The 57,671-nt window shown below is 67.0% G+C and carries 44 protein-coding genes, 1 pseudogene and 2 riboswitches (2 of these 47 running past the window's edge); of the genes and pseudogenes, 19 read left to right on the plus strand and 26 right to left on the minus strand.

What is annotated here, in order from left to right:
• Positions 1–1,130, minus strand: partial view of an acyl-CoA dehydrogenase family protein gene (locus ACFTWF_RS29205; RefSeq protein ID WP_378464611.1) — the 5' portion only. Its footprint begins 22 nt before the window's first position; the window shows 1,130 of its 1,152 coding nt (coding positions 1–1,130); its start codon is at positions 1,128–1,130; the stop codon falls past the left edge of the window.
• A gap of 180 nt (positions 1,131–1,310) precedes the next feature.
• Here ACFTWF_RS29205 and ACFTWF_RS29210 point away from each other — a divergent pair, with 180 nt between their 5' ends.
• From ACFTWF_RS29210 to ACFTWF_RS29220, 3 genes are read left to right on the plus strand one after another with little or no spacing between them, the layout of a single operon-like run.
• Positions 1,311–2,159, plus strand: a complete 849-nt coding sequence (locus tag ACFTWF_RS29210; RefSeq protein WP_378464612.1) for an HpcH/HpaI aldolase/citrate lyase family protein — start codon at positions 1,311–1,313, stop codon at positions 2,157–2,159.
• Positions 2,156–3,163 carry a MaoC family dehydratase gene (locus ACFTWF_RS29215; protein WP_378464613.1) on the plus strand — a complete coding sequence of 336 codons (1,008 nt, stop codon included), beginning with the start codon at positions 2,156–2,158 and terminating at the stop codon, positions 3,161–3,163. The genes ACFTWF_RS29210 and ACFTWF_RS29215 overlap by 4 nt, the downstream gene beginning before the upstream one ends.
• Before the next feature lie 25 nt (positions 3,164–3,188).
• Positions 3,189–4,400: a CoA transferase gene (locus ACFTWF_RS29220; protein ID WP_378464614.1), complete on the plus strand. Its 1,212-nt coding sequence runs from the start codon at positions 3,189–3,191 to the stop codon at positions 4,398–4,400.
• Between the two features lie 30 nt (positions 4,401–4,430).
• On the opposite strand, the gene ACFTWF_RS29225 is transcribed toward ACFTWF_RS29220, so the two are convergent.
• From ACFTWF_RS29225 to ACFTWF_RS29250, 6 genes and pseudogenes are all read right to left on the minus strand, one after another.
• On the minus strand, positions 4,431–4,712 hold the full coding sequence (locus ACFTWF_RS29225; protein ID WP_378464615.1) for a hypothetical protein: 282 nt from the start codon (positions 4,710–4,712) through the stop codon (positions 4,431–4,433).
• Between the two features lie 165 nt (positions 4,713–4,877).
• Positions 4,878–6,635 carry a PucR family transcriptional regulator gene (locus ACFTWF_RS29230; RefSeq protein WP_378464616.1) on the minus strand — a complete coding sequence of 586 codons (1,758 nt, stop codon included), beginning with the start codon at positions 6,633–6,635 and terminating at the stop codon, positions 4,878–4,880.
• A gap of 8 nt (positions 6,636–6,643) precedes the next feature.
• A complete protein-coding gene (locus ACFTWF_RS29235; RefSeq protein WP_378464617.1) occupies positions 6,644–8,149 on the minus strand; it encodes an amidase in 1,506 nt (501 codons plus the stop codon).
• A 158-nt stretch (positions 8,150–8,307) separates the two neighbouring features.
• Positions 8,308–9,417, minus strand: a complete 1,110-nt coding sequence (locus ACFTWF_RS29240) for a ring-opening amidohydrolase (RefSeq protein WP_378464618.1) — start codon at positions 9,415–9,417, stop codon at positions 8,308–8,310.
• Between the two features lie 306 nt (positions 9,418–9,723).
• Positions 9,724–10,743 (minus strand): glutamate ABC transporter substrate-binding protein, encoded by a 1,020-nt coding sequence (locus ACFTWF_RS29245; protein WP_378464619.1) that lies wholly within the window; start codon positions 10,741–10,743, stop codon positions 9,724–9,726.
• Positions 10,743–12,241: pseudogene (locus tag ACFTWF_RS29250) on the minus strand (hypothetical protein). Before ACFTWF_RS29250 ends, ACFTWF_RS29245 begins: the two are co-directional and overlap by 1 nt.
• 66 nt (positions 12,242–12,307) lie before the next feature.
• Here ACFTWF_RS29250 and ACFTWF_RS29255 point away from each other — a divergent pair.
• The 5 genes from ACFTWF_RS29255 to ACFTWF_RS29275 all read left to right on the plus strand — a co-directional run bounded on the left by ACFTWF_RS29255 (position 12,308) and on the right by ACFTWF_RS29275 (position 18,674).
• Complete coding sequence (locus ACFTWF_RS29255; RefSeq protein WP_378464620.1) at positions 12,308–15,583, plus strand: protein kinase; 3,276 nt, start codon at positions 12,308–12,310, stop codon at positions 15,581–15,583.
• 83 nt (positions 15,584–15,666) lie between these two features.
• Positions 15,667–15,966, plus strand: a complete 300-nt coding sequence (locus ACFTWF_RS29260; protein ID WP_378464621.1) for a hypothetical protein — start codon at positions 15,667–15,669, stop codon at positions 15,964–15,966.
• Positions 15,967–16,071: 105 nt separating this feature from the next.
• The gene (locus ACFTWF_RS29265; RefSeq protein WP_378464622.1) at positions 16,072–16,707 is read left to right on the plus strand and encodes a VOC family protein; all 636 of its coding nucleotides are present in this window, start codon (positions 16,072–16,074) and stop codon (positions 16,705–16,707) included.
• 234 nt (positions 16,708–16,941) lie between these two features.
• Positions 16,942–18,129, plus strand: coding sequence for an epoxide hydrolase family protein (locus tag ACFTWF_RS29270; RefSeq protein ID WP_378464623.1), 1,188 nt, complete (start codon positions 16,942–16,944; stop codon positions 18,127–18,129).
• Positions 18,130–18,215: 86 nt separating this feature from the next.
• On the plus strand, positions 18,216–18,674 hold the full coding sequence (locus ACFTWF_RS29275; RefSeq protein ID WP_378464675.1) for a hypothetical protein: 459 nt from the start codon (positions 18,216–18,218) through the stop codon (positions 18,672–18,674).
• 78 nt (positions 18,675–18,752) lie between these two features.
• On the opposite strand, the gene ACFTWF_RS29280 is transcribed toward ACFTWF_RS29275, so the two are convergent.
• From ACFTWF_RS29280 to ACFTWF_RS29310, 7 genes are all read right to left on the minus strand, one after another.
• Positions 18,753–19,505, minus strand: a complete 753-nt coding sequence (locus ACFTWF_RS29280; protein WP_378464624.1) for an SDR family NAD(P)-dependent oxidoreductase — start codon at positions 19,503–19,505, stop codon at positions 18,753–18,755.
• The gene (locus tag ACFTWF_RS29285) at positions 19,502–19,810 is read right to left on the minus strand and encodes a YciI family protein (protein ID WP_378464625.1); all 309 of its coding nucleotides are present in this window, start codon (positions 19,808–19,810) and stop codon (positions 19,502–19,504) included. The genes ACFTWF_RS29280 and ACFTWF_RS29285 overlap by 4 nt, the downstream gene beginning before the upstream one ends.
• Position 19,811: 1 nt before the next feature.
• The gene (locus ACFTWF_RS29290; RefSeq protein ID WP_378464626.1) at positions 19,812–21,545 is read right to left on the minus strand and encodes an FAD-dependent oxidoreductase; all 1,734 of its coding nucleotides are present in this window, start codon (positions 21,543–21,545) and stop codon (positions 19,812–19,814) included.
• A 167-nt stretch (positions 21,546–21,712) separates the two neighbouring features.
• The gene (locus ACFTWF_RS29295) at positions 21,713–22,474 is read right to left on the minus strand and encodes an IclR family transcriptional regulator (RefSeq protein WP_378464627.1); all 762 of its coding nucleotides are present in this window, start codon (positions 22,472–22,474) and stop codon (positions 21,713–21,715) included.
• Positions 22,475–22,492: 18 nt separating this feature from the next.
• The gene (locus ACFTWF_RS29300) at positions 22,493–23,845 is read right to left on the minus strand and encodes an MFS transporter (RefSeq protein ID WP_378464628.1); all 1,353 of its coding nucleotides are present in this window, start codon (positions 23,843–23,845) and stop codon (positions 22,493–22,495) included.
• Positions 23,846–24,019: 174 nt separating this feature from the next.
• Positions 24,020–25,297 carry a hypothetical protein gene (locus ACFTWF_RS29305; protein WP_378464629.1) on the minus strand — a complete coding sequence of 426 codons (1,278 nt, stop codon included), beginning with the start codon at positions 25,295–25,297 and terminating at the stop codon, positions 24,020–24,022.
• Between the two features lie 105 nt (positions 25,298–25,402).
• Positions 25,403–26,053 (minus strand): TetR/AcrR family transcriptional regulator, encoded by a 651-nt coding sequence (locus tag ACFTWF_RS29310; RefSeq protein WP_378464630.1) that lies wholly within the window; start codon positions 26,051–26,053, stop codon positions 25,403–25,405.
• A gap of 76 nt (positions 26,054–26,129) precedes the next feature.
• On the opposite strand from ACFTWF_RS29310, the gene ACFTWF_RS29315 reads away from it, so the two are divergent.
• Both ACFTWF_RS29315 and ACFTWF_RS29320 read left to right on the plus strand, forming a co-directional pair.
• Positions 26,130–27,023, plus strand: coding sequence for an SDR family oxidoreductase (locus ACFTWF_RS29315; protein ID WP_378464631.1), 894 nt, complete (start codon positions 26,130–26,132; stop codon positions 27,021–27,023).
• A 29-nt stretch (positions 27,024–27,052) separates the two neighbouring features.
• Complete coding sequence (locus tag ACFTWF_RS29320; protein WP_378464632.1) at positions 27,053–28,558, plus strand: flavin-containing monooxygenase; 1,506 nt, start codon at positions 27,053–27,055, stop codon at positions 28,556–28,558.
• A gap of 21 nt (positions 28,559–28,579) precedes the next feature.
• Here the strand turns inward: ACFTWF_RS29320 and ACFTWF_RS29325 are convergent, their stop codons facing one another.
• Complete coding sequence (locus ACFTWF_RS29325) at positions 28,580–29,608, minus strand: YihY/virulence factor BrkB family protein (RefSeq protein ID WP_378464633.1); 1,029 nt, start codon at positions 29,606–29,608, stop codon at positions 28,580–28,582.
• Between the two features lie 160 nt (positions 29,609–29,768).
• On the opposite strand from ACFTWF_RS29325, the gene ACFTWF_RS29330 reads away from it, so the two are divergent.
• Positions 29,769–31,115, plus strand: coding sequence for an MFS transporter (locus tag ACFTWF_RS29330; RefSeq protein ID WP_378464634.1), 1,347 nt, complete (start codon positions 29,769–29,771; stop codon positions 31,113–31,115).
• 23 nt (positions 31,116–31,138) lie between these two features.
• On the opposite strand, the gene ACFTWF_RS29335 is transcribed toward ACFTWF_RS29330, so the two are convergent.
• The 4 genes from ACFTWF_RS29335 to ACFTWF_RS29350 form a co-directional block, all read right to left on the minus strand.
• Positions 31,139–32,650: an aminobutyraldehyde dehydrogenase gene (locus tag ACFTWF_RS29335; protein ID WP_378464635.1), complete on the minus strand. Its 1,512-nt coding sequence runs from the start codon at positions 32,648–32,650 to the stop codon at positions 31,139–31,141.
• 86 nt (positions 32,651–32,736) lie between these two features.
• On the minus strand, positions 32,737–34,221 hold the full coding sequence (locus ACFTWF_RS29340) for an alanine/glycine:cation symporter family protein (protein WP_378464636.1): 1,485 nt from the start codon (positions 34,219–34,221) through the stop codon (positions 32,737–32,739).
• Positions 34,222–34,224: 3 nt separating this feature from the next.
• Positions 34,225–35,118 (minus strand): dihydrodipicolinate synthase family protein, encoded by an 894-nt coding sequence (locus ACFTWF_RS29345; RefSeq protein WP_378464637.1) that lies wholly within the window; start codon positions 35,116–35,118, stop codon positions 34,225–34,227.
• 46 nt (positions 35,119–35,164) lie between these two features.
• A complete protein-coding gene (locus ACFTWF_RS29350) occupies positions 35,165–36,559 on the minus strand; it encodes a flavin monoamine oxidase family protein (RefSeq protein ID WP_378464638.1) in 1,395 nt (464 codons plus the stop codon).
• 918 nt (positions 36,560–37,477) lie between these two features.
• On the opposite strand from ACFTWF_RS29350, the gene yddG reads away from it, so the two are divergent.
• Positions 37,478–38,569 carry an aromatic amino acid DMT transporter YddG gene (gene yddG / locus ACFTWF_RS29355; RefSeq protein WP_378464639.1) on the plus strand — a complete coding sequence of 364 codons (1,092 nt, stop codon included), beginning with the start codon at positions 37,478–37,480 and terminating at the stop codon, positions 38,567–38,569.
• 66 nt (positions 38,570–38,635) lie between these two features.
• On the opposite strand, the gene lpdA is transcribed toward yddG, so the two are convergent.
• Both lpdA and lipA read right to left on the minus strand, forming a co-directional pair.
• A complete protein-coding gene (gene lpdA, locus ACFTWF_RS29360; RefSeq protein ID WP_378464640.1) occupies positions 38,636–40,006 on the minus strand; it encodes a dihydrolipoyl dehydrogenase in 1,371 nt (456 codons plus the stop codon).
• Positions 40,007–40,044: 38 nt separating this feature from the next.
• Positions 40,045–40,995 carry a lipoyl synthase gene (lipA, locus tag ACFTWF_RS29365; RefSeq protein WP_378464641.1) on the minus strand — a complete coding sequence of 317 codons (951 nt, stop codon included), beginning with the start codon at positions 40,993–40,995 and terminating at the stop codon, positions 40,045–40,047.
• Positions 40,996–41,285: 290 nt separating this feature from the next.
• Positions 41,286–41,378: riboswitch (glycine riboswitch) on the plus strand.
• 163 nt (positions 41,379–41,541) lie between these two features.
• On the opposite strand from lipA, the gene gcvP reads away from it, so the two are divergent.
• From gcvP to cycA, 6 genes are all read left to right on the plus strand, one after another.
• On the plus strand, positions 41,542–44,454 hold the full coding sequence (gene gcvP, locus ACFTWF_RS29370; protein ID WP_378464642.1) for an aminomethyl-transferring glycine dehydrogenase: 2,913 nt from the start codon (positions 41,542–41,544) through the stop codon (positions 44,452–44,454).
• On the plus strand, positions 44,451–45,569 hold the full coding sequence (gene gcvT / locus ACFTWF_RS29375) for a glycine cleavage system aminomethyltransferase GcvT (protein WP_378464643.1): 1,119 nt from the start codon (positions 44,451–44,453) through the stop codon (positions 45,567–45,569). The genes gcvP and gcvT overlap by 4 nt, the downstream gene beginning before the upstream one ends.
• Positions 45,570–45,607: 38 nt before the next feature.
• Positions 45,608–46,012, plus strand: a complete 405-nt coding sequence (gene gcvH / locus ACFTWF_RS29380) for a glycine cleavage system protein GcvH (protein ID WP_378464644.1) — start codon at positions 45,608–45,610, stop codon at positions 46,010–46,012.
• Positions 46,009–47,277 (plus strand): serine hydroxymethyltransferase, encoded by a 1,269-nt coding sequence (gene glyA, locus ACFTWF_RS29385; protein ID WP_378464645.1) that lies wholly within the window; start codon positions 46,009–46,011, stop codon positions 47,275–47,277. The genes gcvH and glyA overlap by 4 nt, the downstream gene beginning before the upstream one ends.
• 97 nt (positions 47,278–47,374) lie before the next feature.
• Positions 47,375–48,757, plus strand: coding sequence for an L-serine ammonia-lyase (locus ACFTWF_RS29390; RefSeq protein ID WP_378464646.1), 1,383 nt, complete (start codon positions 47,375–47,377; stop codon positions 48,755–48,757).
• A gap of 70 nt (positions 48,758–48,827) precedes the next feature.
• A riboswitch (glycine riboswitch) is annotated at positions 48,828–48,932 on the plus strand.
• A gap of 155 nt (positions 48,933–49,087) precedes the next feature.
• On the plus strand, positions 49,088–50,578 hold the full coding sequence (cycA, locus tag ACFTWF_RS29395; protein ID WP_378464647.1) for a D-serine/D-alanine/glycine transporter: 1,491 nt from the start codon (positions 49,088–49,090) through the stop codon (positions 50,576–50,578).
• Positions 50,579–50,619: 41 nt separating this feature from the next.
• Here cycA and ACFTWF_RS29400 read toward each other — a convergent pair whose 3' ends face one another.
• The 3 genes from ACFTWF_RS29400 to ACFTWF_RS29410 form a co-directional block, all read right to left on the minus strand.
• Positions 50,620–52,128, minus strand: coding sequence for a carboxyl transferase domain-containing protein (locus ACFTWF_RS29400; RefSeq protein WP_378464648.1), 1,509 nt, complete (start codon positions 52,126–52,128; stop codon positions 50,620–50,622).
• The gene (locus tag ACFTWF_RS29405) at positions 52,128–53,324 is read right to left on the minus strand and encodes a CaiB/BaiF CoA transferase family protein (RefSeq protein WP_378464649.1); all 1,197 of its coding nucleotides are present in this window, start codon (positions 53,322–53,324) and stop codon (positions 52,128–52,130) included. Before ACFTWF_RS29405 ends, ACFTWF_RS29400 begins: the two co-directional genes overlap by 1 nt.
• Positions 53,325–53,468: 144 nt before the next feature.
• On the minus strand, positions 53,469–54,833 hold the full coding sequence (locus ACFTWF_RS29410; protein ID WP_378464650.1) for an SLC13 family permease: 1,365 nt from the start codon (positions 54,831–54,833) through the stop codon (positions 53,469–53,471).
• 194 nt (positions 54,834–55,027) lie between these two features.
• On the opposite strand from ACFTWF_RS29410, the gene ACFTWF_RS29415 reads away from it, so the two are divergent.
• Entirely contained in the window at positions 55,028–55,723 is a 696-nt protein-coding gene (locus tag ACFTWF_RS29415; RefSeq protein ID WP_378464651.1) for a FadR/GntR family transcriptional regulator, read from the plus strand.
• A gap of 6 nt (positions 55,724–55,729) precedes the next feature.
• On the opposite strand, the gene ACFTWF_RS29420 is transcribed toward ACFTWF_RS29415, so the two are convergent.
• Both ACFTWF_RS29420 and ACFTWF_RS29425 read right to left on the minus strand, forming a co-directional pair.
• Positions 55,730–56,911, minus strand: a complete 1,182-nt coding sequence (locus ACFTWF_RS29420) for a CaiB/BaiF CoA transferase family protein (RefSeq protein ID WP_378464652.1) — start codon at positions 56,909–56,911, stop codon at positions 55,730–55,732.
• Positions 56,908–57,671 carry the final stretch of an acyl-CoA dehydrogenase family protein gene (locus ACFTWF_RS29425; RefSeq protein ID WP_378464653.1) on the minus strand. 952 nt of this gene lie beyond the right edge of the window, so the window shows 764 of its 1,716 coding nt (coding positions 953–1,716); its start codon lies off the right edge, out of view; its stop codon occupies positions 56,908–56,910. The genes ACFTWF_RS29420 and ACFTWF_RS29425 overlap by 4 nt, the downstream gene beginning before the upstream one ends.

The raw sequence follows: 57,671 nt of genomic DNA on the forward strand, positions 1-57,671 counted from the left end.
AGCTGCGAAACGATGACGTTCCGCTGGATCTCGTTGGTGCCCTCACCGACGATCATCAGCGGCGCATCCCGGAAATACCGCTCCACGTCGTACTCGGTCGAATAACCGTAACCACCGTGAATCCGAACAGCATCGAGGGCGATGTCCATCGCCACCTCCGACGCATACAGCTTCGCCATCCCCGCCTCCATGTCACACCGGTCGCCGCTGTCGTACTGCTCGGCCGCATGCCAGGTCAGCTGCCGGGCCGCCGTCAGCTTCGTCGCCATGTCCGCCAGATAGTTGCCGATCGACTGATGCTTCCAGATCGGCTGACCGAAACTCTCCCGCTGCTGCGCGTAGGCGAGCGAATCCTCGAGCGCCGCCGTCGCCACACCCAACGCCCGGCACGCCACCTGGATGCGGCCGGTCTCCAGGCCCTTCATCATCTGACCGAAACCCTTACCCGGCGTGCCGCCGAGGATCGCCGTCGCCGGGATCCGGTACCCGTCGAACGACAGCTCACACGTCTCGACACCCTTGTAGCCGAGCTTGGGCAGATCCCGCGACACCGTCAGACCGGGACCGTGCTCGACCAGCACGATGGAGATGCCCTTGTGCTTGGGGGTCGCCTGCGGGTCGGTCTTGCACAGCAACGCGATCAACCCGGACCGGCGCGCGTTGGAGATCCACGTCTTCGCCCCGGAGATCACCAGATCGTCGCCGTCCGTCTTCGCGGTGGTCGACATGGCCTGCAGATCCGAACCGCCGCCGGGCTCGGTCAACGCCATCGTGGCCCGGATCTCACCGGTCGCCATCCTCGGCAGGTACTGCCGCTTCTGCTCCTCCGTGCCGTACAGCGACAGCAACTTCGCCACGACCGTGTGCCCACCCATCGCCCCGGCCAGGCTCATCCACCCACGGGCCAGCTCCTGCGTCACCCGCGCGTAGCAGGGCATCGACACCGGCGATCCGCCGTACTCCTCCGGGACCGCCAGACCGTAGATCCCGATCTGCTTCATCTGCTCGATCCACTTCTCCGGGTACTCGTTGGCGTGCTCGACCGCCTGCACCGTCGGCTTCACGTCACGATCGATGAACGCGCGCACCGTCTCGACCAGGTACGCCTCTTCGTCGTTCAGCTTGCCCATGAATCCACCTCACACTTTCCGCAACATTTGTACGGCCATAATCCGACAATGTCTGCTTAAAGTCAATGATCCGTCTTGACATGACCCGTGACCGCTGCCAACATCAGCAGCGCAGCCGCATCCGGCTGGCCGTACATATCCAGCCCGACCCGGGCTCCCGGACCCTAGGAATGAAGCATCGTGCAGAACCTCACCCGCAGGCGCGCCGTTCTGGTGGCCCCCGGATCCGACGAGCGCAAGGCCCTCAAGGCGCTCCGGTCGACCGCCGACGAGGTGGTCCTCGACCTCGAGGACGCGGTCGCGCCCGCGAAGAAGGCCGATGCCCGCGACCTCGTGCGCCGCCTCGTGCTCGAGTCCGACAGCTCCCGCGCCGTCTCGGTTCGCATCAACGCGCTGACCACGCCGTGGGCCGAGGACGACCTCGCGCTGTGCGTCTCGCTCGGCGGCGCGCTCACGTCCGTCGTGCTCCCCAAAACCGAGACGGCACACGATCTCGCTCATGCCGACCAGGTTCTCGCCGGCACCGACATCGGGGTGCAGGCTCTCGTCGAGACCCCGATCGGGGTGCAGAACATCGGCGACATCACCCGGGCCGTCACCCGGCTCGAGTCCGTCATCATCGGCTACGCGGATCTCGGCGCGGCGCTCGGCCGGTCCCGCACCGCCCTGCCCGAGCACTGGCTCGCGATCCAGGACGCCGTCCTCGTCGCCGCCCGCGCCGCGGGCATCCAGGCAGTCGACGGTCCGTTCCTCGGCATCGCCGACGACGACGCCTTCCGGCACTCGGCCGCATGGACCAGCGCGCTCGGCTTCGACGGGAAATGGGTCATCCACCCCGCCCAGGTCGAATCCGCCGCCGCGGCGTTCACTCCCACCGACACGGCCGTCGAGGACGCACGGCGCGTGATCGACGCGCTCGCCGCGGCCGACGCCGCCGGCAACGGAGCCGCTCAACTCGACGGACAAATGCTCGACGAGGCCGTCGCAGTGGCGGCCCGACGAATCCTGGCTCAGGTAGGTGGCAAGTGACGATCACACAGACATATGTCGGCGGACCGTACTTCGACGAACTCGAGGTCGGCGACGTCTTCGACACCGCACCCGCCGTCACCCTGACCAGCGGTCTCGCCGCGACCCATCAGGCCATCCTCGGTGACCGCCTACGCCTTCCCCTCGACGCGCACCTGTCCCGGGCCGTGACCGGACCCGGGGACGCCGTCGCGAACCCCGGTCTCGTCTGCGACGTCGCCATCGGGCAGTCCACGCTGGCCACCCACCACGTGAAGGCCAACCTCTTCTACCGCGGTCTCCGCTTCCACCACTTCCCCCACCTCGGCGACACGCTGTACACGCGCACCGAAGTGGTGGGCCTGCGGGAGAATTCGGCGAAACCCGGGCGCAAACCCACCGGCCTGGCGGCACTCCGGATGACGTCCACCGACCAGGACGGCCGCACCGTCCTCGACTTCTACCGCTGCGCCATGCTGCCGTTGAGCGAGAACCCCGACGACGACCGCGTCCGCAAGTCCGACGACCTGTCCGCGATCGGTCCGCAGACGGAGCAGTCCTTCGCCGCTCCCGAAGGCTGGGACCTCGCCCGCTACCGCGACAAGGTTCCCGGACAACACTTCTCCGCCGACCTCGCCGGGACCGTCCTGCGGAGCAGCGGCGACGTGGTCTCGAGCGCACCCGAACTGGCGCGACTCACCCTCAACATCGCGGCCACCCACCACGACGAACGCGTCGGCGCGGACGGACGACTCGTCTACGGCGGGCACACCATCGGCATCGCGCTCGGACAGGCCACGCGCGCCCTGCCCAACCTCGTGACCGTTCTGGGCTGGAAGTCGTGCGACCACACCGGGCCCGTCCACGAAGGCGACACTCTCACCAGCGAACTCGAGGTCGAGAACGCCGAGGCGTTGCCGGGCGGCGGCGGAGTACTGCACCTGCGGTCACTCGTGTTCGCGCACAACGCCTCCGCATCCGACGTTCCCGTCCTCGACTGGCGCTTCACCGCCCTCATGGCCTGACCGCCACAACCAAGGAGCATCTCTCGTGACCGCCCACACCCCCCTCGCCGGACTCCGCATCGTCGAGGTCTCCAGTTTCGTCGCGTCCCCCCTGTGCGGGCTGACGCTCTCCCAGCTGGGGGCCGAGGTGATCCGGATCGATCCCATCGGCGGTGCCGCCGACTACAACCGCTGGCCGGTCACGGACGACGGCGAGAGCATCTACTGGACCGGCCTCAACCGCGGCAAGCGGTCCGTGGCCGTCGACATGCGCAGCCCCGAGGGGCAGCAACTGGTCCAGCAACTGGTCGCGGCTCCCGGTGCGGGTGGCGGAATCCTCGTCACCAACGCCGGCGGTCGGAACTGGCTCGCCCACGACACGTTGAGTGCGCTCCGCTCCGACGTCATCACCCTCGAAATCCTGGGCGGCCGAGACGGTTCCCCCGGCGTCGACTACACCGTCAACGCGGCGCTCGGCTTCCCGTCCATCACCGGTCCCACCGATCATGCCGGGGTCGTCAACCACGCCCTCCCCGCCTGGGACGTGGCGTGCGGGCTGTACGCCGCGCTCGCAGTCGCCGCCGCCGCGCGCCACCGCGACGCCACCGGCGAGGGCACCCGCATCTCCCTGCCACTCGAGGACGTCGCGCTCGCCACCGCCGGCACGCTCGGCTACCTCACCGAAGTACAGATCAACGGCAGCGGACGCCAGGGAACCGGAAACTCCGTCTACGGCACGTACGGAACGGATTTCACCACCAGCGACGGCGCCCGATTCATGATCGTGGCCCTCACACCCCGCCACTTCCGTGACCTGGTCACCGTCACCGGAACCACCGCCCCCGTCGAGGCACTCGCCACCGCACTCGACGCCGACTTCGCCCGCGAAGCCGACCGCTTCACCCACCGCGACGTTCTCACCGCACTCTTCGCGCGCTGGTTCCGCGAACACACCGCAACCGAAGTGGCCGAAGCACTGTCGAAGACATCCGTCCTCGCCGAGCGCTACCGCACCTTCGACGAACTCGTCGCCTCCGGCGAACTCGAGAACAACCCGATGTTCGCCCCCCTCGACCAGCCGCGGATCGGCACCTACCTCGCCTCCGGACATCCCGCATCGTTCGACGGCCACCACGCCACCGTCGCCCCCGCCGCCGCCGTCGGCGACGACACCCGCAGCGTGCTCAGAGACCTCCTCGGCAGCTCCGACTCCGACATCACCAAACTCCTCGACACCGGCATCGTCGGGGGGAAGTGACGCGGAGTCGACCCCGAGACTATCGCTTTCTCAATGCGATTCGGCGGATCGAGGTCTGATCAATAAAGCAATGGTCGCCGCCAAGACGCTGCCGCAGAGGACACCAGCAAGCGCGGTAGCCCACCGTTGTCCCACCGAAGCGTCCGTGGAGGTCAGTGCGCATACCAGCATCGTCGCCGACCCTGCCAGTGGCAGGACGACGGTCGAGCTGAGCAACCGGCTGGTGCCGTTACGGAATCGCAGGAGCGACGGGGGAATCAGCACGTTCGACACAATGAGAAGCACAATGCCGACGTAGAGCAGAGCGTTCATTGCTTTCCTATCACAGGGCGGTGGACGGTGAGGGCGAACACCTGGCGTGCGGGGAAGGTCAGGGTATTCCCGCCGGCTTCACTCAGTGTTCCATCGATGCCCGGCTGCAAAGATGGTGATCCCCTACCAAAATCTCCAGCTGGTTGAGCAAGTATCGCCGGTGCCCTACAGGCCCTCCATCTCCACTACCCGCAATGCAAGCGCCACATCCAGGCGCAGAATCGGATCTGTCGTGAACGGGCCGACGATGCTCTCCAACTTGCCGATCCGGTAGCGCAGCGTGTTGTAGTGGAAATGCAGAACGCGTGCAGTTTCGGCGACGTTGCAGTTGGTGTTCAGGAGTTCCTGCAGCGTCTGGCGGAGATCGATCATTTCGTCGGTGTCGCCGGCGAGCGAACCGAGGATCTCGGTGGCGAACGCTTGGAGTTCAGCGCTGTCGTCGACCAGGGAGAGCAGTCTGTGGACGCCCAGGCTGTCGAAGTGTGCGACAGAACCGTTCCCGCGCATGCGCCGCACAACCGTCACTGCGTTTCGTGCTTGGTCGTACGCTTGCGGAATGTCGGCCACGGAGCCGATGACGCGACTGATTCCGGTGCAGAACGAATGCCTGCCGCCTCCGCGGTCACCGGTGACGGCCGCGATCAGATCGTCGACGACAATTCGTGCATCGTTGTCGCCCACCGGCATCAACGTCACCACTTCATGACTGAAGCCAACTACCGGGGCACGCCGGTCCCTGCGACGCACCACCTGCTGCCAGGCAGCTGTGAGCCGTTGTTGCGGCAGTCTTCCGGCGGCCGGCGGACGTGTCGCACGGTCGGCGGGAGCGGCGTCCGGGTCGAGCTCCGCGACGACGACCACCATGCTGCGGTTCAGGTCCCATTCGAGCTGCGCGCAATGCTCCATGATCTGGACGGTCGTCCCCGCGGTCCCGTTGAGAACATCGCGCAGGAAGTCGCCATGAAACTTCGATTCGACCGCCGACACCGCGAGCTGCTTGGTAACCGCCAACGCAACAACGGTTGCGGCACGCTCCAGCGCTTGCATCGTGACGGGGCCCAATCCGCCGTCTCCCACGAAGGCGACGATGGCGCCGTGGTCGGTCCCGCCGGCGAAAACGGGTGCGACGGCGATCTGGCCTGCCTCGGTGCCCGGCGCCGGCTGCAGGCCGTGGTGCAGTCGCTCGGTACGAAGTCGGCCGGACGGGTCGAACAGTGGCAACCCCTCCAGCGTCTGCAGTGTGGCCGCCGCACCAGCGGTCGCGTTCACTCGCCCGTCGGGCGTGCAGATGAGCACCGCGGCGTCGAACAGCACGGCGACCTCGTCCGCTATCTGCGGCAGATCGCCTCCTTCGAGGACGATCTTGGTCAAGGCACGATGCATGCGGTCCGCAACGTCGAGGGCGAAGGCCTGACGATCGACGAGGTGTGCGAACACCTCCGACATCACCTCGTCGAATCCGACGTCGTGTGGGATGAGAAACAGCGGAACGCCGAGTCGGTCAGATGCCTCGAGCATCGCGGCGGGAAGATCGGCGAGGTACCGGCCCTCCTTCACACCGAGCGCTGCCGCGCCGCGCTGGGCGAGGCCTTCGATGAGTTCGACCAGAGCCCCGGGGTCGAACGGCTCACCCGAGTCGGCATGTCGCAGAGGGAACCCGGTGGTGAGCAACAGCTCGTTCGGCTTTACCCACGGCAGTATGTCCGGCACCTCGATGACGTTGACTCGGAGAACGATCTGCTCCAGGCCGCGCGCCCCCGCGATCAGCTGCGAGCCGGCCAGGCTGGGCAGGGTCAGCAGCTCCCGAATCGTCAGCGCGTAGCCGGCGGGTGCCTGCAATCCACGCTCTCGCGAATACTCCTTGCTGGCATCATGTTTCAGGAGCCACCCGTACTCCGACGACGATCCGGCGGCTGCGTCCACAGTCCGGCTCAGCTCGAGAGGAGCGCGGGCGGAAGCACACGCTCCACCCACTTCGTTGCCTGCTCGTACGCGTAGGCAAGTTGGAGAACGGCTCGGTCTGCGCCGTGTCGTCCGATGATCTGGATTCCCATGGGGAGCCGACGGTCGTCGAAACCGACCGGCATCGCAGCAACCGGGAGGCTCGCCATCGTCCACGGTGCGACGGTCTCCATCCACCGGTGATATGTATCCATCGGCCGGCCGGCGATCGTTGCCGGCCAGTGTGTGGCCTTGTCAAACGGAAACACCTGGGCACTGGGCGCGAGGATGTAGTCATAGGTTTCGAACATCTTGGTGACGGCCGCCTGCCAGTCATTGCGGGCCGCAGCGGCTTTGGTGATGTCGAGCGCGGAGAGTGCGCGTCCGTGCTCCATCTCCCACACGAATTCGGGCTTCATCTGCTCGCGTGTCCGCGGGTCTTCGTAGAGGTCGGTCAAGCCGAGTTGCGCCCACCAGCGCCATCGCAGAAAAAGCTGCCAGATGTCTTCGGGCTTGTAGTCGGGGAGCGCCGCCTCGACGCCGCAACCGATGTTCCGGAACGCATCGAATGAGGACTCGCACAGCTCGAGGACCCCGGGTTCGGTCGCCAGGTACCCGCCCCAGTCACCCACCCACGCGATCCGAGTCCCGCGGAAGTCCCGCTCGAGGCTCCGGGTGAATACCTCGGGGTCCTCGTCGATGCCGAGCGGAGCGTTGGCGTCGGGGCCGGCCATCGTGGACAGAAGGTGCGCCACATCTGCCACCGACCGTCCCATCGGACCGACAACTGCGCCCTGGGCGATGAACCCGGTCTCTGGAATGCGACCCCACGAAGGGCGGAATCCCACAACATTATTGAAGGCTGGCGGATTTCGCAGTGAACCCATGTAATCACTGCCGTCGGCAACCGGTACCATCCGCAACGCCAGGGCCGCAGCAGCACCGCCGCTACTTCCGCCGGCGGTCCGTGAGGTGTCGTACGGTGTCGCCGTCGTGCCCCATACAGGGTTGTACGTCTGGGACCCGAGCCCGAACTCGGGGGTATTGGTCTTGCCGATAATGATGGCGCCGGCCGCCTTGATCCGGGTGACGAACAGGTCATCGGTGTCGGCGATCCGGTCGGCGAAGATGGGCGATCCGGAGGTGAACGGCAGTCCCTCGACGGCAGAAAGGTCCTTGACGGCGTGCGGGAACCCGTGCATCCAGCCGAGGTATTGCCCGTCGGCCAGCTGGCGGTCCCGCTCGCGCGCTTCGGCCAGCAACTCGTCCCGGTCACGCAGGGCAACGATGGCGTTGACGCTGGGATTGTGCACTTCGATGTGGTCGAGATAGGCAGTCATGACGTCGACGCACGACACCTCGCGTCTCTTGATCAAGCCACTGAGCGTCAATGCATCACACATGACGAGCTGTTCGTATTCGTCCGGCCGGCACGAAGGTCCGAGGCGAGTGTTGCCGGACTCGCCTGCGTTGACGGGGTCGATGACGTGTGACACTGGTGAACCTCTCCACGTTTCAGAACGAATACCGGCCAACGCCGATGTGCACGAACTCTGACCGCAGCATCAGTCAAGTCGGCGGTTGGTGTGGTCGAGGATGCGCCGCGGTCCGGTTTCCGGCCGCGACGCTTCCTCATTCACGTTGTGACCGAGAACTATTGGCCGAGGTCGACGATGGCGGCAACGGGGCCGCCGCCCTCCGGACCCTGGTGTGCAGCCGACACAGACACGAATACCGCCGGGTCACCCGTGACCGACGATGCGACACCGCCCACGCAGGACTTGATCTGGCGGTGCCAGTGCACGTCCGAGTCGTCGAGCATCGCGTTACGGCGGTTACGCACCGTCCCGTCCTGGCTCGCTTCGCACTTGAGGAAGACGTTGACGAGCTGGCCGTCCAGGTCGCTCGTGTGGGGCCGCTCGGGCAGCTCGAGTCCCGCATCCCGGATCGCGGCCCAGATGCCGTCCTGGTCGAGCGGATCCTTCATCACGCTGTGCCCGATCCGGTAGCGGCCGCCGACACCGCGCGCATTTCCTACGACAACGATCTGAGCCCTGTCCAACTCGACACCCGACGAACAGGATGCAACCGACGAGAAGAGGTCGCGGCGGTGCATGACATCAGCGTCGCTCGGCATTTCGATCTCGCCGAGCGCGACGGCAATCCCCAGTGCCGTACAGCCGTTCGACAGATCCATCGACTCGTGCGTTTGCTCGGTCCACACCGTCTCGCCGCGGCTCTTGGCGTCTCGGATGGTGTGGATCGTCAGCAACGGCGTCTTCGTCTGCACGTAGTGCACGTCGGCGGGGTCGGTGATGCCGGCGTTGTCCATCGCCATCTTCACCGCCGCCGCCACCTTCGTGATCATCGGCGTGCGACCGATGTCTTCGGGCAGGAGCTGCTCGCTCATCGAGACACCGACGGTCAGTCGCGGCTCATCGGTCTTCGTCGCCTTTCCTGCCGGCACGGTTGCGAAGATCGTGGCGTGCGGGCTGATCACACCGTCGGTACCGCCGGACCAGACAATGGGCACCTGGGCCACCTCGTCCAGGCTGCGGCTGCCCTTGGCGGAGAGGACCTCACGAAAGGCCCGATCCGCGATGATGCGGGTGTAATCGTTGACGCCGCCGTTGCCCTCGGTCTTGCCGATGACTGCGACCACACGGTCCGCTTCGAGCACGCCGTCGTCGATGAGCTTTGCCAGTTCGCTGGCGTCGGAAACGCTGTGCAGCGGAACCTTGCGGACCTCGATTGCTTCGGGCATTGACATCTCCTCTGGGTGGGGCTAGCAGGGTAGAAAGATCAGGCGGTGACGACCCCTCGTCCGCCCGATCTCGACGAATCGACATGCGGGTCTTCGACTTCGGCGTCGATGATCACCGTCTCGCCGGAAGTCACCACCTATCGTGCGGATCACCGGGAACCCGATCACAACTCTCACGCCGCCCACGCTATGAGGACGAGCATCTTCGAGCACTGGCAATGTTTGCCCAAACCCAAGATCCCATTGGGCACATTTGACCAGCCCAGCTGGTGACAGCGCCGTGGTCCCACGGACGAGGTCGTCGTCTCAATCCCGATAGGTTGCGGGGGGTGGGCCCGCGATCGGTCCGAGTGATCCGGCCAGCCACCGGTCGTAGAAGCGCATCCAGGTGCCGTCCGCGCGCATGCGGTCGAGGGTGCCGTTGACGAACCGGATCAGGTCGTCCTTGTACTTGTTGACACCGATTCCCCAGTGCTCTTCTCCCTCCATCGGTGGTCCCACGATCTGAAAGTTCGGGTCCTGGGACACCAGCCCGGCAAGGAGTGAGTCGGAGGTGCTGGTCGCGTCGGCCTGCCGTTTCTGCATGGTGACGAGGCAGTCGTCCCAATCGGGGACCGCGACGATCGTGGCGTCCGGCGCGACGCGTTGGAGGGTGGGCAGCGAGGTGGTGTCGATGAAGGTGCAGACCCGTTTTCCGGCCAGATCCGCCGGTCCGGTGATGTCGGAACCCAGCGGGACGAGAATGCGCTGGAAGGCGCGGAAGTACTCGGTGGAGAAGCCGACGCGTTGGGCGCGTTCGCAGGTGATCGCGGTGGCGTGAACGACGAGGTCGACCTCGTTGTTCTCGAGCGCGGTGAACCGGCCGGCGGAGGTGAGCAGCCGGAACTCGACCCGGTTCGGATCGCCGAAGATGTCTCCGGCGATCTCCTTCGCCGTGTCGATGTCGAAGCCCTGCAGGGTGCCGGTGGTCGGGTCGCGGAAGCTGAACGGGTTCGTGTTCTGGTCGACGCCGACGATCAACCGGCCGCGCGCTGCGATCTCGGCCAGCGATCCACCGGGCGGCATCTGCCCCGGCGGGGGTTGCGGGCCGGGCCGCAGGCTCGCGAGCGCCCCGCACGACTCGGGCGGTGGTGATTCGGGGGGCGGAGTGCCGGGTGGGATGATCTGGGCCCCGTTCGTCATCGGCCGGGTGGTGTACGTGCCCGTGACGGTCGGGGTGAGGGGGTCGGGTGCGGCGCAGCCGGCGAGGACGGCGACGGCGAGCAGGCCGACGAGATGCCGGGCACGTGGTCTCGCCCCCGGTCCCGAATGCCTCGTCTGCGTCATCAGTGGTACTCGTTCAGTCTCGGCCAGATGCCTCCGCCGACGGCGAATCCGCAGGATACGCCGATAACCATGCTACCGATGGCCAGTGCCGACATCGATCGATAGACATTCGTCACGGCGTCGGCCTCGTCGGCGCGGAGTTGGTCGATGGCGCTGCGGAGGGACTCGTCGAGATCGGCGAAGTGCGCCGCCGACGTGCCGGTGCCCGATCCGGCGGCGATCGACTCGGCGGTCGGGTAGTCACCGCGCTCGAGCGCGATCTCGATATCCCGATGCGCGGCCCGCCAGCCGTCGAAAGCTGTCACGCCGTCGTCGATATGAGCGGCGGCATCGCGGCCGTGCGCACTGTCCCGCTGCCGGGTGAGTTCGTCGGACAGCGCCTGGGAATGTTGCACGTAGTCGATCTCCGACTGGGTGTCGGATCCGCGTTGCACGATGGCGAGGGTTTCGTCGGCGCGTGCCTGCTGCGCCAGGATCCGGGCGCGGGCGATCATGTCGATGGGTTGCGTTCCTTCCGTTCTCGCGTGCTCGCTCGCCGACGTCGACACCAGGCTCGCGACGATCAGCCACAGCAGGAGGCCTGCCATGAGCAGTGAGGCGACCGCGAGTCCGGGATTGAACCGGCGCTTGCTCTTCCGCACGAGATACAGCTGGGCGACGACGAGGACGACGAGGGCGGCCGCGGTGACCGTGAAGGCGGTCGCGGGCAGTTGGGCCGTGTGCGTCTGGGTCTCGGCGACCGCCTCGGCCTGATGGACGTAGAGCCGCTCCGCCAACGGGAGGATGGTGTTCTGCATCAGCGCGGACGCGTCGGACAGATATGCCACACCCACCGGGTTACCGGACCTGTCGTTCGCCTGAGCTGTGGCGACGAGGTTGAAGTACTCGGCGAGGTTCCGCACGACGTCCGACAACAGGGCCAGCGAATCGGCGTCCTGCGACGACACCCCGTTCGTCGCCGTGACCAGCGCGTTCGACGCGTCTCCGACGGCCTGGGTGAACTGTTCCGCGCCGGCAGCCGAGTTGGCACCGTTGCCGGAGACGAAGGACGTGGTGGCGGCGGCATCGGCGATCGACAGCGAGCTGTAGAGGGCCTGCGCGGCGTTCGCCAGGGGCTCGGTGTGGGTGCGCAGTGTCTCGACGCGCTGTTGCCGCGCGCCCACCGCGGCCGACGTGATCGCGCCCGCAGCGATGACGACGGCGATGAGCACGATCCCCAACACCGTCAGCCGGCCGGGCGTGGATGCGAGAAATTCGACCCACGGGCGGTGGCGGGCTTCGGACTCGACGAGCAGGTCCTCGTCGAGTGTCGCGGTTTCGGTGACGACGTGGTCGCCGCGGTGGAACATCCGGTCCTCCTGCACCGCCTCCGCGGTTCCGGTGAGCACCGATCCGGGCCGCGTGGCTTGCATCAAGTGTGCACCGGCAGAGCCGTTCGACGGACCCACTCCGCAGGACAGGGCACCGGCTGGGCGCGCGGCGATATGCTTGACCACATCCTCGAGAGGCCCGCAATGGTGTATGTCTTCGACAGCGGCTCGAACCGGAAGAATCGGCGAAGTCGATGACCGACAACGATCCCTTCGCGACGCAACGCGACGCGCCGGGTTCGGTCACGGCGGATCTGGCAGCTGCTGGATTCGAGGACGCCCAGGAGATCGGCCGCGGCGGTTTCGGCGTCGTCTATCGCTGCACGCAGGTGGCACTCGACCGCACCGTGGCGGTCAAGGTCCTCACCGCCGACCTCGACGAGCCGAACCGGGCACGATTCCTGCGAAAACAGCGCGCGACCGGCCGGCTGACCGGACACCCCAACGTGGTCACAGTCCTCCACGTCGGCGTCACCGACAACGGTCGGCCGTATATCGTCATGCCGTTCCACGCCGCGAACTCCCTCGACGCGCGGATCCGCCGCGACGGGCCACTCCCGCTGGACGAAGCGCTGCGACTGGGCGTGAAGATGGCCGGGGCCCTCGAGACCGCTCACCGCGCCGGGATCCTCCACCGCGACGTCAAGCCCGCAAACATCCTGATCACCGATTACGGCGAGCCGGCGCTGGCGGATTTCGGTATCGCCCGTATCGCCGGCGGGTTCGAAACCACCGCCGGTGTGGTGACGGGTTCGCCGGCGTTCACGGCCCCCGAGGTGGTGTCCGGCGAGGCGCCGACCGCGAGCGCCGACGTGTACGGCCTCGGTGCGACGTTGTTCGCCGTCATCACCGGTCACGCCGCCTTCGAACGCCGCACCGGGGAGCAGGTGGTGGCCCAGTTCCTGCGGATCGCCGCCGAGCCGGCTCCGAACCCCCGGGAGCACGGCATTCCCGACGACGTCAGCGCGATCATCGAACGTGCCATGGCCGGCACCCCGGAGAGCCGACCGTCCGCCACCGAACTCGGTCGGCAACTGCGCGCATCCCAACGTCTCCACGGTTTTGCCGTCGACGACATGGCGCTGCACACCGAACCGGGAGCCGCGGAATCACAAGAGAAGGGTGCGGCTGACCGACTCGTTCCCCATGCGCACGAATTCTTTCGCGAGGTGACGAGTTTCGTCGGACGCCGAAACGAGGTGGCCGCGGTCAAGGCGCGACTGTCGGATTCTCGGATAGTGACGCTCACCGGATTCGGTGGGGTGGGCAAGACCCGGCTGGCCTGCCGCGTCGCCGCGGAAGTGCGCAGAACCTACACCGGTGGCGTCTGGTTCGTGGATCTCGCGTCGATCTCCGGTCCCGACCTCGTCGTCGGCGCGATCGCCGAGGCACTCGACATCCAAGACGGAGTGAACGCGAATGGCACCCACTACCTGTTCGAATTCCTGGCGGAACGACATGCACTCATCGTCTTGGACAACTGCGAGCATGTGATCGAGGGGTGCGGGAGCGTCAGCGCCGAGATCGCACGGCGGGCGGACGGCGTACAGATTTTGGCAACCAGTCGCGAGCCACTCGGTGTGCTGGGTGAAGCCGTGTTCGAGGTACCTCCCCTGTCGGTTCTGGACGAGGATCAGCTCACCGTGGGAGGAGACGTCTCGAACTTTCATTCCGAGGCGGTCGATCTCTTCGAGCAGCGCGCTGCCTCCGTCGTCCCCGGGTACTCCCTCGACGACGAGAGTCGCGTGGGCGTGGCCCGACTCTGCCGGCGGCTGGACGGCATCCCTCTGGCCATCGAACTCGCAGCGGTCCGGATCAGGTCGCTGCCCCTCGACCGCGTCCTGTCGCGGGAGGGCGCACTGTTCGACCTCCTGACTCGGGGAAACCGTGGCGGACCGGTGCGCCATCAGACGCTGCGCGCCGCCATCGATTGGAGCTTCGATCTCTGCTCCCCGGGAGAACAGGCCCTCTGGTCGCGGTTGTCCGTCTTCGCGGGCGGTTTCGATTTCGATGCGGTCGAGAGCGTGTGCACCGACCCGGTCGTCGTGTCGGACGCGTTCGACACACTGTCCGGCCTGGTGGAGAAATCGGTCGTCACCACCGTGCAGTCCGGATCCACCGTTCGATACAAATTGCTGGAAAGCATCAAGGATTACGGGTCCGAGAAACTCGCCGAGCACGGCGACGAAGACACGTGGCGCAGGAATCATCGAGACTACTTCCTGCGCATGTCGGAGCGCAGCGAGAGTCGGTCGCTGGGATCGGGGCAGCGGGAATGGAACCGTCGGCTGCGGCACGAGCGGGCGAATCTGCGGTCGGCGCTCGAGTACTGCCTGTCCACACCCGGGGAGGCCCGAGCCGGTCTCCGGATGGCGGGTTCGCTGTGGTTCTTCTGGAACGCGAGTGGCCTGCTGCGAGACGGCCGGTGCTGGCTCACCCGAGCCTTGGACGCCGACCCGCAGCCCAGCAGGGAGAGGGCGAAAGCGCTCTGGGTGATCGGTTGGTACGCAATGGTTCAGGGCGATATCGACGACTCCAAACGATATCTACTGGACAGCAACGCCGTCGCGGAATCGGTCGGTGATCGAATCGCCCAGGCGTTTGCACTTCAATTCCGCGGGGCGGCGGAGGAGATCGACGGAAATCTCGACGTCGCGCTGAAGCTTCTGACGGCGGCGATGGCACATCACGCCGAGTCGGGGGAAGTCAATTCCCTGACACTGCTGGGCGGCGCTCAACTGGCGTTCGTGCACTGCCTGGCCGGGAACCTCGAACAATCGCTTGCCGCGGCCGACGAGACCATCGCCCTCGGCACGTCACTGCAGGAGCGCTTTTCGACGTCCTGGGCAATGTGGGCGCGCGGCCTGACCCTGTGGACCCGGCGCGAGTACGGGCCCGCATCGGACTCGTTGAAAGAAGCGATCGAACTGAAGCAGTCATTGAGCGACTGGCTGGGCGTGTGCGCGTGCACGGAGATCCTCGCGTGGATCGCCGTCGAGGAAGGGAATCCGGTTCGATCCGCACGCCTGCTGGGTATCGGGCGCACATTGTGCGGAGAAATGGGCAGCGCCCCGCTGTTCGGAAACGACGCGCTGATCCGTACCCGGACTCGCTGCGAAAAGCGCACCCGCCAACTGCTCGGCAGTTCCGCGTTCGAGAAAGAATCCCGGGCCGGTGAAAGCCTCGAACACCTCGCGTCGATCGAATACGCGCTGCAGAAGCGCACCCCCGAACCGGCGGCACCCGCGGCTGCGTCCACGACGGTGACACTCACCCGTCGCGAGAAGGAGGTGGCAAAGCTGGTGGCGGAGGGACTCACGAACAAACAGATCGCGGAACGATTGGTGATCTCGCCCCGGACCGCGGAAGGACACGTCGACCGCATCCTCACGAAGACCGGACACCGATCCCGCGCGCAGCTCGCCGCCTGGATCGCCCGCGAGGAGCGCATCGACTCCCGGAATCCGTAGTGCTACCTGCGTAGGAAATTCAGGTAGCGATGCAGGTAGATCTTCGCCGTTCCCTGCGGCGCGCGGTTGCGAGTGTTGTCGGCATGAACAGCACACACCCCCACCGGAACAACTGCCACACCCACTGGAAGCGGTTCGCCGGCATCGCAGTGGCCACTGCTGCACTCGGCGTCCTCCCCGCCGGTGCCGCGGCCGCCACCACACCGGCCGCTACCCCCGTCACCGCCGTCGTCACCCGTGACATTCCCCGCGACCACGACAACACCATGCAGCAGCAACGCCAGCACGACCGGCAGCGCGACCAAAGGCAGGACCGCCGCGCCGAAACCACCATCCGCGACCAAATCCTCGCCGGCTGGCACAGCAGCAGCGCCCCAATGTAGGCAGTCGCACGGTCGATCGCGCCCACGAGAGCCGACGGACGTCAGCACTCCCCCATCCCCCGCCTCACAGTCACTACCCACCAGAGAAATCCACAGAAGGAAGCCATGACCGAAACCCGCACCACCAAGGCGACCACCACCGCGACAGTCACGAACGTCGACATGAAACTCGAGGTGCTCGTCCTCCCCGTCTCCGACATGGATCGTGCCACCGACTTCTACACAAAACTCGGCTGGCGACGGGACATCACACCGGCTGACTCCGGCGTCGCCCAGTTCACCCCGACCGGCGCCGACACCTCGATCCACTTCGGCACCGACCTGACCGACGCTGCGCCCGGATCCGCCACAGCCTTCCTGATCGTCTCCGACATCGGTGCCGCACACCGACAGCTGACCGCCGCCGGAATCGATGTCAGCGACATCTTCCACTACACCGCGAGCGGTCCGGTCCCCGGACCGGACCCCGACCATGCCACCTACAACTCGTACGCCACCTTCCAGGACCCCGACGGCAACACCTGGAAGCTGCAGGAAGTCACCACCCGGCTGCCCGGCCGCATCGACGTCGCCGCAACAGTATTCAGCTCCCACCACGACCTGGTAAGTGCGCTTTTCCGCGCGGCCATCGTCCACGGTGAACACGAGAAGCGCGCGGGCGGACAGTACGACGAGAACTGGCCCGACTGGTACGCCGCCTACATGGTCGCCGAGCAGGCCGGGACGGAGCTGCCCACCTAGCACTCCTTTCATTCCAAAGGTTGCCTACCCTCTCGTGCCCCGGGCGATCTGCACACACGTCGAGTGCCACCACGACCACCTGGGCGATCCCGCCACGGCGATCTTGGCTTCGCCAATCAGTACCTACTTCCTCTGATCTGTCCCCGCATCGTGAACAGCCTCAATGTGACAGCGGCGCCAGTTCCACCCAAAAGCCATTCCTCGACCACCAGTCAACCCAGCAAGGAACACCACATGTCTGTCATATCCGAAGTCGCGATCCGGCCGTTCACGGTCGAGTTCCCTGAGACTGAACTCCAGGCTCTGCGCCAGCGCATCGCGGCCACCCGGTCGCCCGACAAGGAAACCGTCGCAGATCAGTCCCAGGGCACGGAGCTCGCGACGAGCCGGGCACTCGCGCAGTATTGGGCCTCGGACTACGACTGGCGCAGGTGCGAGGCGAAACTGAACGCTCTGCCGCAGTTCGTCACCGAGATCGACGGACTCGACATTCACTTCATTCACATTCGATCGAAGCATAACGATGCGCTGCCGCTCGTCGTCACGCACGGATGGCCCGGTTCGATCATCGAGCAGCTGAAGCTCGTGGGACCGCTGACCGATCCGACGGCACACGGTGGCAGCGCAGCGGACGCTTTTCATCTGGTGATCCCGTCGATGCCCGGCTTCGGGCTCTCGGGCAAGCCGACGACGACCGGCTGGGGTCCCGACCGGATCGCCCGCGCCTGGGTGGAGCTGATGAAACGACTCGGCTACACGCGGTTCGTCGCCCAGGGCGGCGACTGGGGTGCGATCGTCACGGAGATGATGGCGCTGCAGGAGCCGCCGGAACTGCTCGGTATCCACACCAACATGGCGTGCGTGGTTCCCCCGGACATCGATCAGGCACTCCTCACGGGCAACCCGCTGCCGTCGGATCTGTCCGAAGACGAGAAGGCCGCATGCGACCAGCTGGCCTTCTTCTATCAGCACATCGGCTACGCCGTGGAGATGGGGTCACGACCGCAGACGCTGACCGCATTGGCGGATTCACCCGTCGGGCTGGCGGCGTTCATGCTCGACCACGACGTCGCCAGTCTGGCACTGATCTCGCGGGTCTTCGCCGAGCAGTCGGAAGGCCTGACACGCGACGATGTTCTCGACAACATCACGCTCTACTGGCTGACGAACACGGCGGTGTCGGCGGCACGGCTCTATTGGGAGAACAAGTCCCCGTTCTTCGCCACCAGAGGTATCTCCATCCCGGTTGCCGTCAGCGTCTTTCCCGACGAGTTGTACCAGGCCCCGCGGAGTTGGGCAGAACAGGCGTATCCCGAACTGGTCCACTACAACAAGCTCGACAAGGGCGGCCACTTCGCGGCCTGGGAGCAGCCCCGACTCCTCGTGGAAGAACTGCGCACCGGCCTGCGGTCGCTTCGCTAGGGGCAGTGACGTCGAGCGTGGGTTCCGCCCCCGCTCGGCGGGGCAACCCGTTGCTCCCCACCGTGCGGCCCGACGATGATGGGGTGGTGATCATCGAACGCAACTCGGTCGTCGGGGCGCCGATCGGACAGGTGTGGGCCAGGGTCGTGGATCCCGAGGGGATCAACGACGAGATGCGCCCGTGGATGACGATGAGCATTCCGCGGGGTCGGGAGTCGATCACCATCGACACCGTTCCGGTGGGGCAACCGCTCGGCCGGGCGTGGCTGCGGTTGTTCGGGCTCGTCCCCTTCGACTACGACGACCTCACCATCGCCGAACTCGAACCGGGTCTGCGGTTCCACGAGAAGTCGACGATGCTCAGCATGCGCCGGTGGGAGCACGAACGCACGCTGCGGCCCTTCGACGACGGAACCACCGGCGTCCACGACCGGATCACGTTCGAACCGAGGCTTCCGTTGGTGCCGCTGACGCCGGTGCTCACGCGCGTCCTCGGTGCGTTCTTCGGGCACCGGCATCGCCGTCTGGCGCGGCACTTCGGCTGACGGCCTCGCCCGATGTCACACCGGTGCAGTCGAACTGAACCACTGTGACATCGGGCGCGGCGCCAAGGGCGTACAACGTCAGTGCGCCGTGTAACCACCGTCGACGACGAGTTCGGTGCCGGTGGTGAAGCCGGACTCGTCCGAGGCGAGGTAGAGCACGCCGTACGCGATCTCGTCGGGTTCCCCCTGCCGCGGGAGGGGGTTGCCGGATACGAGTTGGCGGTAGTACTCCTCGGCGCCGAGCGCGCTGCCCTCGGCGGACCGCCTGCTCATCGCCGTGCGCATCGACCCGGGGTGGATCGAGTTGACGCGAATCCCGTCGGGACCGTAGGCGACGGCGTCCGACTTGCTCAGCAGTCGCACAGCGCCTTTCGACGCGTGATACAGCGGGACGTTGGATCCGCCGGTCAGCCCGTGGATCGAGGAGAAGTTCACGATGCTGCCCTTCTTCCGGCCGATCATGTGGGGCACCACGTGTTTGGTCATCAGCCAGACGCCCTTGACGTTGACGTCGAAGATCTGGTCGAACTCGGCGACCGACGCCTCGTGGGACGGCGCGGGCCTGCCGATGATTCCGGCGCAGTTGACCAGGATGTCGGGAATCCCCACCGTCTCCACGACTGCGGCGACGGTGTCGGCGACGCTGGTCTCGTCGGTGACGTCGACGGCGAACGACGTGATCGCCGTCGAATCCCACGGCGCATCCGGCACTTTGAGGTCGAGGGCGGCAACCGTCGCCCCCTCCCGTGCCAGCATCCGGGCGGTCGCGCCGCCCAGGTCACCGTTCGCTCCCGTGACGACGGCGACCTTGCCTGCCACTCGACCTGTCATGATCTGCCTCCCACTGCTGCGCCGGCCCACGGGCCGATCATCGGAATCCACTCGGTGATGTCGTACGACGCGACGTACCCGTGTCGACGGAACGGGTCGCCCTCGACGACGTCGACGACGTCCTGCTTGCCCTCGGCCTCGTAGATCATCGCCGCGCCGGGATCTTCTCCCGCCGCGAACGGTCCGGACCCGAGGATCAGTCCGCGGTCGGCGGCGGCCTGCAGGTAGTTCTTGTGTTCGGGACGGTGCGCGTCCCGGCCGGCCATGTCGCCGGTGTAGGCGTAGCGGACGAGGTAGAACGGCACGTCAGACCTCCTCCAGGACGGTCGGCGTGGCGGGTTCTCCGCGCAGCGACGCGAGGATCTCGGCGTCCCGGCCGATCGTGTATCCGAAGACGAGGGCGGGTCCGATGTTGGCGCCGTAACCGGGGTAGCCGCCGCCGAAGATGCTGACGGCCGCGGATCCGGCCGCGAAGAGACCGGGGATCGGCTGGTTGTCGTCGTCGAGTACCTGGCTGTGCCGGTCGACGGCGAGACCCGAGTAGGCGCCGAGGTCGCCCATCTCGATCTTCGCCGCGTAGTACGGACCCTCGTCGAGCGGCTCGAGATTCGGGTTGGGCTGGTGCTCCATGTCGCCCTTGAAGTGGTGGAACCAATTGGAACCGCGGTTGAACTTCGGGTCCTCGCCCTTGGCGGCTCCGGCGTTGAAATCGGTGAGGGTCTTCTTCAGCCCGGCGGCGTCGACGCCGATCGTGCGGGCGAGTTCGTCGACCGAGTCGGCCTTGTGGAGGAATCCGGTCTTCTTGAAATACCCCTGCGGGATGGGCCACGGCTTCGCGTACCCGATGCCGTACTTCTTCATCGCCTTCGAGTCGGCGATGATGTAGCCGAACGTCTCGTCCTCGCCGGCGTTCTCCTGGATCATCGCCATGCCGAAGTCGTGGTACGAACTCGACTCGTTGGCGAAGCGTTCGCCCTTCCGGTTCACGGCGATCAGGCCGGGAAGTCCGAACGCCCGCAGGTGCGGGAAGATCCGCTGCTGCCCGCGCAGACCGGTGAACACCGTGACCGGGGCCCAGGCGGCCGGCTCGTGGACGTCCGTGTCGACGTGCCCGCCGAGCGGCGAGGCCAGTCGCACGTTGTCGCCGTCGTGCCCGACCGTGGGGGTGAAGTGGTTGTCGCCGTGCGGATCATGACCCCAGTACTCGGCGCGCAGCGCCGCATCCGAGGAGTAACCTCCTGCCGCGATGACGACGCCGAGCCGCGCCTCCACCGTTCCCGCGTGCCTGCCGCCGAGTACCGCGCCGGTGACGACGCCGTCCTCCGACTGCAGAATCTTCGTCACGGGCGTCTCGGTCCACATCCGGATACCGAGCTTCGCGGCGGACGACACCATCCGCACCATCAGCGAATTGCCGTTGGTCCGGTCGAACGACCGGCGGCAGAGTACCGTCTCGGCCCACGTCTTGAGGAGCTTCTTCGACACGTAGACAAAGGATTTCCACGACTGATTGGCGTGCAGGAACTGCGCGATGTCGGGTCCGACCTCCGGCATGTACCCGAATACGGTGTAGGTGTCGAGGTAGGGCCGCAACCGCAGCCGATTCTCGCCGAGAGTACGTGCGTCGATCACCTTGCCGGAGATCGCGCGTCCCGACGGCTTCGCGCCCGGTGCGTCCATCTGATAGTCGGGAGCCATTTCCGGATAGACGAATTCGACGTCGGTGTCGCGCTCGAGCCAGTCGATCGCCTCCGGGACCTCGTCGAGGAAGGTGTCGACCATCTCGGCCTTGTAGCAGTCCTTGGCGAGTGCGCGGATGTAGGTTTCGATCTCTCGCCGGGTGTCACCCTGCGCGACGCCCTGCTTGTTGCCCGGCACCCACGCCCAGCCGCCGGAGATGGCGGTGGTGCCGCCGAGCCACTGCGACTTCTCGGCAACGATGACGCTGTGGCCCTCGCTCGCCGCCTTGAGGGCCGCGGCCATGCCTGCGGCGCCGGAACCGATGACCAACAGGTCGCATTTGACAGTTTTCGAGCTCATACGTGGACCTTTCCTGGAGTCGGCACTCGATCGGAATGTGCGAAAAGATTGGTGTGCAGTCACTTTCGACTGCCCCTCCGCGACCGGTGACGGTGTGTTCGTGTCACCACTCTGACCGAACCGAGACCCGAGTCACAGCGCGACTCCAATGGATGGAAAAGGTTCTCTCAGTGGCGCGAACCGCGGGTCATCGCCCGGGTGATGCCCCGCGACGCCGTCGTCAGCGCGGCGACGACCGATTGCGGGTTGGCCTGATCGTGCGGAATGACGACGGACAGAGCGGCGATCACCTTGCCTCCGTCGCTGTCGCGCACGGGCACAGCGACTCCCGTCGCGCCCGGGGTGATCAGACCCGCGGCCACGGCGAAGTGCTGGTTCCGCACCTCGGCGAGGAGACGTCGCATCTGCCCGGGATCGGTGACGGTGGCCTCGGTGTAGCGTTCCAGCGGCCGCGACAGCAACTCGTCCTGCACCTCGCGGGTGGCGTTGGCCATCAGGACCAGACCGGACGAGCACGCGTGCACCGGCAGGCGTCCGGCGATCTTCGTGACGTTGACGACCGACCCGCGCGTGGAGAGCCGCTCCACGAACAGCACCTCGTTGCCGTCGAGGACGCCCAGCTGGGTGTGTTGCCTGATCGCGGCGTTCACGTCTTCCATGAACGGCATCGCGGCCTCGCGCAGGCTCAGGGTGTGCGAGCCGCGAGACCCCAACTCCCACATCCGCACCCCGATGCTGATGCGGGTGTCGTTGCGCTCGAGGAGCCGGTACTTCACGAGTTCCCCGACGATGCGATGCGCCGTCGCGACGGGAAGGTCGGACCGGCGCGCGATATCGGACACCGACAGGGACGGTGTGTCCGCGTCGAAGGAGGACAGAACCCTCACGACGCGGGCAGTGACCGATTCTCCCGTCGGTGTCCGTGACATCGCCCCATTGTCCTCCGGCTACTCCTGCGGGGTGGACGGACGGCCCAGTTCGGCCAGCGGCACCCGATATGTCTCGCGGGCGGTGAAGGCGGCGACGGACGAGATCAGCATGCAGAGCGCCGTGAACACCGCGACCGGGACCCACGCGTTCACGCCGGTGCCCAGCAGCGCCCAGCCGATCGCCGGGGCGAAGCCGGCGATGAGGAACCCGATCTGCGTCCCGACCGCGAAACCGGAGTAGCGCACCGGCGCCGCGAACATCTCGGTGAAGAAGCTCGGCCACAGACCGTTCACCATCGAATAGAACAACGTCATCGTCAGCAGCGCGGCCAGGAAGATCAGCGGAACGGAACCGACCGAGATCGCCCAGAAGTACCCGAAGATCGTCACGGCGCATCCGAGGGCACCGGTGATCCAGACGGGGCGTCGTCCGATGCGGTCCGACAGCTTCGCGAGCAGCGGAATCGCGACGATGGAGCCGGCGATCGACACCGACGACGCCCACAGCATCGTGGTGCGGTCGATGCCGACGTCGGGTCCGGTGGCGTAGGCCAGTCCGAAGACGGTGAACACGGTCTGGCCGACGGCGAACAGCGAGCACAGCGCGATCCGCAGGACGTCCCGCCACTGCGTGGTCACGACCGTCACGACGGGCAGTTTCCGGACCTCCGCGTGGTCGCGGGACTCCTCGAACACCGGCGTCTCGTCGAGCTTGGTGCGGACGAAGTAGGCGACCACCAGCATGACGGCGCTGCACCAGAACGGGATTCGCCAGCCCCAGCTGTCCAGTTGGTCCTTGGGCAGCGCGGCGACGGGAATGAACACGAGCGTTGCGAGCACCATCCCGGCGGCGTAGCCCGTCATGGTGAAACTGGTGAAGAACGCCCGCCGCCCCTCGGGCGAGTGCTCGAGCGTGAGGGTGCTGGCGCCTGCCGCCTCACCGCCCGCCGAGAACCCCTGCGCGAGGCGGCACAGGACGAGGAGGATCGGGGCGGCGATGCCGATCTGCTCGTAGGTGGGCAGGAAACCGATCGCGAGGCTCGACAGACCCATGATCAGCAGCGTCAGCAGCAGAATTCTCTTGCGTCCCAGCTTGTCCCCGAAATGGCCGAGCACGATGCCGCCGACGGGTCGGGCCACGTAGCCCACACCGAACGTCGCGAGCGCGGCCACGGTGCCGATCGCGTCGTTGCCGGCCGGGAAGAACGTGTGCCCGAAGACGAGGGCGGCGGCGGATCCGTAGATGAAGAAGTCGTAGTACTCGAGCGCGCTGCCGAGGAACGACGCGAGCGCCGCTTTCTTCGGCGTCTTCGCGGCTTCGGTGTCGGTCTGTGTCGTCGGGTTGTCGTGCGTCACGGCGGATACGTTCATCGACTCTCCTGCGGTCCGGCCTGGCGTGGTGTGACACAACGTGCCAATCCCGGACACCCGTGCGCAACGTCACATCCATCCATTGGAAAGCCCGCCCGCGCACCCCTCGGACGAACGGGACGCCCGTTGCCTCAGATCGAACGAGCGTCCCGTTCGTCCGGCAAGAGGGTTCGACTACGGCTGCGCCGGGGACAACTCCCAGCCGGTGCTCATGTCCCGGGCGAGGTCGGGGACCCGCCGCAGCACCCGCTGGCTCTCGACGAAGTCGCGGAACTGGACTGCGAGCAGCGCCCGCAGTTCGCCCGGGCGGTCCTCGGCGAGCCGCTGGTAGGACGTCGCGATGTCGCTGACGATGTACTGCCAGCGCGGGTCGCGGTCGGCCCAATTGAACGCGGGCAGCGGCGTGCGGAGACGGTAGTTCGCGCCGTCGGCGTCGCCCGTCACCACCATCGGCGCCGCCTTGCCGGGGGCGCGGGATCCGGGAACCGAGGGCTGCGCCGCAAGCGTGGTGGCATAGGTGAGCGCCCGGCCGACTCCGTTCCGAGCGGCGGCGGTGACATCCCACTGATCGGCGACGATCTGATTCTGCTCGCGCGACGCCATCCGGAACAGGGCGTCGACGTACCCCGACGGTGTTCCCGAAAGGATTCCATTCCAGGCGATCTCGGCGTTCTCGTCCAGCAGCCCGGCGGCGGCCATCTCCTCGACGGCGGCCCTGCCCCCGGTCAGGTAGGCCTCGTGCATGGGCACCATGTCGAAGTAGATGTGCTTCTGCATCATCAGCAGACGCTTCTGATACCAGTCCAGGTCTTCGGAGGACATCGCCGGGCCGACGGTGGCGAGCGTTCTCGGGTCCGGGGGCAGCAGGGTCATCGCCTGGCCGGGCAACCCGCCGACCGTGGACGCGACGGCATTGCCGAGCGCATGGACGGCGTACACACCGAGCACGGTCCGGCCGAGGTCGAGGTCCCAGAACCCCGCGGCGAACGACCCGCCCGCCAGCCCGGCCATACCGGACCAGTAGAGCTCGGCGCGTCGGAGTTGGTATCGGCCGTAGTTCTCGTACACGTGGTCGACCACCGCGGCGTTGGCGACGAGGCCGGCGTTCGGATCCCACGCGGCCAGGTCGATTCCCGACACCTCACTCCCCCGCGCGAGCCAATACTGTTGCAGCAAGGCCGCATACCGCATCGGAGCGACGCGGTCGGCGCGGGCGGCGGTCAGCGCGGCACCGAGCACCCCGGAGTCGGTGGGCAGCCGGGGGTCGAGCCCGCCGATCGATTCCGCGGCCGCATTCGCGGGCGTGATGTCGAGGAGGCCGTCGTAACCGGCCGCGTGCGTGAGGGGCGGCGTCGGCACCGCGAGCACGACGACGCCCAGCAGCACGACGAGCACCGTGCGGATCGTCGTGGTCCGGACCCACGGTGGCGGGCAGTGCACAGCACCGGGCATGCCAGATATTTAACAACATATATGTGATGCTGTCCGGCGTTTACCCGAATTCCGCCCAGGTCAGTGCACGTGAGTGGCAAAGCGTGCCCCGGCACACAATGGCACTCACATGGGGTGGGGACCGAGCTTGCCCAGGACGGCCGAGAGAATGGTGTGCGCGCTGGCGATGACGGATTCGATCGGCTGCGGGTTCTCCGCCAGCACCCACTGCTGGGCGATCATCAGCACCGCACCCACCAGACCGGTCGCGAGGGTCCGCAGGTGGGGGTCGGGGAACGCGGTCCGGTCGACGGCCGGACCGATGACGACGAGAACCGCGTCGACGAACGAGCGGGTGACGCGACGGTAGGCGACGTCGACCTCCGGACCGACGCCCAGAACCTCCTGAAACGCGATACGCGGGATACGCGGGTCGTCGGCGACGGACTCGAAGAACGCGGTCAGCGCGCCGCGGACCCGGGCATCCAGATCGGCACCGTCCGCCGCACCGCGCAGAACGCTGTCGCGCAGTCGGTCGGTGACGCTGCCGTACGCGGCCAGCAGCAGGGCCTCGCTGTCGTCGAAGGACTCGTAGAAGTAGCGCTTGGTGAGCCCCGCCGTGGAGCAGATCTTCTCGATCGTCGCGGTGCGGTATCCGCTGGTCCCGAACACTTCGACGGCGGCGTCGACGAGCCGCACGCGGCGATCTTCCTGACGCTGCCGGGGGCCCGCACCGCGGTAGGTGCGGCCCGTCTCGTCGACGCTGGGCGAACTCACTCCCCAATATTGACACCGCTCAGTTCCAGATACAAACTGACACTGAACGGTGCCAGATCACTCGTCAGGAGATCCCATGCCCACGCTCAGGAACAAAGTCGCACTCGTCACCGGTGCCGCGCGTGGCATCGGAGCCGAGACGTCCCGCGCTCTCGCCCGCAAGGGGGTCAAACTGGTCCTGCTCGATCTGGACGCCGAGCCGCTGAACGCCCTCGCCGCCGAACTCGGTGACGACGTCGCGCTCGCCGTGGTCGCGGACGTCTGCGACCTAGCCGCCGTGCAGAAGGCCGTCGACGCAGGAGTCGCGAAGTTCGGCGGCATCGACCTCGTTCTCGCGAACGCCGGCATCGCCAGTTACGGCTCGGTGTTGCAGGTCGATCCGGCCACGTTCAAACGGGTCATCGACATCAACATTCTCGGTGTCTTCCACACGGTCCGCGCCGCACTGCCGTCCGTGATCGAGCGCAAGGGCTACATCCTCGTGGTCTCGTCGCTCGCCGCATTTGCGCCCGCACCCGGACTGGCCGCGTACAACGCCAGCAAGGCCGGGGTCGAACACTTCGCCAACACACTGCGCCTCGAGGTGGCACACCGCGGGGTCACCGTCGGCTCGGCCCACATGTCGTGGATCGACACCCCGCTCGTCCAGGACGCGAAAGCCGACCTCACCGCGTTCAACCAGCTTCTCGCCGCCCTGCCGGGCCCGCTGGGCAAGACCACGTCGGTCGACTCGTGCGTCGCGGCATTCGTCGACGGCCTCGCCGGGCGCAAGCGCCGCGTGTACGTGCCCCGGTGGGTCGAGCTCGCCGGGTGGCTGAAGGCGGTCGTGACTTCGCGCGTCGGCGACCGCAGCCTGCTGCCCCACGTCCCGGAGATCCTGTCGCGGATGGACGAGGAGGTCGCGAAGCTCGGCCGGTCCACCAGCGCACGTAATGTCGCTCTCGACGACGTCGCCGTAGACCCGAAGTAACCACCCTTACACCCAGCGAGAGAGTGCCCATGTCACACACCGATACCGCCGCCGACATTTCCGGCGCGCAGGCTCGCGTCGAGCATCTCGACGTGCTGATCATCGGCGCCGGGCTGTCCGGGATCGGTGCCGCCTACCACCTGCAGGACAACTTCCCGGGGCGGACCTACGCGATCCTGGAGAGCCGCGACACGATCGGCGGCACGTGGGACCTGTTCCGTTACCCCGGCATTCGGTCCGACTCCGACATGTACACGCTCGGCTACCGGTTCAAGCCGTGGGAGGACGACAAGTCCATCGCCGACGGTCCGTCGATCCTCGAGTACGTCAAGGGCACGGCGGCCGAGCACGGAATCGACCGGAACATCCGATTCCGGCATCGGGTGGTCCGGGCCGAGTGGTCCACCGCCGACTCGCAGTGGACGGTCGACGCCGAGCGCACCGATACCGGTGCGACCGTCCGGTTCACCGCGAACTTCCTGATGTCCTGCAGCGGCTACTACCGCTACGACGAGGGCTACACCCCCGAGTTTCCGGGGATCGACCGGTTCGCCGGGCAGGTCGTGCATCCGCAGAAGTGGCCCGAGGACCTCGACTACGCGGGCAAGCGCGTCGTCATCATCGGCAGCGGTGCCACCGCGGTCACCCTGGCGCCGTCGATGGCCGCCGAGGCCGCGCACGTCACGATGCTGCAGCGGTCGCCCACCTACATCATCTCGATGCCGGCGAAGGACAAGCTGGCCAACAAGCTGCGGCGGCACCTGCCCGCGCGTCTCGCGTACGCGCTCACGCGGCTGAAGAACGCGTCCGTCGCCACGGCGATCTATCAACTCTGCCAGCGGTACCCGGAGTTCATGAAGGGGCGCATCCGGCGACTCCAGGAGAAGTGGCTGCCGAAGGGCTACGACATCGACACCCACTTCACGCCCCGCTACAACCCGTGGGACCAGCGACTGTGCCTCGTGCCCAACGGGGATCTGTTCCGATCCATCCGGAACGACGAGGTGTCGATCGTGACCGATCACATCGACACGTTCACCGAAACCGGCATCACGCTGAAGTCCGGCGACGAGCTCCGGGCCGATATCGTCGTCACGGCAACGGGTTTGAATCTGCTCGCGTTCGGCGGGATGACGCTCGCCGTCGACGGCCACGACATCGACCTCACCGAGACGATGGCGTACAAGGGAATGATGCTCAGCGGGGTGCCGAACTTCGCGTTCGTCATCGGCTACACCAACGCGTCCTGGACGCTGAAGGCCGACCTGGTGTGCGAGTACGTCTGCCGCCTGCTGGCGCACATGGACGCCAACGGATTCACGCTGTGCGCCCCGGAGCGGGACAGTTCGGTCGACGAGGAACCGTTCCTCGACTTCGCCGCCGGGTACGTGCTGCGGTCGGTCGAGTCGTTCCCGAAGCAGGGGTCGAAAGCGCCGTGGCGCCTGCGGATGAACTACTTCCGCGACCTGGTGATGCTGCGGCACGGCAAGCTCGTCGACGACGCTATGCGCTTCGCACCCGTGAGTACTTGTTAACCGCCGGGGGTTGACAAGTACTCACGGGCGGTCACGCAATGCCCTGCCCTCGCGCACAAAGTTCTCGTACTTCTCGGCGTTCTTGTCCGATGCCCGGGTGTCGCGAGGCGGCAATTGCAGTTCGTCCTCGGCGGGCATCCCGGCCTGCAACTCCCGTCCGCGCTCGAGTTCGGCATCGAGTTCCGCGCCGAAGAGGAGTGCCAGATTGGTGATCCAGAGCCAGAGCAGAAACACGATCACGCCGGCCAGCGATCCGTAGGTCTTGTTGTAGCTGCCGAAGTTCGCGACGTAGAGACCGAACAGCACCGACGCGACGATCCACGTGACGATGGCGAGGAATGCACCGGCGCTGATCCAGCGGAATTTCGGTTGCTTCACGTTGGGTGTGACGTAGTAGAGGATGGCGACGGCGACCACGACGATGCCGAGGACGAACGGCCAGCGGGCGATGTTCCACACGGTCAGGGCGGTGTCGCCGAGTCCGATTGCGTCACCGGCCGAGCGGGCGACGGGACCGCTCAGGGCGAGCATCGCCGCGCCGGCGGCCACCAGGATCAGACCGGCGACGGTGACCGCGAGCATCAGCGGCCGGAGCTTCCACACCGGACGCCCCTCCTCCACTTCGTACATGCGGTTCATGGCGCGTCCGAACGCCCCGATGTACCCGGACGCCGACCAGACCGCGCCGAGCAGGCCGAGGACCAGGGCCATCCCCGCGGTCGGCGTCTCGACCAGTTGCGTGATCGGGGCGCGCAACGTGTCCACAGCGGAGGACGGCCCGAGATCGTCGACCATCTGCAGGACCGCATCAGTGGTGCGCTGTCCCTGCCCGAACACTCCCAGCAACGAGACCAGAGCAAGCAGCGCGGGGAACAGCGAGAGGACCGCGTAGTACGTCAGTGCGGCCGCGAGGTCGGTGCACTGATCGCGTGTGAACTCGTGCGCCGTCTTCCGGACGACGTACCACCACGACGGTTTCGTCAGGTCCACAGGCGAATCCGGCTTACGCGGATCGTCGGGGTCCGGTTCTACGTGCCGATCGTCTGTCATCGATCACGCCTACCCGAATCCCGGCGCACGGAAACTGCGACGCGCCGTGCCCGACATTCCGGCATTCGGAAACGGAGTTGGAAACGGGTGACCCGTCCGCCACGGTAAGTGAGTCGTGAGCCACCTCACATCCCGCCTCCAGGAAGAGCAGGTCCCGCGTATGCAATTCGACCTCCGCGAACGCATCGACCACAGCCCGATGACGCGCTACCAATGGGGCGCCATCGCCATCTGCGGTCTACTCAACGTGCTCGACGGCTTCGACGTCCTCGTCATGGCATTCACCGCGCAGTCGGTGTCGCAGGAATGGGATCTGTCCGGCTCCGTCGTCGGCCTTCTGCTCAGCGCCGGACTGTTCGGCATGGCCGCGGGGTCGCTGTTCCTGGCACCGTGGGCCGACACCATCGGTCGCCGCGCCATGATCCTGCTGTGCCTGGCGCTCGCGTCGACGGGCATGCTGCTGTCGGCGGTCAGTCAGAACGCGATCCAGCTCGGCCTGCTCCGTGCCCTCACCGGCGTCGGTATCGGCGGAATCCTCGCCAGCAGCAACGTCATTGCCAGTGAGTACGCGTCGAACCGCTGGCGTGGTCTTGCCGTGAGTCTCAACTCCACCGGTTACGCCGTCGGCGCGACGGTCGGCGGAATCATCGCGGTCGTGCTGCAGAATTCGCTGGGCTGGCGCACGGTGTTCCTGTTCGGCGGGGTGTGCACGGCCGCGATCCTTCCGGTCGTCTTCGTCCGGCTTCCAGAATCGATCGACTTCCTGCTCGTCCGGCGACCGGCCAACGCCCTCGACCGCGTCAACGCCTTCGCCGTGCGGGTCGGTCAACCGCCGCTGGACGACCTGCCCGCGCCGCGTGCCACCGCCACCGCGGACGCCGGGTTCGCGGTGCGTGTACTCCTGTCACCCGAGCGGCGCCGCCGCACCCTTCTGGTGTGGTTCGCGTTCTTCATGGCGATGTTCGGCTTCTACTTCGTCACCAGCTGGACCCCGAAGCTGCTGGTCGAGGCGGGCATGTCCGCGAATCAGGGTGTCACCGGCGGTGTTCTGCTCAACCTCGGCGGCATCTTCGGTGCGACGCTCCTCGGCGCGCTGTCCGCGCGGTTCGCCCTGAAGCGCGTGCTCATCGCGTACATGGCCATCGCCGGCCTTCTCCTGGCGGTCTTCGTTCCCGCCACCGCGTCGATCGTCGTCGCGTTCGGGCTCGGCGCCCTCATCGGCGTCTTCGCCAACGGCTGCATCGCCGGGCTGTACGCGATCACGCCGTCGGTCTACTCGCCGTCCGTCCGCGCCACCGGCGTCGGCTGGGGTATCGGCATCGGCCGGGTCGGCGCCATCGCGTCACCGATCGTCGCGGGCGCCCTCCTCGACCGCGACTGGTCGCCCACCCAGCTGTATCTCCTCGTCGCCGTGTCGTTCGTCCTGGCCGGACTCGCCGTGTCGCGGCTGCGACTCGAGAAGTCACGTGTGGACGCCGACGCGGACGCCCCGCTGACCGCCCACTGAGGCGGCTAGCGGGGCGCCGCGAATCAGCGACCGTGGTTGTGCATGACGTGCTTGGTGCGTGAGTAGTCGTCGAGAGCGTAGATCGACAGGTCGCGCCCGTAACCGGATCCCTTGAACCCACCCCACGGAACTTCGTTGGCCAGCACGAGGTGGGAGTTGACCCACACCGTTCCGGCGTCGATCCGGGCAGCGACGTCATGGCTGCGCCGGGCGTTCTCGGTCCAGACGGATGCCGAGAGGCCGAACGGAACGTCGTTCGCGCGGCGGATCGCCTCGTCCTCGTCGGTGAAGGTCTCGATGGTGACGACGGGACCGAAGATCTCCTCACGAGCGCATTCGGCACCATCGGGTACTCCGACGAGCACGGTCGGTGCAATGAAGTAGCCGGGTCCGTCCAGCCGGGTTCCACCGATTGCGGCGGTGATTCCCTGCTGGGCAGCACGTTCCAGGTAGGCGGCGACCCGCTCGAAGTGCGCCTTGGACACCAGGGGCCCGATTTCCACGTCGTCGCCCGCTCCCGGCTCGCCGACCACGAACGTGCTCACCTGGTCGACCAGCTTCTGGGTGAACGCATCGGCGACCGACTCGTGGACGAGGATGCGGCATGCCGCACCGCATTCCTGGCCCGAGTTCCAGTAGCTGGCCGCACGCAGCGACACCGCGGCGTCGTCGAGATCGGCGTCGTCGAAGATCACCACGGGCGCCTTGCCACCCAATTCGAGATGGACGCGCTTGAGCGTGTCCGCGGCCCCACGTGCGACGGCCTTACCGCTGCCCACCGATCCGGTCAGGGCGATCATGTCGATGTCCGGATGCTCGCTCAGCCGCGCCCCCACGGTCGGTCCGAGTCCGGTCACCACATTGAACACGCCCGCCGGAAGGAGGTCGGCGACGAGTTCGGCGAATTTCAGTGTCGTCAGAGGGGTCTGCTCGGACGGCTTGATGACCAACGTGTTTCCGGCCGCGAGGATCGGCGCGATCTTCCACGCCGCCATCAGCAGCGGATAGTTCCACGGAGTAACGACGCCGACCACACCGAGCGGTTCCCGCAGGATCACCGACAGGTGGTTCTCGGCGTAGTCCCCGGCTGCCATCGACGTGGTCGCACGCAGCGCGCCGGCCATGAACCGGAAGGTGTCGACGGTGCCCGCGACGTCATCGTTCGACACCTCGAAAGGTTTTCCGGTGTTGGCAGATTCGAGTCGCGCCAGCACCTCGGAGTTCTGCTCGATCCGGTCCGCGATGCGGTGCAGCAGAGTCGAGCGTTCCTTGGGAACGAGTCCGGCCCAGTCGTTCTTGGCGGCGACCGCGGCCGCAACCGCTCGGTCGACGTCGGCGACGGTCCCCTGGGGTACCGCGGCGATGACCTGTTCGGTACTCGGGTCGACGACGTCGGTGTGGGGACCCGAGGCGTCGACGGCGTCGAACGCTCCGGCGATGAAGTGCTGGGTCGGCGGCAGATCGTCCCGGACGTTCAATGAACCACCAGCTGCTCGGCTGACGGCGACGTGTCCGGTGAGGGTGGTGTTGGACATCGGGGTGAACCTCCAAAATCGACTGGCAAGTAACGGAATTGCATGGGGCGGTCAGCTGTGACGCGGCGGGCGGTTGCGGAAACGCCTCAACGCGAGACGCTGCGTTCGGAGACGGTGTTCGACTCCCAGAACTCGGCTCCTTCGATGCCGAGAGATTTCGGATCGAAGGTGGGGTCGAGTCCGCGCTTCCTCTGTTGCTCGTAGTCGCGGTACACCCGTCTGACGAGCGGGAAGAGCAACACCAGGCAGAAGAGGTTGATCCAGGCGATGAGCCCGAGCCCGATATCGCCGATTGCCCAGACGAGTCCGGCGTTCACGATCGAACCCAGGAACACGATCACGAGCGTGCCCACCTTGAGGACCATCTTCGATACCGGCCCGTTCCGCCCGTTCAACAGGAACAACAGGTTCGAGTTCGCCACGTAGAAGTACACGATGAGGCAGGTGAAGCCGAACAGGAACACCGCTATCGCGATGAACGCCGCGCCCCACCCGGGCACCAGGGTGTCGATGGCCTTCTGGACCCAGTTCGGTCCGGCCTCCATACCCGGAAGGTTCTCGACGAGGTGGCCGCCCGCACCGTCGGAGACGTTGTACTGGCCGGACACCACCATCATCAGCCCTGTTGCCATGCAGATCAGCAGAACATCGATGTAGATGCTGAACGTCTGGACGAGACCCTGCTTGCCGGGGTGGGACGTCCGCGCCGCCGCGGCGGCGAACGTCGCCTCACCGATTCCGTTGGCTGATGCGAAGACCGCCCGGCGTACGCCCCACGCGACCGCAGCGCCTGCGATACCGCCCAGCACAGGGTCGATGCCGAAGGCCGAGTTCACGATCAGCTTGACTGCGTCCGGCACATTTTCGATGTTCGCGACGATCACCGCGACCGCCAACGTCAGGTACCCGATGGCGAGAACCGGCACGAGAGTCTGTGTGACCTTGACGATTCGAGTGGTGCCACCGAAGATCACCAGAGCAATCATGACGGTCATCAACACGGCAGGCACCCAGGTCGGTGCTCCGAAAGCCAGCCGCGCACTCGAGGCGATGGTGCTGACCTGAAATCCGGGGAACAGAAAGCCGTAGCCGACCAGACCGAGAAACGCGATGAGGCCCGCGACCTTGGGAAGTTTCAGTCCGTACTTGATGTAGTACGGCATGCCACCGATGTCTTCGTTGGCTTTCTTCCGGTCTTCGTCCTCTACCTGACGTTTGAACACCTGCGCGAGGGTTGCCTCGGCATAACCGACGGTACAGCCGACCAGTCCCGTCACGGCCATCCAGAGCAGAGCGCCCGGTCCACCTCCGCCGACCGCCGTCGCGACACCTGCGATGCTTCCGACACCCACTCGGCTGGCGAGTGCGAGTACGAGTGCTTGGAAGGACGACAGTCCGCCTTCGCTTTCGCTGGTCTCCCTCAGCTGCCGGATCATGTCCGGGATGCGTCGGAACTGAATGCCTTTGGTGGCCACGGTGTATGCGACCCCGAGGCCGAGGACCACGTAGGCCATCGGTCCCCAGATGCCGTCCGCCAGGGTGGTGAGTGTCTCGGCCCAGTCGAGGCCCATGACTTAGCCTGTTCCCTTTGCGAGCGTCTTCAGCGCCTGTCCGATGTTCTCGACCTGCTGTGCGGAGAGTTCGGCGGTCGGTCGGCGGGGCGCGCCTACCGGTTCGCCCAGCAGAGCGAGACCTGCCTTGACGGCGGGAATGAAGGGAACGGAGATCAGCGCGTCGATTACCGGGTACAGGTCGCGCCACTTGGCGAGGGCGCCGCGCAGGTCACCGTCGACGATGAGCCGGTTGACGGCGACGATCTCGTCCGGAACCACGTTGGCGGTACCGGCCATGACACCGGCAGCTCCCTCGACGAGGGCGCCGTACAGGTACGGATCCCAGCCGATGAAGGTGCCGATCACATCGCTGTGGTGGTGGATCAGCTGCAGTGCCTGTTCCCAGTTCGCGCTCGAGTCCTTGATGTACCGAATGTTGTCGACCTCTTCGGCGAGGGACCGGACGGTTCCGGGGTCGAGGTTCACACCGGTGACTGCGGGGATGTTGTACAGCATGACCGGCAGTTCCACCGACGACGCGACGTCCTTGATGTATGCCACCGTCTCGTCGACCGAGAGCGGCTCGTAGAACGGGGTGATCAGCATGAGCACGTCTGCGCCCGACTTCTCGGCGGCGCGCGAGAGGCGGATGGCCTCTGCCGTCGACGTGGCACCGGTCTGGGCGATGACGGGAACCCGGCCGTCGGTGTGCTCGATGACCGTGTCGACGAGACGCTCGCGCTCGGTCGACGACAGTGCCCCGACCTCACCGGTCGATCCGGCCGCGACGACGCCGTCGACGCCGGCCTTGATCGAGCGGTCGACCACGCGCTTGAGCTTGTCGGTGTCGATGAGCTCGTCGGCGTCGAACGGGGTGGTCAAGGCGGTGAGGACACCACTGAGTTGCTTGGACATCGAGATGACTCCTAGATCGTTGAGACGTGTTCGGGTGTGGGGAAGGTCAGGCGCTGACGGAGTGGACGGGAAGCTCGTCCGCGTGCCGGGTCTGACGATGGGTGGCGAGCACGCTGACGACCTCCTGGGCCGCGGAGAACCCTGAGGTGATCGAGGTTTCCGTGTAGAGCGTTCCGAGGTAGTCGCCGGCCAGGAAGACTCGACCGGCTCCGCGCGTCAGCGTGGGCTGAAGCTTTGCGCGACCGGGGAAGCTGTACGGCGATGCGTTCTTCCACCGTGCGGCCTTTGCCTCCACGACCGTGTCGGAGAACCCGGGCCCGAGGATCTGCTCGAGGTCGGCGAGGTGAGTTTTCACAACCTCGTCGTCGCTCTTGTCGAGCAGTGCGCTGCCCAGCGCCGCGGGCGAGAACGTCATGAAGCTGCCGCCGGGCTGCCGGACCGACTCGGTGCCACGGACGATGCTCGCCTGGTTGAGCGCGATGGCGAAGGAACGCTTCGGGGCGGCGATGGCGTAGATGTCGTCCCACGGACGCTTCGTCGTTTCGTCGGTGAGGAACGCCGAGCTGACGTGGGGGCCGTACTTGATCTGCGAGAGCGCGTCGCGCAGGTTCTCCGGCAGGTCGACACCGACGCGGTGGGACACGTCCGCGGTCGTGGCCAGCACGACCGTTCGCGCCTCCACCTCGTGGTCGCGTCCGTCCTGACGGTAGCGAACGATCACCGAGTCCTTCTTGTGCACGACCTCGTGTACCGCGGCACCCAGCTGAACGCGGTCGCCCAGCGCCGCGGCGAGGGCTTCGGTGAGGGTGGACGGCCCGCCGACGATGCCGCGGCTGAGGCCCTGTCCGAAGCCGAGCACCAGGCTGAAGTATCCGATGCCGGCGCCCGCCGAGATCTGGTCCATGTTTCCAGCCGACCGGGTGACGGTGGTCTTGAACAGCGCAGCCGCGTCCTCGGGCAGGTCGCCGACGAAGTCGAGGAAGGATTCGTTGTTCGCGAAGTCGTAGATTCGCTGCTGGCGCATCGCGCCGGACTCGCCGCTGCGCTTGCGCACCACTCCGGTGTACTTTCCGACACCGGCAACAACCTTCATGCCGGCCCGCATGGTCGCCACCCGCGCCGAGAGCGACATGGGGATCCGGAACGGGTACGTGGCGATATGGCCCTTGCGAAGGAACTTCCCGTTCATGGCGAGTGCCTGCAGCGACCCGGGAATGTCGACCGACATGACGCCGGCCTCGTTGAGCAGGGCGTCGGTGGAGGATCCGGGCCCGGCGAAAACGTGGCCACCCCAGTTCAGCCAGTACGATCCGCGTCGCTCGGATTTGATGCGTCCACCGACGCGCTCATCGGATTCCAGGACGAGGGTGTCCCAGTGCCGCAACCGCCAGCCCGCCGAGAGACCGGCCAGGCCGGCGCCGACTACAACTACATCTCGCACTTCGATACTCCTTCGCTGGGGCCGTGTCTCTCGCCGGAAGTGGTGGCGAGTTCGTGGCAAGTTCGTGCTTCGGGGCGCGCATTCCGCCCTGCAGTGGCTCCGTTAGAGCACGCAGTCCGGATGCGTCGCCTTATGGGATAAACAGTGATGCCGGTCATACCCGTGCCATCAGAGTAATATGTGATCACAGATCACACAACCCCCGAGATGTGATCGAAGGCGCAAATCGCGCAGCGGGCCCGAGCGTCTAGCGGGACCCGGCCGCAAGCACACGGCAGGCGACCGCGGCCGATGTCGATGCCCGTGTAGTCTATGACTGATATATCAATACACAAGGAGATCGATATGAGCCCGGCGGCGAGGAGGAGCGTCCCCGTCGAACGCTCCGCTCCACGTCGGGAGCAGCGTTCCCACCGAGCTGTCGACGAGTGCGCCGCCGGCGTCGCGGATGTGCCCTCGACAGCGCTGAGCATCGGGTAGGAAGCCTCCGGCTCGACCACGCCTGCGATCGCGGCGGCCGACCGGGACACGGAAATCAGGGCGCTCCCCCGCGTCGTGCGGGAACACGGTGTTGTTTAGGGCGCGACCCCGAAAGAACAGACGAACGCGACGCCCCCTTCGGCGCTCGCGGGCTGAAATGTGCGCGAGGTCAATCGGTCTGAGCGTTCCCCATCTCGACAGTGGCGCGTTTCACTGGTGAAGATCTTGCCGTCGTATGTGATCACAGATTACATTCTTGTTACCGAAGTGTAAGCGGCAGAGTCACTCACGGTCGCGATGCACACCAGGTCTTCGGTTCCAGTAGTGCGAGTTTCCCGGCGGCGGGCGACAGCGCCCGAAACCCGGTGCAGTCCAGGCGAATCGATACAAGTAACGGGATTCACCGCGAATCCACGAGTACGCAGAGGAGGAGTTGTTGTGGGAGCGACCAAGTCGAGCCGAAGTGCCACCGCGGCGGGGCTGTTGGCGATTGTGTTGTGGAGTTCGATGGTCGGAATGATCCGTCTGGTCACCGATAGCCTGGGAGCGATCGGCGGTGCCGCGATGATCTACTCCTGCTGCGCGGTTCTGTTGTCGGTGACTGTGGGGTGGCCCAAGTTCAAGGACTTCAGCCGGACGTATCTCGTCACAGGTGCGGTGATGTTCGCCGCGTACGAGGTGTGCTTCGCCCTCGCAATCGGACTGGCCGACACCCCGAGGCAGGCAATCGAAGTCGGGATCGTCAACTATCTGTGGCCCAGCCTGACGGTGGTGTTCGCGATCGTGTTCGCGGGACAGAAGGCTTCGCGCCTCATTCTGCCCGGCATCGTGCTGTCCGTGGCCGGCATCGCAGTGGTTCTCGGCGGTGACGCTGGACTGGACATCACCGGCACCCTCGACAACGTGCGCTCGAACCCCCTGAGTTACGCCCTCGCGTTCGCCGGCGCACTGATCTGGGCGGGCTACTGCACCGTCACCAAGATGTTCGCGAACGGGAACAACGGCATCACGCCGTTCTTCACGCTGACGGCCGTGTCGTTCTGGTGCATGTACCTCCTGTCGGACCACGAGCCCATGCACCTGAGCTTCACCGCAATCGCGGCGACGGTGGTGGCGGCGTGCGCGATCGGCTTCGGCTATGCCCTGTGGAATGTCGGAATCCTTCGCGGAAACATGACGTTGCTCGCCGCGGCTTCGTACTTCACGCCCGTACTGTCCGCGGCCTTCTCGTCGCTGATGTTGGCCACGGCACTCGGGCTGACGTTCTGGGTGGGAACCGCTGTGGTGTGCATCGGAGCAATCCTGTGCTGGCTGGCTACCCGCGAACCGAAGGCAGCCGTCGAGGTTCCCGAAGAGACCAGCGCACTCGACGAGCAGATTTTCGACGAGCAGCCGGTCGACGAGCCTCGCCTCGAAGAGTCCGCCGTCGTTCGTTCGCTGCTCGGTACGCGCGTGGAATGCGCGGTCACCATCGTCAGCGATCACCATTCGGCACCTCGAGTGCCGGTCGATGCCCGGTCGGGAAGCTAGCACCCCAGCAGGACCCCCAGGTGAGTGGCAAAGCGTGCGTCAGCACACTTTGCCACTCACCTGCGTTCAGGCGTGGACGTGCAGAGGCTTGCCGGCCACGGCGAGGAGGGCCTCACCGAGTGCCTCGCCCTGGGTGGGGTGGGCGTGCACGAATTTCGCCGCCTGGGCGGCCTCGACCTGGAAGTTGTACAGCAGCTGCGCCTCACCGATCAGCTCACCGACGCGGTCGCCGACCATGTGCACGCCGACCACGACACCGTCCGGCGCCACCACGAGTTTCACCGCTCCCGACGTCTTCAGGATCTGACTCTTGCCGTTCCCGGCGAGGTCGTAGGTGACGGTCTCGACGTCCTCACCGAATTTCTCGCGGGCCGCGCTCACTGTCAGCCCGACGGACGCCACCTCGGGGTGGGAGTAGGTGACCCGCGGGATCCCGGTCTCGTCGATGACGTCCGGACGGAGCCCCGCGATCTCCTCTGCCACGAAGATGCCCTGCTGGAAACCGCGGTGCGCAAGCTGCAACCCGGCGACGATGTCGCCGACCGCATAGACGTTCGGAACCGTGGTGCGCAGTCGGTCGCTGGTCACCACGAATCCCCGATCGAGGACCACTCCGGTCTGCTCGTATCCCATCGAGTCGGTGTTCGGACCGCGCCCGACCGCGACCAGCACGACGTCGGCGTCGAGCACGTCCCCGGAGTCGAGAGTGACGGACACCGAATCGTCGTCCTGCGTCACGTCCGTCACCCGCACGCCTGTCTTCGCGGCGATCTTGCGACGACGGAAAGCACGCTCGAGGTACTTGGAGACCGTCTCGTCCTCGTTCGGCACCAGCCGGGGCATAGCCTCGACGATCGTGACCGACGCACCGAACGACGCCCACACACTGGCGAATTCGACGCCGATGACGCCGCCGCCGAGGATGATCGCCTTCTTCGGGACCGACGGCAGCACCAGCGCCTGGTCACTGGTGACGACCCTGCCGCCGATGGCGATGCCCGGCACCGTCTTCGGCGACGACCCCGTTGCCAGCACCACGGTGGCACCGGTGATCAGCTCGCCGTCGACCTCGACACCGTTGGGCCCGACCAACCGTCCGCGACCGTTGACGACGGTGATGCCGTGCGAGTCGACGAGGCCCTGTAGCCCCTTGTGCAGCCGGGTGACGATCGTGTTCTTGTAGCTCAGCACCTTCTCGAGGTCGACTCCGCCGAACGCGACCTCGACACCGAACTGTGACGCCGTGCGGGCACTGTCGGCGACTTCGGCGGCGTGCAGCAGTGCCTTGGTCGGGATGCACCCCTGATGCAGGCAGGTGCCGCCGAGTTCGTTCTCTTCGATCAGGATGACCGAGCGGCCGAGTTCGGCCGAGCGGATGGCGGCCGCGTAACCGCCGGAACCACCACCGAGGATGACGACGTCTGCAGATCTGGACATGGGCAACTCCTAGCTGGACAGGATGAGGGGTGTAGAGGTCAGTGGGTCGAGGTGGCGGCGACGGCCTCCGCGTGCAGGCGGCCGGCCCGGTACGACGATCGGACGAGCGGACCGGACAGCACACCGAGGAATCCGATCTCGCGGGCGGTCTGGTCGAGCATCGTGAACTCCTCGGGTTTCGCCCACCGCTCCACCGGATGGTGCCGGGCCGACCGCCGCAGATACTGGGTGATCGTGATCAACTGGCACCCGGCCGCGTGCAGATCCCGCAGAGCCTGGATCACCTCGTCCGTCGTCTCCCCCAGCCCGAGGATCAGATTCGACTTGGTGATCAGGCCGGCCTCCCTCGCCCGGGTGATCACGTCGAGGGACCGCTCGTAGGTGAACGCGGGCCGGATACGACGGAACACCCGGGGAACGGTCTCCACGTTGTGCGCCAGCACTTCCGGGCGGGTGTCGAACACCTCGCGGAGCTGTGCCGGGTCCGCGTTGAAGTCGGGAATGAGCAGTTCGACGCCGGTGCCCGGACACAGCGCGTGGATCTGCCGCACCGTCTCGGCGTACAGCCACGCGCCGCCGTCGGGTTGATCGTCGCGGGCGACGCCGGTGACGGTGGCGTAGCGAAGTCCCATCGTCCGGACCGATTCCGCGACACGTCTCGGCTCGCCGCGATCCAGTTCTGCCGGCTTGCCGGTGTCGATCTGACAGAAGTCGCACCGCCGGGTGCACTGGCTCCCGCCGATGAGGAACGTCGCCTCCCGGTCCTCCCAGCATTCGAAGATGTTGGGACATCCCGCTTCCTGACACACCGTGTGCAGATCCTCGCGGTCGACGAGCGCGGCGAGCTTCCGGTATTCGGGTCCGGTGCGCATCTGCACCTTCATCCACGGGGGTTTGCGTTCGACCGGGGTCTGAGCATTGCGGACTTCGAGACGGAGCAGGCGGCGGCCTGCGGGAGCGACGGTCTGCGGTTCGGGGAATGCAGTCATAGAGAAACTCCTACGGCCGGTCGAAACCGGTCGGTATGCGACCCCCCGGCAGCACGGCACGGAGGAAAGTGAGGGGAAGGCGAGCACGCGACGACAACCGTTGCAATTGTGGCTATCTGGGCTCTCGTCGCTCTGCGTGTGCGGTCACGTCCGAGCGAAGATCAGTCGAGGATGCCAAACGACGAGGCGTTTTGGCAAGATCGTCGCCGCCCGGCGACCGTGGAGGAGCCCGGGGAGACAAACCCGCCACGCGTGTGTACTGTTTGGCAAATCACAACTGAAGACGCCGTTGACGCGCAGCGGGAGAACCTCCGCTTTCGGAGGCGCCGTAGGAGCAAGTTCCTCCCCGGGAATCTCTCAGGCCCCAGTACCGCAGCGTAGAGGCAACTCTGGAGAACAGGATCGGCCGTAGGCCGGTACTTACCGAAGGTGAAGAGCACGCCGCAGTTGCGGTGGGCCCAAACTCTCAGGTTTCAGGACAGAGCGGGGAGGTGCCCCTAGTCGACGTCCGGTGCGGTCCGGACTCAACGAAACCGGAGTCACCTCGTGCCAGTCGAAACCCGTCACGCGCGCCACGCCGCGCCGCTCACCAGCGATTTTCCGTCACGTCACATCGGTCCCGACGCGTCCGCCACCGAGCGCATGCTCGGCGCCCTCGGGTACGACACGCTCGATCAGCTCATCGATGCCGCCGTACCCGACCAGATCCGCAGCTCGGAGTCCCTGGACCTGCCCGCGGCGCGGTCCGAGCAGCAGGTTCTCGCCGACCTTCGGACGCTGTCGGAGCGCAACGACACCCGCGTCCAGATGATCGGCCTCGGGTACTCCGACACCATCACCCCCGCGGTACTGCGCCGGAACATGCTCGAGTCGCCCGCCTGGTACACCGCGTACACCCCGTATCAGCCGGAGATCTCCCAGGGCCGGCTGGAGGCGCTGCTGACGTTCCAGACCGTCATCGAAGACCTGACGGCCCTCCCCCTCGCCGGCGCGTCCCTGCTGGACGAGGCCACCGCGGTGATGGAAGCGGTGCTGCTGATGCGCCGCGCGAACAAGGCGAAGTCGTCGACGCCCCGCGTCGTCGTCGACGCCGACTGCCTGCCGCAGACCCTCGCGGTGGTGTGCGGCCGGGCCAAGTCGGTGGGCATCGAGGTCGAGGTGACCGACCTGACCGGCGGACTTCCGGACGGTGACCTGTTCGGCGTCGTGTTCCAGGCACCCGGCGCGAGCGGGCAGGTGCGCGACCTGGCCCCGCTCATCGCCGCCGCCAAGGAGCGCGGGGCGCTCACCACGGTTGCCGCCGACCTGCTGTCGCTGACGCTCCTCACCCCGCCCGGTGAGCAGGGCGCAGACATCGCGGTCGGCTCCGCCCAGCGCTTCGGTGTGCCCCTGTTCTTCGGTGGTCCGCACGCCGGCTACATGGCGGTGCGCGACGGTCTCGAGCGGATGCTCCCCGGCCGGCTGGTCGGGGTGTCCGTCGACGTCGACGGCAACCCCGCGTACCGGCTGGCGCTGCAGACCCGCGAACAGCACATCCGCCGCGACAAGGCGACCAGCAACATCTGTACCGCACAGGCCCTGCTCGCCAACGTCGCCGCGATGTACGCCGCCTACCACGGCCCGGAAGGGCTGCGCGCCACCGCGACCCGGGTGCATTCTCACGCGACCGCCGTCGCGGCCGGTCTGCGCGCGGCCGGACATTCGGTGGTGCACGACAGCTTCTTCGACACCGTGCTGGTGCGCGTTCCGGCCGGGGCGCGCGACGTCGTCGATCGCGCCGACCGGGACGGCATCAACCTGCGACTGGTCGACGCGGACCACGTCGCGATCGCGTGCGACGAGTGCACCACCGACGAGATCGTGGACCGGGTCCTGTCCGCGTTCGGCGCGGGAGCCCAGGCCGGCACGGCGTCGGGGCTGCCGCAGTCGCTGTTGCGGACGTCGACCTACCTGCGGCACAACGTGTTCCACGAGCACCGGTCCGAGACGGCGATGCTCCGCTTCCTCCGCGCGCTGTCGGACAAGGATCTCGCTCTCGACCGCACCATGATCCCGCTCGGCTCCTGCACGATGAAGCTCAACTCCGCCGTGGAGATGGAACCGATCAGCTGGCCCGGTTTCGCGTCCATCCACCCGTATGCTCCGGTCGAGCAGACCAGCGGCTACCTGCAGCTGATCCGCGGGCTCGAGCGGTGGCTGAGCGAGATCACCGGATACGACCGGGTGTCGTTGCAGCCCAACGCCGGATCGCAGGGCGAGCTCGCCGGACTGCTCGCGATCAACGGCTACCACGAGAGCCGCGGCGACCTCGGCCGCGACATCTGCCTCATCCCGCAGTCCGCGCACGGCACCAACGCCGCCTCCGCGGTGCTCGCCGGCATGCGGGTGGTCGTGGTCGCGACGGCGTCGAACGGCAACATCGACCTGGACGACCTGCGCTCGAAGATCACCGCCCACGAGGGCACGATCGCCGCGATCATGCTCACCTACCCGTCCACGCACGGCGTGTACGAGAACGATGTGCGGACGGTGTGCGATCTCGTGCACGAGGCCGGCGGTCAGGTGTACGTCGACGGCGCGAACCTCAACGCCCTCGTCGGGCTGGCCCAGCCCGGCAAGTTCGGCGGCGACGTGTCGCACCTGAACCTGCACAAGACGTTCTGCATTCCGCACGGCGGCGGTGGCCCCGGCGTCGGCCCGGTCGCGGTGCGCAAGCACCTGGCCCCGTTCCTGCCCGGCAACCCGCTCGGCGGCGACCAGCTCGGCACCCCGGTGTCGGCGGCAAACTACGGGTCCGCCGGAATCCTGCCGATCACCTGGGCGTACATCGCGCTGATGGGCCCGGACGGGCTGACCGAGGCCACCAAGACCGCGGTGCTCGCCGCCAACTACGTCGCGAAGTCCCTCGACGCGCACTTCCCCGTCCTGTACACCGGGCCGTCCGGTCTGGTGGCGCACGAGTGCATCCTGGACCTGCGCCCGGTCACGAAGGCGACCGGCGTGACCGCCGAGGACGTCGCAAAGCGGTTGATCGACTATGGTTTTCACGCTCCCACCCTGTCGTTCCCGGTCAACGGCACCCTGATGGTCGAACCGACCGAATCCGAGGATCTGGCCGAACTCGACCGCTTCATCGAGGCGATGATCTCGATCCGCCGGGAAATCGATCTGGTCGGCGAGGGCGTGTGGCCGCTCGAGCGCAGCCCGCTGCGTCAGGCCCCGCACACCGCGGAGCAGGTCACCGCCGACACCTGGGACCTGCCCTACCCGCGCCACCTCGCCGCCTTCCCGGTCGCGTCGCTGCGCGGCAGCAAGTACTGGCCTCCGGTTCGCCGCATCGACGGCGTGCACGGCGACCGCAACCTCGTGTGCTCGTGCCCCGCGCCCGAGGCCTTCGAGAACACCACCGACATCGATTCTCCGGCCATCGCCGAGACCCCCGAGGAGGCCTTCGCATGACCCTCACCACCACCACGCCCGCGTCCCCGCTGTTGGGCGAGCACGATTCGCTCGGCGCCCACTTCACCGACTTCGCGGGCTGGCAGATGCCGCTGAAGTACGACAGCGAACTCGCCGAACACCATGCGGTCCGCAAGACCGCCGGACTGTTCGACCTCTCGCACATGGGTGAGATCGCCGTCGCCGGGCCCGAATCCGGTGCGCTGCTGGACTATGCACTCGCCGGCGAGCTGTCGAAGATCGGCGTCGGCCGCGCCAAGTACTCGCTGCTGTGCAACGCGGATGGCGGCGTGATCGACGACCTCGTCGTCTACCGCCTCGCAAACGAGCAGTTCCTGGTGGTCGCCAACGCCGCCAACGCCCCGGCCGTGTACCGCGAACTGGCGGCACGCGCCGAGGGATTCTCGGCGACGGTCGACGACCAGTCCGCGGAGACCGCGCTGATCGCGGTACAGGGACCGGCCGCGCAGGACATCGTGCAGTCCCTCGTCCCCGACCGGCAGGTGGCCGACGTCGCGGCGCTGAAGTACTACGCGGTCACCCGGGCGGTCGTCGCCGACATCGACGTCCTCCTGGCCCGCACCGGCTACACCGGCGAGGACGGATTCGAGCTGTACGTCCCGAACGAGCAGGCCGTGCAGTTGTGGCGCGCACTCCTCGACGCGACCACGGCCCGCGACGGCGTCCCCGCCGGTCTCGCCTGCCGCGACACCCTGCGGCTCGAGGCGGGCATGGCGCTCTACGGACACGAACTGACCCTCGGCACGAACCCGTACGAGGCCGGTCTCGGCAAGGTGGTCCGGCTGAACAAGGAGTTCATCGGCCGGGAGGCGCTGCAGGCGCTGTCCGAGCAGGCTCCTCAGCGGGTGCTCGTCGGCCTCGCGGGCACCGGTCGCCGCGCCGCCCGCGCCGACTACACCGTCCATGACGCGTCCGGCGACCGCGCGGTCGGCACGATCACGTCGGGCGCCCTGTCGCCGACGCTCGGGCATCCGATCGCACTGGCGTTCGTCGACGTCGCGCTCCGCGAACCCGGCACCGAACTGACCGTCGACATCCGTGGCAAGAAGGAACCGTTCGTGGTCACCCCGTCGCCGTTCTATCGCCGTTCCTGAACCGTCCCCACTCCCTTCGGCCCCGAAAAGGTGCACCCATGTCTTCAGCAGCTTTCCCCGACGACCGTAGCTACACCGACGACCACGAGTGGGTCCTGATCGCGCCGGGCGACGCCCTCCCCGACGAACCCGTCCGCGTCGGCATCACGTCCGTCGCCGTCAATTCGCTCGGCGAACTCGTCTTCGTCGATCTGCCCGAAGTCGGCGCCACCATCGTCGCCGGCGAAGCATGCGGCGAGGTCGAATCGACCAAGACCGTCTCCGAGCTGTACCCGCCGGTCAGCGGTCGCGTGACCCTGATCAACACCGCCGCCGTCGACGACCCGGGCCTGGTCACCTCCGACCCGTACGGGGAGGGCTGGCTGTTCGCCGTCCAGCCGTCCGACGCCGGCGAGCTCCTCACCGCCGCCGAGTACGCCGAGAAGAACGGAGCGAACGCATGAGCGTCCTCAACCGCGACCTCGCGGATTTCGACCCCGATGTGGCCGCACTGATCGGCAAGGAACTCGAGCGGCAGCGCACCGGCCTCGAGATGATCGCGTCGGAGAACCACGCACCGCTCGCGGTCATGCAGGCGCAGGGCTCCGTGCTGACCAACAAGTACGCCGAGGGGTACCCCGGACGCCGCTACTACGGCGGGTGCGAGCACGTCGACTCGATCGAGCAGCTCGCCATCGACCGCGTCAAGGCCCTCTTCGCCGCCGAATATGCCAACGTGCAGCCGCATTCCGGCGCCACCGCGAACGCGTCGGTGATGCACGCGCTGATCAAACCCGGTGACACGATCCTCGGACTCTCCCTCGCCGACGGCGGCCACCTCACCCACGGCATGCGCCTGAACTTCTCCGGCAAGCTCTACAACGTGGCGGCGTACGGGGTGTCCGAGAAGGACTACCTGATCGACATGGACGAGGTCCCGAAGGCGGCGCGCGAACACCGTCCGCAGCTGATCATCGCCGGCTGGTCGGCCTACCCGCGCCAGCTGGACTTCGCCCGGTTCCGGGAGATCGCGGACGAGGTCGGCGCCTACCTGATGGTCGACATGGCCCACTTCGCCGGTCTCGTGGCCACCGGATTCCACCCGTCCCCGGTGCCGCACGCGCACGTCGTGACGTCGACGACGCACAAGACGCTCGGCGGCCCCCGCGGCGGGATCATCCTGACCAACGATGCGGCCATCGCGAAGAAGATCAACTCCGCCGTCTTCCCCGGCCAGCAGGGCGGACCGCTCGAGCACGTGATCGCCGGTAAGGCAACGGCATTCAAGATGGCCGCCGAACCCGCGTTCGCGGAGCGTCAGGAACGCTGCCTCGACGGGGCCAAGGTACTCGCCGAGCGCCTCAGCCGTCCCGACGTCAAGGAAGCCGGAATCAGTGTCCTCACCGGCGGCACGGACGTTCACCTCGTCCTCGTCGATCTGCGGGATGCCGACATCGACGGGCAGCAGGCCGAGGATCGGCTCGACGCGATCGGAATCACCGTCAACCGCAACGCCGTTCCGTTCGATCCGCGGCCGCCGATGGTGACGTCCGGACTGCGGATCGGCACACCGGCACTGGCCGCACGCGGCTTCGGCCGGGACGACTTCGTGACGGTCGCCGACCTGATCGCCCAGGCCTTGGTCGCCCCCGCCGACGCGGACACGACCGCACTGGCCGCCCAGGTTCGCGTCCTCGCGGACAAATACCCCCTCTACCCGGGGCTGTAATGAGCAGGATTCCCGGCGCGATCCGTCCCTCCGCTCCTCACTGCGTTCCTCGCTGCGCTGCGGTACTCGCTGCGATGCTCGGGAAGGATCTCACCTCGTGACCATCAGTGTGTTCGACCTGTTCTCGGTCGGCATCGGCCCGTCCAGTTCGCACACGGTCGGGCCGATGCGGGCGGCGGGCACGTTCGTCGACGAGCTCGGCACACTCGCACTGCTCGGTGACGTCGCCGGTGTTCGCGTCGATCTGTACGGATCGCTCGCGGCCACCGGTGCGGGCCACGGCACCATGTCCGCGATTCTCCTCGGTCTCGAGGGGTACCGACCGGAGACCATCGCCACGGAGGAGATGGAGACGCGGCTGGAGGCGGTGCGGGCGAGTAGGCGCATCCGTCTCGGCGGCGTGGTGGACATCGCGCTCGCGGAAGACGAGATGGTACTGCATCCGCTGACCGTCCTCGACTTCCACCCGAACGCCATGACCCTCACCGCAATCGGTGCGGGCGGCCGCGAACTTCGTGCGCAGACGTACTATTCGATCGGCGGCGGGTTCGTCGTCACCGACGACGAACCGGAGGTGTCCGTCGGCGCTGTCGCGAACACCTTGTCGTTCGGGTCGGCGCGCGAATTGCTGGATCTCACCGAGCACTACGGTCTCACGATCAGCGAGGTCATGCTCGAACACGAACGGGCTCTCCGACCCGAGTCGGAGATCCGGGCGCGGCTTCTGCACATTCGCGACGTGATGGTCGAGTGCCAGCGACGCGGCATCAGCCGGGACGGGTACCTGCCCGGCAGTCTGCGGGTGCGGCGCCGCGCCCGCGGCTGGTACGAGCGGCTGAATGTGGAAGACCCCGAACGTGATCCCGCGTTCGCGGAGGACTGGGTGAACCTGGTGGCCCTCGCCGTCAACGAGGAGAACGCCTCCGGCGGCAGGATCGTCACCGCCCCCACCAACGGCGCCGCCGGCATCATCCCGGCGGTGTTGCACTACGCGGTGCACTACACCCCCGCCGGAAGGTCCGATCCGGACGACACGGCGGTGCGCTTCCTGCTTGCGGCCGGTGCCGTCGGATCCCTGTACAAGGAGCGGGCGTCGATCTCCGGGGCCGAGGTGGGCTGCCAGGGTGAGGTGGGGTCCGCCGCGTCGATGGCCGCCGCCGGTCTCGCCGAGATCCTCGGCGGAAGCCCGGAACAGGTGGAGAACTCGGCGGAGATCGCGATGGAACACAGTCTGGGTCTGACGTGTGATCCCATCGGGGGTCTGGTGCAGATCCCGTGCATCGAGCGCAACGCCATCTCGGCGGGCAAGGCGATCAACGCCGCCCGGATGGCCCTGCGCGGCGACGGAACCCACCGGGTGAGCCTGGATCAGGTGATCGAGACGATGCGGGCCACCGGCGCCGACATGAGTTCGAAGTACAAGGAGACCTCCACCGGGGGTCTCGCCGTGAACGTGTCGGTGAATCTCGTCGAATGCTGACGCACATCTATTGAGGCAGAACGCTATTCACGGTATGGTATGAGGCAGATCACATAACGGAAGAAGCCACTGAGCCGCGGCGGGAGAGTTCCGCCCTCCACCATCTGGATCAGCGGGCGCCGAAGGAGCAAATCCTCCCCGGGAAACTCTCAGGCACCTGTACCGCCGCGGCACGGCACCTCTGGAAAGCGGTCGACTGCAATTCCGGGTCGACTCACCGATGGGGCAAGCGGGTCGTCACTCGCGGAAACTCTCAGGTCGATGACAGAGCGGGGAGGCAGCCCACCCACCGTGGCGTGCCTTGCGCGTCAACGACCACACGGAGTTCCTTTGTCCGAACGAACGAATCCGACCCGTGCCTCCGTCGCCTCACCTCCCGACCCGAGCCCGTCTCCACAGGACAGCGATTCGGGAGGCGCGCATCTCTCGCGCCAGCTGTCCAATCGCCACATCCAGCTGATCGCCATCGGCGGCGCCATCGGCACCGGTCTCTTCATGGGCTCGGGTAAGACGATTTCACTCGCCGGCCCGTCCGTCATCTTCGTCTACATGATCATCGGCTTCATGCTGTTCTTCGTGATGCGGGCGATGGGCGAGATTCTGCTCTCGAATCTGAGCTACAAGTCCTTCTCCGATTTCGCCGGGGACCTGCTCGGGCCGTGGGCGGGATTCTTCACTGGATGGACGTACTGGTTCTGCTGGATCGTCACCGGCATCGCCGACATCATCGCCATCGCCGGCTATGTCACGTACTGGTGGCACGATCTCCCGCTGTGGATCCCCGCTCTCGGCGCGGTCGTACTGTTGATCGCGCTGAACCTGCCCACGGTCAAGGCTTTCGGTGAAACCGAGTTCTGGTTCGCCCTGATCAAGATCCTCGCTATCGGCGGCCTGATCGTCGTCGGACTCGTGATGATCTTCACCCACTTCACGTCACCCGACGGTGCCGTCGCCGGTTTCTCGAACCTGTGGAACGACGGCGGTCTCTTCCCCACCGGCCCGATGGGTTTCGTTGCCGGGTTCCAGATCGCGACGTTCGCCTTCGTCGGTATCGAACTCGTCGGCACGACAGCGGCGGAGGCCAAGGATCCGGAGAAGAATCTTCCCCGCGCGATCAACTCCATCCCCGTGCGCGTCATGTTGTTCTACGTGGTGGCACTCGTCGTCATCATCTCCGTCACGCCGTGGCGTGACATCCTCCCGGACAAGAGTCCGTTCGTCACCATGTTCACCCTGGCGGGTCTGGGCATCGCCGCCTCCGTCATCAACTTCGTGGTGCTGACGTCCGCCGCATCGTCCGCGAATTCCGGCATCTACTCCACCTCGCGGATGGTCTACGGCCTGGCGCAGGAGGGTGACGCCCCGACGCGGTTCGGCACACTGACCCGGCGCCACGTCCCGGCGAATGCCCTGATGCTGTCGGGTGTCTTCCTTCTGGCCGGCGTCGCGATGGTCGCGGCCGGAAACTCGATCATCGCCGCGTTCACCCTGGTGACGACGATCTCCGCGCTGCTCTTCATGTTCGTCTGGTCGATCATTCTGATCAGCTACGTGGTGTACCGCAAGCGTCGCCCGCATCTGCACGCGGCATCGACGTTCCGGATGCCCGGCGGCGTCGTGATGTGTTACGTCGTGCTCGCCTTCTTCGGCTTCCTGATCTGGGCGCTCACCCAGAAGGACGACACCCTGCATGCGTTGCTGGTGACTCCGGTGTGGTTCGCGATCCTCGGCGTGGCATGGTCGATCCTCCGGCGCCGCCCCGGGCACCAGGCCCGCGAAGCGGCGTTCCGCGCGGAGATCGCCGCGACGCACCACGAGTAGGCACACGGTGCCGGGATCCGATCGGGATCCCGGCACCGTGATCATGCAGGTGCGGGTTGCAACAGACCGATCCGGTCGAATCGCTCCGCACGTTCGGAGAGTCGCTGGGCGGTGTCCGTCGCGTCGAGCAGCGACAACTCGCGGTGGAGCACCGCGCCGACGCGCGTACAGAATGCCGCGGATTCCTCTGCCGCGTCGGGATATTCGGGAATCACCTCGTCCACGATGCCGCTCGTGAGGAGATCGGACGACCGGATCCCCTGCCGGGCAGCCATCTCCGGCGCGTGCGCGATGTCGTGGTGCAGAATCGCGCTCGCCCCTTCGGGCGGCAGGGGTGAGAGCCAGCCGTGCCGGGCCGCGAGTACCCGGTCGGCCGGGATCAACGCGAGTGCGCCGCCGCCGGTGCCCTGCCCGAGCAGCAGGGAGATCGTGGGAACGTTGAGGGAGACCATGTCGGCGATGCAGCGTGCGATCTCGCCGGCGAGCCCGCCTTCCTCGGCCTCCTTCGACAACGCCGCTCCCGCGGTGTCGATGACCGTCACCAGTGGCAGGTTCAATTCCGCCGCCAGCCGCATTCCCCGGCGTGCTTCCCGCAGGGCGGCCGGGCCGAGCGGCGACCGCGTGGTCTGCCCGCGACGGTCCTGACCGAGCAGGACGCAGGGCATGTCACCGAACCGGACGAGGGCGAGGATCAGACCCGGGTCGTTCTCCCCCTGCCCGGTTCCGTTGAGCGGAAGAACATCCGAGGCGGAGTGGAACATGACGTCGCGCACTCCGGGCCGGTCCTCGCGGCGCGAGGCGACCACCGACTCCCACGCGGGGACGTCCGGCAAGGTCTCGCGCACGGGCACATCGGCGAGCGACGGCCGGCCACCGCGACCGGAGGTGATGATGCGCAGCGCCCGGTCGACGATCTCGGCGAGCTGGTCCGGCGGCCGCACCGCGTCGATGAGTCCGTGCGCATGCAGGTTCTCGGCGGTCTGGACATCGGCCGGGAACGGCGAGTCGTACAGCGCCTCGAACACCCGCGGTCCGAGGAATCCGACGAGCGCTCCGGGCTCCGCGATCGTGACGTGGCCCAGCGACCCCCAGGACGCGAATACGCCGCCGGTCGTGGGATTCCGGAGATAAACGAGGTAGGGCAGGTGCGCTTCCTTGTGCCGGATCACCGCCGCCGTGATCTTGACCATCTGCAGGAACGCGGTGGTCCCTTCCTGCATCCTCGTCCCGCCCGACGTGGGGAGGGCGAGGAGTGGGAGGCCCTCACGGGTGGCGCGGCGTATCGCGGCGACCAGACGCTCGCCCGCGGCCACCCCGATGGAACCGCCGAGAAAGCCGAACTCACAGATCAGGATTGCGGTGCGACGGCCGCGGATGGTGGCCGTCCCGGTCAGAACCGCCTCGTCCAGGCCGGTCTTCTGCTGTGCGCGCAGCAGTTCGTCGGCGTACTCGGAATCCGCCGCGACGGGGATGGGGGCGGTGTCCCACGACTCCCAGGTTCCGGTGTCGGCGACGAGGTCGAGCAGTTCGGGTGCAGTCAGGCGTGCCATCAGCTGCATTCCTTCAGCCACGACATCACGGTGTCGGTGTCCGCGCCGAGGACGGGCGGAGCGGTGTGCCGAGTCTCGGTGACCTCGGTGCCGTCCGAGTCGAAGAACCGCAGCGGCGGGCCGGGCAGGGTGATGGTGCCGAGCGTGCGGTGGTCGACGTCGACGAGCAATCCCTGCGACTTGGTCTGCTCCCATTCGTAGACCTCGGAGATCGTCCGGACCCGCCCGGCAGGAACCCCGATGCGGTCGAGTTCGATGAGAAGTTCGTCGCTGGTGTATGCGCCGAACGCGTCCTCGACCAGTTCCAGGACCTGCTTGTGGTTTTCGACGCGTTCGGGGTTGGTGGCCATGCCGGGGGCGTCGGGGTCGAGATGGAAGCCGGCGCAAAACCGCTTCCACAGCCCCTCGCTGCCGACCGAGATCTGCACGGCGCCGTCGGCGGTGCGGAAGAGGCCGTACGGGGAGATGGACGGATGGTGGTTGCCCTGCGCCTCGCCGACCTCGCCGGCGACGGTCCACTTCGTCCCTTGGAAGGCGTGCACGCCGACGACGCTGGCCAGCAACGACGTGCGCACCACGCGGCCCCGTCCGGTGCGTTCGCGTTCCTGCAGGGCGGCGACGACGCCGAACGCCCCGTACATGCCGGCCAGCAGATCCGCGATGGGGACGCCGACGCGCTGGACGTCGTCGGGATTCGGTCCGGTCAGCGACATCAGCCCGGCCTCGCCCTGGGCGATCTGGTCGTAGCCGGCGCGTCCGCCTTCGGGTCCGTCGTGACCGAAACCGCTGATGGACAGGATCACCAGGCGGGGGTTCAGTTCCGCGAGGCGCTCGGTGGTGAATCCCAGGCGGTCGAGGACACCGGTGCGAAAGTTCTCCATGAGGACGTCCGCGCGCCGGACCAGGGACTCGAGGGTGCCACGTCCGTCGTCGGCCTTGAGGTCGAGGGTGATCGACTTCTTGTTCCGGTTCGCGGACAGGAAGTACGTCGATTCCCGCTCGCCGTCGGCCGGGTCCACGAAGGGGGGTCCCCAGCCGCGGGTGTCGTCGCCGCCGTGCGGGGTCTCCACCTTGATGACCTCCGCGCCGAGGTCGCCGAGCATCATCGCCGCGTGCGGGCCCGCGAGTGCGCGGGTCAGATCGACGACGACCACGCCTTGCAGCGGACCGGTTCGCTCCATCGTTTTCGTGGACATGTGCAACCACCGTTACTTCCTGGCGAGAGCCGCGATATCTGGATTGTTGGTTCAGTGACCTAGTGGACTAGCCAATTAAATGAAACATCTGTCCCGGCCGATGTCAAGAGCCGAAGAATGTGCCGGACTCCTACCCGGCGACGGTCAGAGCCAGCCGGGCACCACGAGGATCGCCCAGGCCGCGAGCGGCCCGATGGCGACGACGAGCGCGCTGTATTTCAGGATCTGCTTGTAGAACCGGTCGCGGTCGACGTTCTGGGCATTGGCGAGCACCAGGGCGCCGTTGGTCGAGAACGGGCTGACGTCGACGATGGTCGAGGAGATGGCGAGCGCGACGATGACTCCCACCGCGCCGACCTCACCCGCGAGCAGGAACGGAACCGCGAGCGGAATGGTCGCCCCCAGAATCGCGGTGGACGAGGCGAAGGCGGAGACGATGGCCCCGATGTAGCAGAGGAGGAGGGCAACGAGGAGCGGCAGGCCGAGGCTCGCCACCGCATTGCCGACGTACTCGACGGTTCCCGCCTCCTGCAGCACTCCCACGAAGGTGAGGACGCCGCCGATGAGCAGAACCGTCGACCAGCTGATCTGAGCGATGGCGCCTTTCTGAGCCTTCGGCGAGGCGAGCGCCAGGACGACGGCCACCGTCATCGAGATGAAGCCCACGTCCAGGTCGAGGATCAGCGAGAACACGGCGAGCGCGGCGAGGCCGACGAGGGTGAGGGCCTGATCGAACGTGACACGGGGACGAGCCGGCGAGTCCGCGACCGTCGGCATGGGGCGCACCTTGGTCGCGGTGGCTCCGCCCGAGCCCGAGCCGCCGCCGGTCGCGGGAACTCCGCCGCCCGACCCGCCGCCGACGGTTTCTGCCGAATCCTCGGGGCCGTCGTCGTGCACGCTGCGCCCGATCAGGTTCCGACCGCCGAGGAAGACGAAGAGAAGTACACCGATCGCGGCGTTGAACAGGAGACTGCCGAGGAACAGGGTGAGCGGACTGCTGGTCAATCCCGCCTTGGACGCGATGTCGTTGACCGTGACGCCGTAGATGCTGATCGGCGAGAAGCCGCCGGCCTGTGCTCCGTGCACGACCATCATGCCCATCAGGAGAGCGTTGATCTTGTAGCGGGCGGCGAAGCCGAGCGCGATCGGGGCGACGATCGCCACCGCGGCGGGACCGAGGGCACCGATCGCGGTGAGCACCGCGGTGATCCCGAACATCACCCAGGGGATCAGGGCCACACGACCGCGGACCAGCCGGACCGCCCCGCGGACCATCAGGTCGACGGTCCCGTTGTTCTGGGCGATCGCGAAGAGGTAGGTGATGCCGACCAGCGTCAGGAACAGGCTGGCGGGGAAGCCGGCGATGATGTCGTCACTGCTCATGTGCAGCGACAGGGTTCCGACGAAGAAGGCGGCAACGAAGCCGAGGGCGCCCATGTTCACGGGCAGCAGGGTCGCCGCCAGAAACATGACAGCGAGCGCAAGGATGGGAATCAACTCGGTCGACACGAGAGTCTCCGGTTCTGTGGCAGTGACATGGTCTCGGCCACCGCCGGTGAGCAAATTGACTCAGTGGCAGATTGGCCTAGCCACTTCATCGAAGCAGTGTTGTGGATCACTGTCAACAGGAACTGTGCGTGCGGTTACATGACTTCGCGAGATACCGTGGAGTAGTTTCAGTGGAATGGAGAGTGGGTGGCCCAGTGGCTGAGCAACTGCGTCCGGTGGCGCGTCCGCGGCTGTACGAGGTGATCGTCGAACAGCTCTGTGCGCACATCGCCGACCACGAGATGACGCCGGGTGACCGCCTCCCCGCCGAACGCGAACTCGCAGCTCAACTGGGTGTGAGCCGCGCGTCCCTGAGTCAGGCTCTCGTCGCCCTCGAGGTGCAGGGCGTGGTGTCGGTGCGGCACGGAGACGGCGCGGTGCTCGTCCGCCGTCCCATCGAGGAGCGCGCCGTCAAGGCGCTGCGAGAACACGCCGACCGCCTTCCCGAGGTGATCGAGGCCCGCGAGGCGCTGGAGGTCAAACTCGCCGGACTCGCCGCCGAACGCCGGTCCGATGCGGAGATGGCCGCGATCGATTCCGCACTCGCGACGATGGAATCGGAGATCGCCGCGGGCGATCGCGGCGTCGTCGGCGACGAGCAGTTCCACGAGGCCATCACCGTCGCGGCGCACTCGTCACTGCTGGCCAAGCTGATGCGCGAGATTTCCGGGCTGATCCGGGAGACCCGGATCGAATCGCTGTCCCAGGCCGAACGCCCGCGGGCGTCCCTCGAAGGGCACCGGCGCATTGCGACGGCGATTCGAGATCAGGACTCCGCGGGCGCTTCCCGGGCGATGGCCGATCACATCCGGATGGTGTCCGACGTCGCGCTGCTGCGCGAGGGCGGGTAACCGCATCTATCCGCCGACCACCGACTGCGGCCGGTGGGCGCCGAGGATCGTGTCGGTGTCGGCCCCGAGTACCGGCGGGGCGGACGTCAGGTGCGGACGTTCGCCGGCGAAACTGACCGGGAACGCGATCTGCCGCAGGCTGCCCAGCGTCGGGTGGTCGACCGTGCCGATCATCCCGAGCGCCGCGGTGTGCGGATCTGCGTAGATCTCGTCGAGGTGCCGGATCGGCGACACGGGAACGGCGTGCGCGGTGAGCGTGTCGCACCACTGCTCGACGGTGCCCGTCGCGAAGGCCTCGGACAGTTCTCGCTCGAGATCGCCGCGATGCGCCACCCGGTCGCGGTTGCGTCCGAAGCGCGGATCCGACGTCAGATCCTCCCGGCCGATCGCCGAGCACAGGCTCGCCCATTGCTTGTCGTTGCCCACCGCGACGACGAAGTACCCGTCGCTCGCGGGAAAGGCTTGATACGGAGCGAGGTTCGGATGTCCGGACCCGAGCGGGCCGGGACGCTCGCCGGTGGCGAAGTAATTCGTCGCCCAGTTCACGTGCAGGGCGAGTTGGCACTCGAACAGCGACGTCGTCACGTACTGCCCGCGGCCGGTCCGCGACCGTTCCACGAGAGCCGCGAGCACGCCGACCAGTCCGAACAGTGCCGCCCCCAGATCGCCCATCGCGAATCCGGCCTTCATCGGCGCCCCACCCGGCTCACCGGTCAGGGACATGAGGCCGCCCGCGGCCTGCGCGATCATGTCGTAGCCGGGCTCGTCGCGCAGCGGACCCTCCTCCCCGAACGCGGAGATGTGCAGCACGACCAGGTGTGGGTACCGCTCGGACAGCGTCCGGTAGTCGAAGATGCGCTGCAACCCGCTGCCGGGCTTGAAGTTCTCTACGACGACGTCGGTCTCCTCCAGGATCCGATGGATCGCGTCCTGTCCCTCCTCCGACTTGAGGTCGACGGTGACCGACTTCTTGCCCCGGTTGATCGCGAGGTAATAGGTGGCGTCGGCGCCGACGAACGGCGGCCCCCACGACCGGGTCGGGTCGCCGCCGTCGGGATGTTCGACCTTGGTGACGTCGGCGCCGAGGTCGGCGAGCGACATAGTTGCGTACGGTCCGGCGAGGATCTTGGAGAGGTCCAGCACCCGGACACCCGCAAGGGGCGCCGGTCCGGCGTGGGTCGTGCTCACAGCAGAACTCCTGTCGCCGAAACGGTTCGGGGTGCGGTGTCGTGCGCGGCGCGGGCCTCGACGTCGGTGCCGTCGACGATGGCGGCCAGTTCGTGCAGGGCCGCGGCCGGGACGTGTCCGGTGTCGCCGGCGAGGTAGGCGTTCGCGACGAGCAGCGACCGGTACCCGCGGTCCGAGGTGATCGCGAAGTCGGCGAGGTCGTAGAGCAGGGTCGCCATCACCGCGCGGGCCAACTCGTTCGCGTAGCGCGCGCATCCGGCCTGCGCGAGGTCGTCGCCTCCCGCGACCAGCAGGTCGCCTTCCTCGATCAGGTCGTCCCAGCGGCGGCGGAGCACGTCGGTACCGGCGGCGCAGTCGGGTCCGAGCCCGGCGAGGATGCCGCGCATCGCGTCCGCAAGCTGACGGTGCGCACCGAACTTCCGCATGCACCGCAGCACGTCCAGGGCGATGACGTTGCTCGAGCCCTCCCAGATCGAGCCCAGGTGGGCGTCGCGGACCAGGCGGGCGTTCGTCCATTCCTCGATGTAGCCGTTACCGCCGCGGACCTCCATGGCCTCGCCGGTGACGACGCGGGCCCGTTTGCACACGTAGTGCTTCGCGAGCGGGGTGAGAACCCGGATCAACCCCCGAGCGGAGTCGTCACCGGCGTCGGCGGCCTGCAGGCACTGCGCGCTGTACGCCACGAGCGTGAGCGCCGCCTCTGCGTCGAGTGCGAGCGGCAGCAGGGTGGCGCGCATCAGCGGTTGGTCGAACAGCTTCT

It is taken from the genome of Rhodococcus sp. NPDC056960 (assembly GCF_042674125.1).
GTDB lineage: Bacteria > Actinomycetota > Actinomycetes > Mycobacteriales > Mycobacteriaceae > Rhodococcus_F.

Bases quoted from the DNA above. Each gene is read 5' to 3' on its own strand.
- ACFTWF_RS29225 (WP_378464615.1), bottom strand. From the start codon at position 4,712: ATGAACGCTCTGCTCTACGTCGGCATTGTGCTTCTCATTGTGTCGAAC.
- ACFTWF_RS29240 (WP_378464618.1), bottom strand. From the start codon at position 9,417: ATGCCCGAAGCAATCGAGGTCCGCAAGGTTCCGCTGCACAGCGTTTCC.
- ACFTWF_RS29245 (WP_378464619.1), bottom strand. From the start codon at position 10,743: ATGACGCAGACGAGGCATTCGGGACCGGGGGCGAGACCACGTGCCCGG.
- ACFTWF_RS29255 (WP_378464620.1), top strand. From the start codon at position 12,308: ATGACCGACAACGATCCCTTCGCGACGCAACGCGACGCGCCGGGTTCG.
- ACFTWF_RS29260 (WP_378464621.1), top strand. From the start codon at position 15,667: ATGAACAGCACACACCCCCACCGGAACAACTGCCACACCCACTGGAAG.
- ACFTWF_RS29265 (WP_378464622.1), top strand. From the start codon at position 16,072: ATGACCGAAACCCGCACCACCAAGGCGACCACCACCGCGACAGTCACG.
- ACFTWF_RS29270 (WP_378464623.1), top strand. From the start codon at position 16,942: ATGTCTGTCATATCCGAAGTCGCGATCCGGCCGTTCACGGTCGAGTTC.
- ACFTWF_RS29280 (WP_378464624.1), bottom strand. From the start codon at position 19,505: ATGACAGGTCGAGTGGCAGGCAAGGTCGCCGTCGTCACGGGAGCGAAC.
- ACFTWF_RS29290 (WP_378464626.1), bottom strand. From the start codon at position 21,545: ATGAGCTCGAAAACTGTCAAATGCGACCTGTTGGTCATCGGTTCCGGC.
- ACFTWF_RS29295 (WP_378464627.1), bottom strand. From the start codon at position 22,474: ATGTCACGGACACCGACGGGAGAATCGGTCACTGCCCGCGTCGTGAGG.
- ACFTWF_RS29300 (WP_378464628.1), bottom strand. From the start codon at position 23,845: ATGAACGTATCCGCCGTGACGCACGACAACCCGACGACACAGACCGAC.
- ACFTWF_RS29305 (WP_378464629.1), bottom strand. From the start codon at position 25,297: ATGCCCGGTGCTGTGCACTGCCCGCCACCGTGGGTCCGGACCACGACG.
- ACFTWF_RS29315 (WP_378464631.1), top strand. From the start codon at position 26,130: ATGCCCACGCTCAGGAACAAAGTCGCACTCGTCACCGGTGCCGCGCGT.
- ACFTWF_RS29320 (WP_378464632.1), top strand. From the start codon at position 27,053: ATGTCACACACCGATACCGCCGCCGACATTTCCGGCGCGCAGGCTCGC.
- ACFTWF_RS29325 (WP_378464633.1), bottom strand. From the start codon at position 29,608: ATGACAGACGATCGGCACGTAGAACCGGACCCCGACGATCCGCGTAAG.
- ACFTWF_RS29330 (WP_378464634.1), top strand. From the start codon at position 29,769: ATGCAATTCGACCTCCGCGAACGCATCGACCACAGCCCGATGACGCGC.
- ACFTWF_RS29335 (WP_378464635.1), bottom strand. From the start codon at position 32,650: ATGTCCAACACCACCCTCACCGGACACGTCGCCGTCAGCCGAGCAGCT.
- ACFTWF_RS29340 (WP_378464636.1), bottom strand. From the start codon at position 34,221: ATGGGCCTCGACTGGGCCGAGACACTCACCACCCTGGCGGACGGCATC.
- ACFTWF_RS29345 (WP_378464637.1), bottom strand. From the start codon at position 35,118: ATGTCCAAGCAACTCAGTGGTGTCCTCACCGCCTTGACCACCCCGTTC.
- lpdA (WP_378464640.1), bottom strand. From the start codon at position 40,006: ATGTCCAGATCTGCAGACGTCGTCATCCTCGGTGGTGGTTCCGGCGGT.
- lipA (WP_378464641.1), bottom strand. From the start codon at position 40,995: ATGACTGCATTCCCCGAACCGCAGACCGTCGCTCCCGCAGGCCGCCGC.
- gcvT (WP_378464643.1), top strand. From the start codon at position 44,451: ATGACCCTCACCACCACCACGCCCGCGTCCCCGCTGTTGGGCGAGCAC.
- gcvH (WP_378464644.1), top strand. From the start codon at position 45,608: ATGTCTTCAGCAGCTTTCCCCGACGACCGTAGCTACACCGACGACCAC.
- glyA (WP_378464645.1), top strand. From the start codon at position 46,009: ATGAGCGTCCTCAACCGCGACCTCGCGGATTTCGACCCCGATGTGGCC.
- ACFTWF_RS29400 (WP_378464648.1), bottom strand. From the start codon at position 52,128: ATGGCACGCCTGACTGCACCCGAACTGCTCGACCTCGTCGCCGACACC.
- ACFTWF_RS29405 (WP_378464649.1), bottom strand. From the start codon at position 53,324: ATGTCCACGAAAACGATGGAGCGAACCGGTCCGCTGCAAGGCGTGGTC.